Source organism: Photorhabdus sp. RM96S (genome assembly GCF_042879335.1).
Taxonomy (GTDB): Bacteria; Pseudomonadota; Gammaproteobacteria; order Enterobacterales; family Enterobacteriaceae; genus Photorhabdus; species Photorhabdus kayaii.
In genome coordinates this window covers 57,672-109,332 of sequence record NZ_JBHFKT010000018.1, presented here as the reverse complement: position 1 = coordinate 109,332, position 51,661 = coordinate 57,672, and the positions used below count along the sequence as shown (strand labels likewise).

The window sequence follows — 51,661 nt, the reverse complement described above, 5'->3', positions numbered from 1 at the left end:
GACCCACTGGTATGCTAAAAAAACCAAAAAGAAAAAGTTCGGGTTCGGTGGCACCAAAACCTCGCAGGGAAAAAGCCGCAGCAATTATGCCCCCGCCCCAGTGATAGAAACCCTCGACCTGAAAACGCTGGCCTGGCAGGAGCATACCCGCCCGGCGGCCCCCGGTATCACCATCGCCGACCGACAAACCGGTCAGATACACGCTGCCCCCACGACGATCACACCGGTGAACGGTATCAAAAATCAGCCGCTGGTCTTGCCCCCCGGTCAGCCGTTTGAACTGAGTTTGCCCCCGGAAACCGTCAAAGGACAAACAGTCGACCCAGTGATACGCGTGGTGACGCCCGATACCCGCCTGCCGAATAACAGCCTGTATACCGTGCAACCGGGCAGTGACAGCCACTATCTGGTCGAGACCGACCCGAAATTTACCCAGTATAAACAGTGGCTCGGCTCGGACTACATGCGGCAACAGTTAACGCACGACCCGGCGCTGGTTCACAAACGCCTGGGCGATGGGTTCTACGAACAGCGTCTGGTGCGTGACCAAATCACCCAACTGACCGGCCAGCGCTATCTGCCGGGCTACAACAACGACGAAGCCCAGTTTAAAGCGCTGATGGATGCCGGTGTCGCTTTTGGCAAACAGCAGCAATTAACGCCGGGCGTCGCCTTAAGCCCGGCACAGATGGCGTTGCTGACCTCAGACATTATCTGGTTGACTAACCAAACCGTCACCTTGCCGGATGGCACTAGCGAGGTGGTCACCGTGCCGCAGGTTTACGCCCGCGTCCGTCAGGGCGATCTGCGCAGTGACGGCGCTTTGCTGGCCGGGAATACCGTGGCGCTCAACAGTCAGGGCGATATCACTAACAGCGGCACAATTAGCGGGCGTGACGTCACCCAACTGACCGCCAACAATCTAACCAACAGCGGCTTTATTCGCGGCGGCAAAGTGGATTTAGCGGCCCAACAGACGCTCACCAACCGGGGCGGCCAGATTCAGGGGGATGACCGGGTGACTCTGAAAGGCCGCGATATCATCAGCGCATCGACGGTGCGCGGGGATGAGGCTAACCGTTGGTTAGACCGTCCGGCAGGCATCTATGTGCGGAACGATAAGGGCGCCTTATCGCTGAGCGCCATCAACAATGTGCAATTAACCGCCAGTGACGTCAAGAATGCCGGTAAAGACAGTCACACCGAGATAACGGCAGGCCATGACCTGACGCTGGACGCCTTAAGCACGCGCCGCACAGAGCAAGGGAATTGGGGGAAAGATAACTATCGCCATCTGACCCAGCAACAGGATATCGGCAGCCAGATAACCGGCGCCGGTGAGGTGACCCTGCAAGCCGGGCAGGATTTGAACGCCACTGCCGCCCACGTTAACGCCGGTCAACAACTGACGGCGCAGGCCGGGAATAACCTGACGCTGACCACCGGGACGGCCTCATCCGACTTAGTGGAGCACAGTAAACAAACCAGCAAAGGCTGGCTGTCGAAGTCGTCAGTGGAAACCCACGATGAAGTGCATGACCGGCAGGCGCTCAGCACCACATTCAGTGGCAATAAAGTGACTCTACAGGCCGGTAAAGACCTAAACATCATCGGCAGTAACGTCGCTGGCACGCAGGATGTCAGCCTGAACGCCGGTCATCAGCTCACCGTCACCACCGCAGCCGAAGCGCACGATGAAACCCACTTGCGGCAGGAGAAAAAATCCGGTTTGATGGGGACCGGCGGGATTGGCTTCACATTAGGCCAGGCCAGCCAGAAAACCACCACCGACAGTGACCGCCAGCTGAGTAAAGGCAGCACGGTCGGCAGCAGCCAGGGCAATGTCACCCTCAAAGCGGGAGAACAGCTCCGGGTTCACGGCAGCGAGGTGATTGCCGGTAAAGACCTGACGCTGACCGGTCAACAGGTCGATATCACCAGTGCGGAAAACCGCCATCACACCACGACAAAAACCGAACAAAAACAGAGCGGCTTAACCGTGGCGCTGAGTGGCGCCGCAGGCGGGGCCGTCAACAGCGCGGCGCAAACAGCCAGAACCGCCCGCACTGAAAGTGACCCACGAGTGAAAGCGCTGCAAAATACTAAAGTCGCGCTGAGCGGGGTACAGGCCGTGCAGGCTGGCCGACTGGCGGAGGCTCAGGGCAGTGACGACAAAGGCAATAACAATCTGGCCGGGGTGAGCCTGTCCTACGGGCGTCAATCTTCCCGTTCAGAACAGCAGCACCGCCAGACCACTCAACAGGGCAGCCATCTCGCTGCCGGGGATAACCTGACCATAACCGCCAAAGGGGATGGCAAAGGCGCATCAGGCCAGAATGGCGATATCCGTATTCAGGGCAGCCAGTTACAGGCGGGTAAAGACCTGCAACTGAATGCTAACCGGGATATTCAGCTCTCCTCCAGCCAGAGCACTGAACAGACCACCGGCAAAAACAGCAGTCACGGCAGCTCGCTGGGCGTGGGCCTGACTGTCGGGCCGGGGGGCACCGGCCTGAATGTCTCGGCCAATGTCAGTCGGGGCAACGGCCATGAAAACGGCAACGGCGTCAGTCACACTAACACCACATTACAGGCGGGACAGGCCGTCGGGCTGAACAGTGGCCGGGACACGACGCTGAAAGGGGCTCAGGTCAGCGGCGAGCAGATTACCGCCGACGTAAAACGTCATTTGACATTAAGCAGCGAGCAGGACAGCCAGCGCTATGACAGCCAGCAACACAACGCCAGCGCGGGCGTCAGCGCCACCGTGGGCCCCCTCACTAACGGCACCGCGAGCCTCAATGCCAGCCGCAATAAACTCCACAGCAACTATGACAGCGTGCAGGAGCAGACCGGGCTGTTTGCCGGCAAAAGCGGCTATCAGGTTAACGTCGGCGACCACACCCAACTGGACGGCGCGGTGATAGCAAGTACCGCCGACAAAGCCAACAACACCCTGAACACCGGGACGCTGGGCTTCAAGGACATTCAAAATAAAGCGGACTTTACTGTTGAGCAGCAGAGTGCGGGCGTTAGCCTGGGTCAACCGACCGCCGGTCAGGTCCTGAATAATCTGGCAGTCAATGCGCTGACCGGTTCCCATAACCAGGGCCATGACAGCAGCACCACGCACGCTGCGGTCAGTGAGGGCAACCTGATTATCCGGGATAAGGCGCATCAGACGCAGGATGTCGCGACCCTCAGCCGCGATACCGATAACGCCGCCAATGTCCTGAGTCCGATATTTGATAAGGAGAAAGAGCAGCAACGGCTGAAACAGGCGCAACTGATTGGCGAACTCAGCGCCCAGATGACCGAGATAGCCCGTACGGAAGGGAAAATTATCGCCACCAAAGCGGCGAAAGCGAAACTGGATCATATCAGTGAACCGGACAAAGAGGCCGCCAGAAAAAAACTGGTCGACAGTGGCAATCCACACCCGACTTCGGCAGATATCAATAAGCAAGTTTATGACACCACTTACATGCAGGCACTGAATGAATCTGGCTTCGGGACCGGCGGAACCTATCAGAAAGCCTTACAGGCGGCCACGGCAGCGATTCAGGGCTTAGTGGGGAACAACCTCGGTCAGGCGCTGGCCGGGGGCGCTTCTCCTTATCTGGCGGGCGTGATAAAAGAGCTGACGACGGACCCACAAACCCATCAGGTGGATATCGCCACCAATACGCTGGCCCATGCGATTTTAGGCGCGGTAGCGGCAGAGGTGAGTGGTAACAATGCTCTGTCAGGGGCAGCCGGTGCGGCTTCGGGTGAACTGGCCGCTCAAGTTCTGATAAAGCAACTTTACGGTGATGGGGCCAAAGTCAGTGAGTTAACGGAGGAGCAGAAGCAAACTATCAGCACCCTTTCCACCCTAGCAGCAGGACTGGCAGGCGGTATTGCCGGTGACTCCACCGGGAGCGCTGTTACCGGGGCGCAGGCAGGGAAGAATGCAGCGGATAATAATGCCCTGAGCTTACCCAAAGGCATGGCGGATTACGGTCGGTCAGCATCCAGTCTGGCTACCGCGATGTTAAATGAAGGTAAATCTCTTCAAGAGATTTCAGCGGCATTGTCAAAACATGCCAAAGGCGATCACCCGGAAGGACAAGATCCGGTAAGAGGATTGATAACAGCATGGGGCGCGGGGATGTCCACAGTAGTGGCACCGGTGCTGCTGCCATCGGGAGCAACGGTAGGCAGTATTTTTGCTGGAGGTCTAATCAGTGGAACAGCCAACATTAGTAATCAGCTTACAAATGGTTCTGTGAACATGACTGATGCACTGATAGCCACGGGAACGGGGGCGGTAACGCAAGGCAAAGGGTTTTGGTTTACAGAAGTGGCGAGTATAACAGGTGCTTATGTTGGGGCAAAACTACAGGATAAAAACCCTCTTGCACCGGTAGTAGGTGCAGCAGTTGGTAATGTTGTAGGTACTGCTGGAGGAAAAGTAATCGACGCTGGAAATAAATATTTCCTTATAGTATCAGATAAAACGGCAAGTACTATAGGGGCTATTGGTGGTGCTATAACCAGTGAAGTTACAAGCAGTAAAGTTGAGGATAAGCTGGATAAATCAGGAGGAGCGAAATGATAACTCATTTAAAGTCATTACTGATTCTTCTGTTATCCTGCACAATTATTATGATTATGGTGGTCTTATCAGGATGCATGTGTGCTGCGATTTTAGTTTATTTGAAAAATGAAACATTCATCTTTAGTTGGCATGATGATGTTGTTTTTTCAGTAGAAAAAGGGGTAGTAACAGGTATACCGACTGGAATAGGAATTTGGATCTTATCCCGTTTGAAAGGAAGTCGTGAGAATTAAGACGCCACCATCTGATTGATGACCGGACCAACTTTGGCTGAGGAAATATCCTAATCATACCGGTGGAAACCAACAGTTAAAGCCGGGTAGTATACCGAACCATACAGGCAATGAGGAAAACCAGTCTGGTGTTGCGTCAAATCATACCGGTAATACGGAAGGTAAGCCGGACACTGGCGGGAATACCACAACTACGCCGATTCCGGAAGAGCCAAATAAAGACGACTTAGCTTATCTGGCTCTGAAAGGAAAAGAAGCACAAGAGGCAGCAGGGAAATTAGGCTTTGATCGGAGAATAGCTCCTCCTAAAGCACCATTTAACTCACATGGGCAACCTGTATTTTTTGATGGTAAAACCTATATTACTCCCGATGTTGATAGCCATAATGTTACTAATGGTTGGAAAATGTTTGACCGTAGAGGCAAGCGAATGGGGACTTACGATAGTGATCTGAACAGAGTTAAGGACTGATTGATGTTTGGTATATTTCCCGGTGATGCACCCATCAGAGAAAACAATGAGCTAGTTCTACCTGTAACAATTATTATTGATACATTTACAGAAACAGTTCATATACCTTTATCTTATTGGAGCTTTGAGGATTACAAGCGGAGTTGGCGAGCTTCTCTTGAGGAGGGTATACACAGTAAAAAGCCTGTGGCGCTAGCTGTATCAATGTATGAGCCCGATTACACAAATTTCATATTTGTTTGGGTCATATATTTTGCAGGTGAGGAGGTTTTCTTGCAAAATAGCATCCTCTTTTTAGATGAATGTCCAGGTTTTACTCCAGAGAAGATAAATAACTTTATAGAGTCGCGTACTACGCACAATGAAGACGGAATGAAAATATCTGAATGGAATACTGATCTAAATAGCATTATAGATTTTTATAACAGTCTTAGAATTAATACAGAATCCCAGTCTTGAGTTAGGATTTTTACTTTATTATCCACTAAATTATAACGGATAATAATGCCCTGAGTTTACCCAAAGGCATGGCAGATTACGGTCGGTCAGCATCCAGTCTGGCTACCGCGATGTTAAATGAAGGTAAATCTCCTCAAGAGATTTCAGCGGCATTGTCAAAACATGCCAAAGGCGATCACCCGGAAGGACAAGATCCGGCAAGAGGATTGTTAGTCGCTTGGGGAGCAGGTGCTTCTGCTGTAGGAGGGACTCTAGTTGCGCCTGTTGCTGGGACCGCAGCCGTAGTGGGTGGAGCTTTACTTGGTGCAAGATCTGACACCGGAAAACAGCTTATCACTATGAAACCAAACGAGAGTTACAGTTATACTGACACGCTTATAGCTGCCGGAGTGGGAGCATTAACCCAAGGTAAAGGTTTGATATATACAGAAGGGGTAAATATTGGTGGAGCTTGGCTAGGTAGCAAGCTTAAAGGTGAAGATGCAACTGGAGCTGTTATAGGTGCGGCTGTTGGTACTGTAGCAGGTGCTAAAGGTGGAAAAATAATTACAGATAAACTGGCTCCTGTCGTTATCAGTCCTGTAGCGTCAGAAATAGGTGGGGCTATCGGAGGTACTGTTGTAGGTACAGTAATAGGCACTGGTATTGAAAACCAGATAAAAGAAAATGGAGCTAAAAATGGAAAATAAACGAATAGGATTAAAAGCTTTTATCCTACTTACAGCTTACTGGACATCGTTTATTTTTCTTTTGGCCTTTATTGCAGGGTTAGCTGTACCTGCATTTTATTATTTTGAAAATGGTTATTTTAATTATCATTGGAATGATTTTATTTACACTGGGAGAGTAGGAGTTGGTGCAGGATTGCCTGTTGGAATTGGAATTGGAATTGGAATTGGAATTGGAATTGGAATTGGAATTGGAATTGGAATTGGAATTGGAATTTGGGTATTGGCGAAGATAGAAGAAATTCGCAAAAGAAAATCCTCTTCAGATCCTTAGCTACTTAATTCCAGCCAGTATGATCGCGAGTTTGGATACTCTACTTGTTGCGGATAATAATGCCCTGAGCTTACCCAAAGGAATGATGGATTACGGTCGGTCAGCATCCAGTCTGGGTACCGCTATGTTAAATGCAGGTAAATCTCCTCAAGAGATTTCAGCGGCATTGTCAAAACATGCCAAAGGTGATCACCCGGAAGGACAAGATCCGGTAAGAGGATTATTAGTCAGTTAGGGAAATTGGCTAATATTTCCGTAGGTTCTCATCCGCACATGTTGCGCCATGCCTGTGGTTTTGCACTTGCAGATAGGGGAATAGATACTCGGTTGATACAAGATTATCTTGGGCACAGCAATATTCGCCATACTGTGCGGTATACTGCCAGTAATGCAGAGCGTTTCCACGGTGTTTGGGGTGTAAAAAGGAATCGGAGTCGGGAATTACACTTTGATTATGTCCCACAGGAAAATGCTTGTTCAATTGAATAAGTGATTCTGATGTATGCGCCTGTTAAGGCGCATACATAAAAACCATCTGTAGAGCTAACTTCTCTCCTTCTTACTGATTGACGGCCAATGATTTCATTAATGGCACGTGAGTTATTGGTTTACCAAATCTCTTAAACCGAAGATAGAAAAAAAACGATGGCAGGAAAAATGTGAGTAATCTCAAAAAATTGCGATTTTATTTCACATAAGTATTGAATGAAAATTAGTCATGTTCCACACTCGTTGAAACGTTTCAGTTTTTTATCTCTTTTTTCTTTTATTGGACTTAATGTTTTTTTCTCTACGTAAACTGAAACGATTCTATTTTTGGTAATAGGGAGAAAATTATGTTCCAGTTGGCTCTGCAAAATATCCATACTGGTGCAATTGCAACCAGTAAAGAAGATGCCATTCGCCAAGTGGCGGCCATGTTAGCCGCGAGTGGTAACGTCAGTGATGCCTATGTTGACGGCATGTTGCAACGTGAAAAGCAAATTTCCACCTACCTTGGCAACGGTATCGCCATTCCGCATGGCACGCTAGATACCCGTGATCTGGTCATGAAAACCGATGTACAGGTATTTCACTTTTCGCAGGGTATTGAATGGGATCAAGGCGCGATGTGTTATGTGGTTATTGGTATCGCCGCGCGTTCCGATGAGCATTTGGCACTACTGCGTCAGTTAACACACTTACTGAGTGATGATCGTATTGCAGAGCAGCTGAAAACTATTGAGTCAGCACAGGTACTGCATAGCTTGCTAATGGGAGAAGTTCAGCAGGCTGAGTTTAAATTCGATACCAGCTTGATCACGTTAGATGTTAATGCCCGCGATCTGATGACATTACAGGCATTGAATGCCGGGCGGTTACAGCAAGTGGGGGCCGTAGATACGACCTTTGTCAGCAAAGTGATTAACAGCAAACCCCTGGATCTTGGGCAGGGCATTTGGCTCAGTGATAGCCCCGACGGTAACTTAACCAGCGCTGTGGCAGTGAGCCGATTATTCACGCGGGATAACGAGCCGGTGGTGATGTTGCTGACGGTTGCGATTGCTGACGACCAACCGCTAAATGTGTTGCACCACTTAAGTAACTTGCTATTAGCACAAAAAGCGGAATGTTTGCTGAAAGCTGATGCGCCGACAGTGCTGACATTACTGACCAGTGGCGTACTGGCGCAGAGCGCCATATCCAGCGGGGAATTTGTCCTGTGCAACGAACATGGCTTACATACTCGCCCAGGTGCTCTGTTGGTTAATGTTATCCGGCAATTTTCCAGTGAAATTACCATCATCAATCTTGATGGTGCCGGTCAACCGATAAACGGCCATAGTCTGATGAAAATCATGGCATTGGGCGCTAAAAAAGGCCATCGGCTTCATGTTACTGCCAATGGTGATGATGCGCAGCAGGCGATAGCGGCCATTGGTGAAGCGATTACTTCCGGTTTGGGGGAGGGGCCGCGAGAGTAGAAATCCCCAATTTGCCGTGATAATGGCGCGCGTCGATCTACAACCCTTTTAGCTAACAGCAGGAGAAGCATAATGAAAATGCTGCTTATCGTTGATTCTTCACTCGGACTTGCCGGAAGTTATCTGGTGAAAACAATCCTCAGTGCCGCTGCGGCGGAAAACGGACTGATACTAACAGAAAATCCAGCAGAGGCCGATTTGGTGGTCGTGACTGGCAGTCGCATCCCCACCGATAACACATTGAACGGTAAGCTTGTTTATCTCGGCGACACGGAACAGGCATTGCATGCGCCGAAAAATTTCTTTCAGCAGGCAAAAGCTGACGCGAAGCCGTATCAGATACCGGCAACTGACATCAGTTGTGATACAAAACGGATTGTCGCGGTGACTGCTTGTCCTACAGGGGTAGCGCACACCTTTATGGCTGCGGAGGCCATCGAAACCGAAGCCAAAAAGCGCGGTTGGTGGGTAAAGGTGGAAACGCGCGGCTCAGTAGGTGCGGGCAATGTTATTACGCCGGAAGAGGTGGAAAAAGCGGATCTGGTGCTAGTCGTTGCCGATATTGACGTAGATCTGGCGAAATTTGCCGGAAAACCGATGTACCGCACCTCCACCGGGCTGGCGTTGAAGAAAACAGCGCAAGAATTTGATAGAGCGCTAGTCGAAGCCAGGCTTTTCGAACCGGAAGGGCAAAATGTTAAAACTGACCGGAGGGAAGAGAATACCGGTATCTATCGTCACTTGTTGACGGGCGTCTCTTATATGTTACCGATGGTGGTGGCGGGTGGCCTGTGCATTGCATTGTCATTTGCTTTTGGCATCACTGCATTTAAAGAATCGGGTACATTGGCGGCGGCGTTAATGCAAATCGGTGGTAGCTCAGCTTTTGCTCTGATGGTCCCTATATTGGCTGGTTACATTGCTTTCTCGATCGCGGATCGCCCAGGTCTGACACCCGGTTTAATTGGCGGCATGTTGGCAACTAGCACGAACGCGGGATTTATTGGCGGTATTATTGCGGGTTTTCTCGCCGGTTACGTAGCGAAGTTGCTTAACACCAAAGTGAAATTGCCGCAGAGTATGGCAGCATTGAAACCGATCTTGATCATTCCGCTATTTGCTAGCCTGATCACCGGCCTGATTATGATTTACGTTATTGGTAAACCCGTCGCCGGTATCATGGCGGGGCTAACGTATTGGCTTTCTCATATGGAGACAACCAACGCACTCCTGCTAGGAGCCATTTTAGGCGGAATGATGTGTGCTGATATGGGGGGAGCGATAAACAAAGCTGCCTATGCGTTTGGTGTCGGTTTGCTTAGCTCGCAAACCTACGCGCCAATGGCTGCCATTATGGCAGCGGGGATGGTTCCCCCGCTGGCTATGGGAGTGGCGACACTGATTGCCCGGCAGAAGTTCGATAACGTTCAGCGGGAAAGTGGTAAAGCCGCATTGGTGTTAGGTTTATGTTTTATTTCCGAAGGCGCGATTCCCTTTGCTGTTCGTGATCCGATACGTGTGCTTCCATGTTGTATCGTTGGTGGTGCGGTGACGGGAGCCATCTCTATGGCAATAAGTGCGCAATTAATGACACCGCACGGTGGTCTGTTTGTGCTGTTGATTCCAGGTGCTATCACACCAATACTGGGTTATTTGATGTCGATTATCGCCGGTACTTTGTTGGCAGGATTGATCTATGCACTGCTTAAGCGTCCAGAAACGACCACAACTAAAACATAAAAACAGAAATTATTAGTTATCGAACTAAAATCATTGAAATTTCAGAAAATTACCTATTTATTCGTGACTTCATTCGCATTTTTGCTATTTTCCGATTGTTATTTGCCTCCTTAAATTGGATATAAATATATTCAAAAAAATGAAGAATTATTATGAGTCATGGGCTGCTTAAAAAAGAGGGGGTTGCACAAGCATGCCTGGCACGTTATCTGCTAGGTGAGCGCTGTGGTAATCGGTTGAAAACGATTGAAGAGCTGTCATCTGACTATGGATTATCTGTTGGGTTAGTTCAGTTTGCATTAAAAAAACTGGAGAGTTCTGGCGCGGTTTATGTGGAACGACGGGGGCGCAATGGTAGCTATTTGGTCAGTATGGATCACAAAGCACTGTTAGCCCATGCTGATATTAGTAACGTGGTTTGTGCAATGCCGCTGCCTTATACCCGATTGTATGAGGGGCTGGCAAGCGGTCTGAAAGCGCAATTTGAGGGCATTCCATTTTACTTCGCCCACATGAGAGGTTCAGATGCTAGGGTGGAATGCTTGCGTAAGGGTATTTATGACTTGGCGGTGGTATCACATTTGGCGGCGCAAACTTATTTGGAACAAGGTGATGTTTGTACTGTACTTGAATTGGGACCACATACCTATGTTGGTGCACACCAACTGATTTATCGCAAAGGAGGTGAACATAACATCCGTCGTGTTGGGCTGGATCATCGTTCTGCCGACCAGAAAATCATGACTGAAGTGTACTTTGCCGGGCAGGATATCACGTTGGTGGATATTTCTTACCACGAGAGCCTGTATAAGGTAGCGAAAGGTGACATTGATGCCGTGATCTGGAACGTCAGCAGAGAAGTTGAACTCAGTTCCAGGGAGCTTATTGCAGTACCGCTCCATGGAAGTGCATGTTTTATCCGAGCCTCTGAAGCGGTGATTTTAACCAGAGCTGATGACATTCTGATGCAACAACTTTTACGTACGATGGTAAATACAACAGAGTTATTAGTTCATCAACAACGTGTACTGGCAGGTCAGCAGGACCCAAGCTATTAATTTAGCATAGATGGCGTTAACGAATGGAAAATCGACTGAATTTGCTCTATCAGGGAAAAGTCATTGATCAGGATATTCATGATGGCATGTTACAAGTTGTGGCTCAGCTTGAAAACGATTGGGAAATTCCTGTCAGGAATGCGTTAGGAGAAATAGTAATAACACATATGGCCAACGCGTTAATGCGCTCACGCCGGGGAGAACAAATCAGTTCAATGGATATTGAACTGCTGATGGAAGTGCGTCAATCGAGAATCTTTTCTCATTTGCAAGCGATTAATGCTTCGCTATTAGTACATTTTGACGTGCAATTACATCCCTGTGAGGAGGGGTATCTGCTGGCAAATTTGTTTAGCCTTTGGGCGGCAAAGGGGCAGTGATAACACGACAACAGAGATGAAGGATTTTTTTTTCCATCAAATATTCAAAAAAATGATGATTTAACATCTAACTTATTGCAGTGGCATTGATCGCCGAAGGAGTACAGGAGGTACAGCATGTTTATACATGCGCTGAACAAACAAAATCCGGCACTGATTGAGGCAGCCCAGACATTATGGGCGCGAGGGGTCTTACTGCCTGATACTTATGTTATTGACGTTGATCAGGTTTTAGAAAATGCCAGACGATTGCTTGCGGTAGCGGAGCATTATGGTATTGCTCTTTATCTGATGACCAAACAGGTGGGGCGTAACCCTTGGTTGGCTCGTAAACTGATGGAACTGGGTTATCAGGGTGTCACCGCGGTGGATTTTAAAGAGGCCAGAGTCTTGATGAATGGGAATATCCCGGTTAGTCATGCAGGCCATCTGGTACAGATCCCTCGTCATATGATCTCCTCAGTGATGCAGCAACATCCGAAAGTGATCACAGTATATTCTTTAGAAAAAGCGGAGGAAATTTCCAGTTTGGCGCAGCGTGAAGGAAATGTGCAACGCATTATGCTGAAAATCTATGATGATCATGATCATTTATATCCAGGTCAGGAAGCGGGTTTTCACTTGTCGGAATTGCACACCATCGTTCAGCGCATCATGGCAATGCCCGGTGTAAAACTGACGGGATTGACACATTTTCCTTGCTTGTTGTGGCAAGAGGATCAGCAGCAGACACTGCCGGCGCCAAACTTATTTACTTTACTGAAAGCAAAAGACATTTTACGACAAACTGGGGTTGAGGTGACGCAGATAAATGCGCCGTCGGCGTCAAGCTGTAGCACACTGCCGCTACTGGCAAAGTATGGCGTTACCCATACCGAGCCTGGACATGCGCTAACAGGAACAATCCTTGCCAATTTTCGGGGAGAGCAGCCAGAGCGCATTGCTATGCTCTATCTGACGGAAATATCCCACCGATTTAACGGTAACAGTTACTGCTATGGGGGCGGTTATTACCGTCGTGGACGGGCGCATAACGCGCTGATATTCCTGCCAAACGGCCAGATCACCGCCACGCACTTGTTACCGATGGATGACACCAGCATTGATTACCATTTTCCTCTGAGCGGTGAATTTCCGGTCGGCTGTGTTGTCGTGCTGTGCTTTCGCACCCAGATATTTGCTACTCGCAGTGATGTGGCGTTGGTTAGCGGTATCCAGTCAGGGCATCTGGTCTTGGAAGGGCTTTATGACAGCCAAGGAAACCCTATCCCGATTAATAGAGAAAATGGCCTGTGAGCAGACGCAGTTCCACTCTCTTCGTCTGAGGACTCTCTTACTCATGACCCAGAAAAACAGAATTGATGCATCTGGTTATACCTATGCACATGAGCACCTGCATCTCGATTTATCGTCATTTAAAAACAACATTGACTGCCGGTTGGATCAGTACGACCTGATTTGTGAAGAGATGAAAACACTGGTCAGCCTGGGTGTACACAATATTGTGGAGATGACCAATCGTTACATGGGACGTAACCCACAGTTTATGCTGGATCTGATGCGGGACTCCGGCATTAATGTAATAGTTTCAACTGGCTATTACCAATCTGCCTTTTTTCCTGAACATGTAACACATACCACAGCTCGACAATTGGCGGATGAAATGATCGCTGAGATTGAACAGGGTATCGACGGTACGACGCTGAAAGCCGGAGTCATTGGGGAAATTGGTTCCAGCAAGGGGGTAATTACGCCTGATGAAGAGAAAGTATTTTATGCTGCGGCGATAGCCCATTTGGAGACCGGGCGTCCTGTTTCGACCCATACGACATTAAGCACAATGGGTCTTGAGCAACTGGCATTACTGAAAAAGCACGGTGTAGATGCTGAACGCGTAGTGATTGGTCACTGTGATCTTAAAGATAATCTGGACAACATCTTGCGCATCATTGAACAGGGGGCCTACATCCAGTTCGACACGATTGGAAAAAACGATTACTACCCGGATGAAAAGCGGATCGCTATGTTACAGACCCTGGCCCGAAGTGGCTTGCTTAACCGCGTCATGTTATCGATGGATATTACCCGTCGTTCTCACTTAAAAGCCAATGGTGGCAATGGGTTTGCTTATTTAATCACCACCTTTGTGCCGATGCTAAACCGGGCTGGATTAACGCAAACTGATATTGATTTGATGTTACGTAATAACCCAATGCTATTTTTCAAATAAAGGAAAAACATATGAGATTTGTTATTGGAGGACAAATTGAGAAAGAAAAAATTGCTGAAACTTTACGCCGTCTGGCCGGGGATAAAACCTTATCCATTACCGTGATGGGCGACATAGATGCCGCTATGGCGCTTAAGAGTGGTGATGCGGATTACTATTTGGGAGCCTGTAATACCGGTGGAGGCGCTTTGGCAATGGCAATTGCGATTGTTGGTATTGACAAATGCGCCACCATCAGTATGCCAGGGAAGATCCTGCCTGATGAAGAAATTATTGCCCATGTTAACGCCGGGAAAACGGCATTTGGTTTTACTGGTCAGGATATAGACGCGGTTATTCCGGTGGTTATCAAGGCTATTCTTTCTTCATGGGGACAGGAAAATGGAATATGAATTTTTCACTCGCTTAATGGAAATTGATCCGTTTAAAGCGGGTTTGTTGGCGGTGATTGGTGGGATATCTGCCATGATGGCTAACCGTGGTATTGCAGTATTTCATGATGGGCTACGTCCTTTAATGCCGGAGCATCTGGAAGGGCGTATGAATCGTAAAACCCTGGCTGCCACCAGTTTTGCCCTAAGTTTTGGGTTGGTTATCGGCTTTGGTATTCCGTTCTCGCTGACCGCCCCGATTATTCTGGTGCATAGCTTATTATTGGGAACCGATGTTATTGGTACTTGGTGTGCAAACAGTAAAAAAGGTTTCATACTTTCCGCTGTCTTGGGAGCACTATATGCCGTTGCCTTGATGACCGGTTTACGATCTGTTGTCGATATCTTTGCCCATTTGCCGGTTAATTTCATGGGTAACCTGAGTAAAGTTGGCGATCCTATCGTAGCCTGCTTTGCCCTGTTTCCTGCGATTGTTGTGGCCTATCAATACGGATATGGCAAAGGAATATGGGTACTGATTGCGACATTGGTGGGGTATATCGCGACGAAAGCGGTAGGATCATTGAGTTTTGGTGGGGCTCTGAGCAAACCGGTGCAATTGGATCCTAACGGGATAGCCCTGCTGATCTCAATGATTGTGATGTTCTACTTTGCTATGAAACAGCGTGCTCCCAAAGCCGGCGAGGGATCTGCTCCGGCTAAAGGTGCGAATGAGACGTTGGTTGGACTATTCTCCACGCGGATACAGCGCATTCAAAATAACATCTGGTTGCTGGTATTAAGTGGGGGTTTGACTGCGGTAGCGGCTTCGATGTCACTCAGCCTGCTGGCGGAAGGTCCGGTATCACTGCAACTGATGGCGCAGGGGGAAGGGGCTAACGCCATGTTGGTGGCGCTTGCCAGAGCGATCAGCTTTGTGCCGTTAGTCGGTATGACAGCCATTGCGACAGGGGTTTATAGCCCGGTCGGCATGAAGTTCGTGTTTGTCGCTGGGTTAGTCACGAATAATCTGTGGATTGCCTTCATTGCCGGTAGTTTGATTATGTTTATAGAAATCAAACTGCTGGCGAGAATTGCTATCTGGTTGGATAAATATCCCGGAGTCAAAGCTTGTGGTGAGCATATTCGTACTGTTATTACCCGCATGTTAGAAGTTGCCTTATTGGTGGGGGGAATGATGGCTGCCAACGCCATTCTGCCGGGCATGGGATTTATGGTGGTGGCGGGTATTTATCTACTCAACCGTACGGCTAAACGTCCTTTGGTTGAAATGGCGATTGGGCCGATTGCAACGATTGTGGTTGGTGTGCTAGCTAACGTCATCTATCTGTTGGGCATCAGCTAATTTTTGTGATGATAAAAATAGAGGGGAAGCACGGGAGAGCCGATATTGAACACATATCCATTACCTAGTCTGAGTATGGAGCAGGCGCAGCACAAGCAGTTTCGTTTAGTTGATATTATCTGCCGCTATTTTCCAGGTGCGGATTTTCTCACCACAGGAGATTTAGGGCTGGTGCCGGGATTGAACCGGCCACAGATAACGCAACGCGTTGAACAGGTCATTGCCGATTTCTTTTCTGCTGAGGCTGCTGTGTTAGTACAAGGGGCGGGAACTGGGGCAATACGTTGTGGGTTGTCGGCATTACTTAATGCGGGTAATAGCCTGCTGATTCATGATGCGCCGTTATATCCCTCGACGGCGATTATTGCCGAGCAGATGGGCTTACATCTGGTGCGGGCCGATTTCAATCAATCCGAACAAATACAGGCTGCGATTTTGCAACATGCACCGGTGGCGGGGTTAGTACAACACACACGGCAGAAAATTGATGATGCTTATGAGCTGGCAGAAGTTATATCACTATTGAATGCTGCATCACTACCGGTTCTGGTTGACGATAATTATGCTGCCATGAAAGTGGAACGAATCGGTTGTGAATGGGGGGCTGTGTTATCGGCCTTCTCCAGCTTTAAACTGTTTGGCCCGCAAGGTATCGGTGTTGTGGTAGGTCAACAAGCGGCAATAGAGCGCATCCGGCGTAGTATGTATTCCGGTGGCAGTCAAGTACAGGGATTTCAGGCATTGGAAGTATTGCGTGGATTAGTATTTGCTCCGGTGATGCATGCTGTGCAGGCTCAGGTGAGTGAAACATTAGTGGTCCGGCTTAATCAGGGAATCATACCGCAGGTGAAACAGGCGTTTATCGCCAATGCACAATCGAAAGTATTGCTGGTGGAGTTTTATGATGAGATTGCCGAACAGGTACTTCATGTTGCTCATAAGCTTGGTGCACTGCCATATCCGGTGGGCGCTGAATCAAAGTTTGACATTCCGCCACTGTTTTACCGGTTATCTGGTACATTCCGTCAATCTGATCCCGCGTTAGAGAGACGGATGATAAGGATAAATCCTAATCGAAGTGGTGCGGAGACAGTGATAAGGCTCCTGAGTCAAAGCTGTGCACAGGCCGCTTCCTTGCTACACCTTCAACCACTCCCGATATACCGCTTTCCATCAGTATGAGAGGCAGACAACAAGCCCGTTCTTGGGTCTCGTTTTCATTTTGCCGGCGCGTGTGACGATGCTCGAAGTTGTGAAACACTATACGGGACTAACGTCCCGTCGAAACTCCCCTCCCGCCTTGTGTCGGCGAGAGTACCCTCTTTAAAGGAAAAGATGGGGAAATCGATATCAAGGCTCAAGGCTTATAAATCCTGAATTAATGTAAAGATCGGCGATGCCATTAATTGTATCCCTTATTATTACCTGAATGATCAATAGAATTATTAATAATTAACAGTAAAATCGATTATTTATAATATAAAATGACCTATTGATAGAAAATACCTTGGTGGAACATAGAGATCATACCCCTTTTCTTTGCAAAGTAATCGTAACTCAGTCAATGAGCTGACGGATAGTTTTTCGTAAATACTTTCAAAATGTTTTTCCACCGAATGGCATGAAACATTCATTTCAATGGATGTTTCATTATTATTCATACCGCAGCAAAATAGAAAAATAACCATCCACTCTTTCTCATTTAACAAATCATTAGGTGGTCTGAGGCTGGCTGAGGTTGGTATATGCTCTTTAATATAATGATAAACCGTAAAGTGCTCTAATTCTCTGGCGTGAGAAATAATGCCAATACAGTGATTATCCTCACTCATCAATGGATATTTTTCGCAAAAATAGGATTTAGGCGGCCGACCATTACCTTGAGGATAAGTGCCGACAGAGCATACTTTCTGCATACATTCTAAGACCCTGCGATCATGTTCTTTAAAGTGATGGGCAAAACCATTAACAGGTATTGGTAATTCGTCAACGCTATACCCTATGATATTAAAGTTTTCAGGTAACTTAATGATTTTAATAAACTTGGTATTTGCATAAATAAAGCGAGATTCCTTATCTTTTACAAACCAAGGATCGGGGCTTCTGTCCCATATATGTGTTAATTGACGAGTAATAAAAGGGACTTCTTTAAATCCTGATTTATTCATAAATATCCTTTAAGATAATTATTGCTTTTTAGAATTATTGAATGTAAATATATCATTGAAAGCAAAGCATATTTCCATAGGGTCGTCTATTTTATCAATAAATAACTAACAAAGGTAGTATGTAGGGACTGGGAAATAATACGTAATTTAAGACAATAAAAACCTTTCTGGGATATAGTGATCAAAATTATTGGCTCGACAATACTCTTCCAACTGTTGACTGGAGTGAATCCCGATTTTACGATATATCCTTGACATATGTTCTTCGACCTCATGATAGGCGATATTCAATATTTTCCCAATCTGTTTTTTGGGCTGTTTCTGTAAGAAGAGAAAGATAATATCCCACTCCCGATGAGTAAAAAGATCGGAAGGGGGTTGGAGTAGCATGGATGACGGTAATTTATCATAATATTGATGTAGGTAGGTTAATGAATACTTTTTAGCCTTCCACATATGGTACATAATTCCCATACAATTACCATTGTCATGATAAAGAGGCAACTTTTCACAAAAATAGGATGACAAAGTTTGCTCTTGTCCAAAAACATGGGTTTCAAGTGAACAGACTCTTTCGCCTTTAACCATGACATTTTTATCGTGGAGAATAAACTCCTTGGCGAATTCAGCACCATCCCAGGGCAGTTCATGATCATAAAGCCCTTCATAATCAAATGACTCTTTAAAATTATGAATAAACCTCTTTGTGGCTGAATTACCGTAAATAAAGTTTGAAGAACTATCCTTTATTCCCCACGGTTCATTACTTATTTCCATTGTATTAATAACTTGAGGTGATATTTTATAGTTATTTTTCATATTGGCAAAACTCCTGTATTCTAAAGGTTAAAGAAAAACTCTGTTTTTGGGATGGATAAATTTTTTTGGCATATAGAGATCATAATCATTGGTGCGACAATATTCTTCCAATTGACGACTAGAATGAACCCCAATTCTTCCATATATTCGTGAGATATGAGATTCAACCGTACGATAAGAAATATTTAACATTCTACCAATTCGCTTGCTGGTATACTTGTGTAACATCAGGAAAATAACATCCCATTCCCGTAGAGTAAAGAGATCGGTTGGTGGCTGGAACATAATAGATGCCGGCAGTTTTCCATGAAATAGTCGAATGAATGAGAAATCTTGTGCTTGCCAACCATGATATATCACGCCTATACAGCTTCCGTCTTCATGGTAAAGAGGATATTTTGCAAAAAAGTAGGATGACAGAATTTGCTCTTTTCCATGTATATGTGTCTCAAGTGAACATATTCTTTTTTCCTGTTCTACCACTTTTCTGTCATGGGCCATGTATTCTTTAGCAAATTCGGCACCATCCCAGGGCAATTCATGTTCATAAAGTCCTTCATAGTCAAAAGAGCTTGAAATATTTTGAAGACGTTTACATGCTTGATTGACATAAATATAGCGTGTGTTTTCATCCTTTATTCCCCATGGCTCATTACTCTGCTCCATTGTATTAATAATCTGAGGGGAGATGACATAGTTCTTCTTCATATTAGTGAGAACTCCTTTTAATCTAATGGTTAAGGAAACATTCTGCTTTCTGGGTGTACAAACCTTTCTGGTACATAGAGATCATAATCATTGGTGCGACAATATTCTTCCAATTGACGGCTAGAATGAAGACCAATTCGTTTACATATGCGTGAGATATGGTTTTCAACCGTACGGTAGGAAATATTTAACATTATACCGATTTGCTTATTGGTATATTTGTGTAATATCAGAAAAATAACATCCCATTCCCGTTGAGTAAAGCGATCAGTCGGTGGCTGGAACATAATATTGGCGGGCAATTTTCCACGAAATAATCGGGTGAATGAAAAATCCTGAGCTTGCCAACCATGATATATTGTTCCTATACAGCTTCCGTCTTCATGATAAAGAGGATGTTTTTCAAAAAAATAAGATGAAAGAATTTGTTCTTTTCCATGTACATGTGTTATAAGTGAACGCATCCTTTCTTCTATTTCCATCACCATTCTATCGTGAGTCATGTATTCTTCAGCAAATTCGGCTCCATCCCAGGGAAGGTCATAATCATAAAGCCCCTCATAGTCAAAAGAGCTTGAAATATTTTGAACATGTTTACATGCCTGATTGACATAAATAAAGCATGAGTTTTTATCTTTTATTCCCCAGGGTTCATTACTCTGCGCCATTGTATTAATAATCTGAGGGGAGATGACATAGTTCTTATTCATATTAGTGAGAACTCCTTTTAATCTAATGGTTAAGGAAACATTTTGCTTTCTGGATGCACAAACCTTTCTGGTACATAGAGATCATAATCATTGGTGCGACAATAATCTTCTAATTGACGACTAGAATGAAGACCAATTCGTTTATATATGCGTGATATATGGGTTTCAACCGTACGATAGGAAATATTTAACATTCTACCGATTTGCTTGCTGGTATATTTGTGTAATAGGAGGAAAATAATATCCCATTCCCGTTGAGTAAAGAGATCAGTCGGTGGTTGAAATAATATAGAGGCAGGAAGTTTTCCATAAAATAGTCGAGTAAGTGAGAAATCTTGGGCTTTCCATCCATGGATAAAGAGACCGATACATTCGTTTTCATCATTATAGATTGGATATTTTTCCGAAAAATAAGATGATAGAAATTTATCTTTTCCATATGTATGTGTTTCAAGTGAACATATTCTTTTCTCTTGTTTCATAACACTTTTATCGTGAATAACGAATTCTTTTGCAAATTCAGCCCCGTTCCAGGGGAGTTCACTATCATATTTCCCTTCATAATCAAATAAATCCGGGATATTTTGCATTTGTCTAAGTGCCGAATTACAAAAAATCCAGCATGAGTTTTTGTCTTTGATTGCCCAAGGTTCATTACTTTGTTGCATAGTATTAATAACTTGAGGCGAAATAATTAATTCATTTTCCATGTTATCATTCCTCTTTCTAGCCTTAAAATTAGATATTTGATCTTATAATCTATTTAACTCACGACTACCTCAAACCCTAGGATAGTTTATAATCAAATAATTGTTTAAAATTATGAATAAATTTTTTTTATCTGCATTGCTGTAGATAAAGTTTGAAGAACTATCTGTTATTTCCCACGGCTCATTGTTCATCTCCATTGTATTAATAATCTGAGGTGATATTGCATAGTTCTTCTTCATACTAGTGATAACTCCTTTTAATCTAAGGATTAAGGAAACATTCTGCTTTCTGGGCGCACAAACCTTTCTGGTACATAGAGATCATAATCATTGGTACGACAATATTCTTCTAATTGACGGCTAGAATGAAGACCAATTCGTTTACATATGCGTGAGATATGGTTTTCAACCGTACGATAGGAAATATTTAACATTGTACCGATTTGCTTACTGGTATATTTGTGTAACATCAGGAAAATAACATCCCATTCCCGTTGGGTAAAGAGATCAGTCGGTGGCTGGAACATAATATTGGCTGGCAATTTTCCATGAAATAGCCGGGTGAATGAGAAATCCTGAACTTGCCAACCATGATATATTGTTCCTATACAACTTCTGTCTTCATGATAAAGAGGATGTTTTTCAAAAAAATAGGATGACAGAATTTGTTCTTTTCCAAAATTATGTGTTACAAGCAAACATACTTTTTCTTCTTTTTCCATCACCTTTTGATCATGAACCATGTATTCTTTGGCAAATTCGGCCCCATCCCAGGGTAATTCATCATCATAAAGTCCTTCAAAGTCAAAAGAACATGAAATATTGAGAAGGCTTTTACATGCTTGATTGACATAAATGTGGCATGAGTTTTTATCCTTTATTGCCCAGGGGGCATTACTTTGCTCCATTGTATTAATAATCTGAGGGGAGATGACATAGTTCTTCTTCATATTAGTGATATTCCTTTTTAATCTAAGGGTTAAGGGAGCATTCTGCTTCCAGGTTGCACAAATCTTTTTGGCACATAGAGATCATAATCATTGGTGCGACAATATTCTTCTAATTGACGGCTAGAATGAAGACCAATTCGTTTACATATGCGTGAGATATGGTTTTCAACCGTACGATAGGAAATATTTAACATTGTACCGATTTGCTTACTGGTATATTTTTGTAACATCAGGAAAATAACATCCCATTCCCGTTGAGTAAAGCGATCGGTCGGTGGCTGAAACATAATATTGGCTGGCAATTTTCCACGAAATAGTCGGGTAAATGAGAAATCCTGAGCTTGCCAACCATGATATATTGTTCCTATACAACTTCCGTCTTCATGATAAAAAGGGTATTTTTCAAAAAAATAAGACGAAAGAATTTGTTCTTTTCCAAATGGACATGTTATAAGTGAACATACTCTTTCTTCTTTTTCTATCACTTTTTGATCATGCGCGATGTACTCTTTGGCGAATTCGGCTCCATCCCAGGGCAATTCATGATCATAAAATCCTTCATAATCAAATGACTCTTTAAAATTATGAATAAATTTTTTTGTGGCTGAATTACCATAAATAAAACATGAGTTTTTATCTCTTATTCCCCAGGGCTCATTACTTTGCTTCATTGTGTTAATAACTTGAGATGAAATAATTAATTCATTTTCCATGTTATCATTCCTCTTTCTAGCCTTAAAATTAGATTTTTAATCTTATAATCAATTTAACTCACGACTACCCAAATCCTAGGGTAATGTAAGATCATAAAACCCTTCATAATCAAATAATTTTTTAAAATTATGAATAAATTTTTTTTAGCTGCATTGCTGTAGATAAAGTTTGAAGAACTATTCGTTATTCCCAACGGCTCATTGTTCATCTCCATTGTACTAATAATCTGAGGTGATATTGCATAGTTCTTCTTCATACTAGTGATAACTCCTTTTAATCTAAGGATTAAGGAAACATTCTGCTTTCTGAATGCACAAACCTTTCTGGTACATAGAGATCATAATCATTGGTACGACAATATTCTTCTAATTGACGACTAGAATGAAGACCAATTCGTTTATATATACGTGAGATATGGGTTTCAACCGTACGGTAGGAAATATTTAACATTCTACCGATTTGCTTACTAGTATATTTGTGTAACATCAGAAAAATAACGTCCCATTCCCGTTGAGTAAAGAGATCGGTCGGTGGTTGGAACATAATATTGGCTGGCAATTTTCCATGAAATAGCCGGGTGAATGAGAAATCTTGAGCTTGCCAACCATGAAATATCGTTCCCATACAGCTTCCGTCTTCATGATAAAAAGGGTATTTTTCAAAAAAATAAGACGAAAGAATTTGTTCTTTTCCAAATTTATGTGTTAAAAGTAAACATATTCTTTCTTCTTTTTCCATTACTTTTTGATCATGAATGATATATTCTTTGGCAAATTCGGCACCACCCCAAGGAATTTCATCATCGTAACGTCCCCCATAGTCAAAGGAGCTTGAAATGTTTTGAAGATGTTTACATCCTTGATTGGCATAAATGAAACGTGAGTTTTTATCCTTTATTGCCCAGGGGGCATTACTCTGTTCCATTGTATTAATAATTTGAGATGAAATGATTAATTTATTGTCCATGTTATTACCTCTATTTTTCTAACCTCAAAATTAGATTTTTAATTTTATAATCAATTTAATTCCATACTGCCGATAGTGACAAATCTTGCGGGAATATAAACATCAAGTTTATTTTCTTTGCAGAAATCTTTCAATTCTTCGTGTAATGATAAATTGAATTTTTGGTAAATTGACTGAATATGATTAACCACATCTTCGGCACTTATCATTAACTCTTCACCGATTTTCTCTTCATCTAATGAGCGCAGAGTTAGAAAGAGAACTTCCCATTCAGTTTGTGTCAATTTGTCATTAGGGGCGATAAATTCCAACGTTGCCGGAGGGGTTTTATCATAATAGTAAGCAGTAGAAAAGTTTTGGGTTTTGCACATATGAAAAGTGAGCCCAATACAATTGCCATTTTCGTCACAAAGTGGGTATTTATTACAAAGATAGATTTGCTTAATCTTATGTTCTTCAAATGGATGCGTTTCTAGTGAACTAACGCGTTGCATAGTTTGAAGAACTTTTTGATCCTGACGGTGGAATTCTTTTTCATATTCTGAAATAGGTGAGGGTAATTCACCTGATGTAAGCCCGGTAATATCGAAATCTTCAGGCAAATTATGCAGTTGATAAAAAGCGGAATTGGCGTAAATAAATCTTGATTGGAGATCTTTGGCTCCCCAAGGTTCATCACTGTTTTCCCACATATGAATTAATTGTGGGGTGATATTATTAGGTCTGTTTTTTATATGTTGCATTAGTGACTCCTGAACGATTATTTCAGTTGTTATCTGACATGTTTGTTAACTAATTATACTCAAAATGCCTTGGTAATATAATAGAATATAATAACTTGCTCGTCAAAATACATATATTTATTAATTAAGTCTTTTATTGTTATATAATGATACTTTTAACATTAACGAATATAACTAAAAATACTATTTTGTATAAAAACATTTTAGTTTACTTACTAAACAGCAAAATTAATGAATAAGCTTTTTAAGTCATGAGTAATTAAGTGACGTAGATCAAAAATTTTCTGTCATTAACCGAAGCGTGAGGGAGCGGTTGTTATAACGATGATAGGTAATAGAATGAAAAAGAAGGTGTTATTTTTGGAACGGAATAATGGCGAAAAAATGGCATTTAATCGGAATAATATTCGATCAATTAAAGAATGCTTTTTAAACGGTGTATCTAGAGCATTGTAATTAGATAAACCATATTTTGGAATTATCAGAATAATCAACTAAATAGAGTTTTCAATCTAAAAACCGAGTTTGAATTTGCCTACTGCGGACAATGGCTATTCTTAAATAAAATTAAGGTTAGGGAAATTCTATAAAATTAAATTATCGAAGAATAATTAAATAAAAAACTTACTTAAAATGGTATAGTCCGAGATATAAAGTTGCATTTCAAGTTCCACTTAGATGTTTGTGACAATCACGTTCTTACCCCATATTCCCCAGTTTGTATCAATGATTTTCTGCTTTGACAGTGCCGACGAGGTAACGCCGGAGGCAAAAAATGGGTGAGCGACTGCTCGCGAAGGGGATAAGGTTACCTGTGGTAAGCATCCCGGCACTTACATCATTGTCGGTGGTTTAGCGGTAGCAAAGATAAGGCCGAAGCCACCGCCACCGCTCGCGGTGTGGTAGCGGACGGTGAAGCATTGGTGATGCGTTACATTGGTGGTGGCGTTACCAGTGTCGGGCGCTGGCTGGCGGCACCGAATCCGTTGACAGTCGGATTAATGGGATTATTTTTGTCTGAAAATTTCGTCACTTACCCGATACTACGAACCAGTGGAGAATTCCTATCCGAACTCTGTATCAACGATGATCAGTCTCTTCGTTGATACAGAGAGATTGCTGTACAGATCAGTAGTGATAACGAGAAACCAAAATACGTATGGATAACTCTTCATGCCTATTCCTTATTCATCAAGTACGTAAGCAGTTCTATCAAAATAGGTATACCGTTGTCATGGCATAACTCCCCCTATTAGACAGTAATTGCTTGTTGGTTACCGCTTTTGACCATTTCTCTTTGCTGTCTGGCCGGAAGGAATGGCTGGAAACTAACATATAGTGTTGATTTGTTTCTATGGCTGTTTGTTACCGTTCTTTTAACGGAGCAAATTCTATGGTTTGAAAAGGTGGGTAAAAAGGAAGGGAATTGGGTTGTCTTCCATAAAAGCCATAAAGAGAAAGAGCAATCTGAGCTTAAGCAGGATAAAGAAGACGGTCGGTTACAGTGTATCAATTCTTGCACTTTTTACAAATACGCCATATCATCCATATAACGAAAATACGCAAAATACGCAAAATACGAACTCAAGCAGATACAATATGGAGGCAGCATGATTACTAAATCGCAACCTAAATCGGAGAATGTTAGCTTTGACTTTCTTTCAATTGAGTTATCAAATGACAAGGATATTGTAAAACATATCAGTTTGTCTGAAATTCCTGCTGATGAGGCAGATCAGTATGTGGTAGTAAAGTTGCCAAGAGCAATTGATTATCATGATATTAAGTTGGCAATAGCTAGTGCGATAACCGCTGTCACTACATTTAATAAGAACAAAAATCGGTCTGTTACGACTGAACCATCTTCAAAAATTGGATTTGCTTCCCGTAATGAAGCACGCCTTGAAAAATTAAAAAATCAGATCATTACTGATTCAGAGTGGCTGACTGCAAGTGAACTCAGCAAATTAGCCGGATCTAAATCAGTGAATTCCAGCGCTGCGGCAAATCGTTGGAAAAAGTCGAAAAAAATATTCGCATTGCCAATTAATGGCAAAGACCTCTTCCCGTTGTATGCTCTAGACGAAGGCGGCCAACCGTTACCAGTGATAAAGAAAACTATTGCGCTGTTTGGGGACAAAAAAACTCCTTGGTCAATAGCTATCTGGTTCGGCACACCAAATAGCTGGCTTGGTAATAAAAAACCAAAGGACCTTTTATTAACTCAACCTGATAATGTTTATATGGCAGCCAAAGAAGAAGCTGAAGGGCCGCGTCATGGCTGATGATAAAAAAGAATTTCAAGAAGATATACCATTTCCTCCAGAGAATACAGCAGCCAAAATCCAAAAGTGGAAAGCGGGTACGCCTATTAAACGTATTCATAAAGCCAAGTTTAAAGGAGCTGAATTTAATCCTGGTGTTGGCAATGCCCGTTTTAGCCCGTTCAAAAATAATGGAATCTCTGTTCCAACACTCTATGGCGGTGAAAACGTAGGAGTCGCTATTATGGAGACGATTTTACACGATATTCCACTAAACTGCGCCGGTATACCTGTTGATCTGGGTAAACTAGATGATTTAGCGTATAGCCAAATTACTCCACAAAAAGATATCAAGTATGTGGATATCAACCCACGAATACTGAAGAAATGGGGGATTATTCAAGGCCAACTAGTAGAATCAGGAGCATCGGATTATCATATTACTCAGCTCTGGGCAGCAAAAATTTATCATGACAATCCTGATGCTCAAGCAATTCGATGGCCCTCTAAGCAGCACGGTGGTAAAGCAATAATAATTTTTGGAGATCGGGTGGAAGAAAAAGATTTGTATGTGTCTCTTGAATCTGAACCAGCCGCTACTTCTAAAGAGGTTAACGAAAAACTTAAAGAGCTTGCAGATGAAATGGAGTTGGTTTTGGTACCTAAAGATATGGTATGATCTACGGCATATTTGTCATTAAAAGCCTGAATTGTAGGTGAGCTCCATCCTCTATGACGGTAGTGACACGGCTGAGCATGATCCTGATCGCTAATGTCCCGGGAATGGATTCATAAACAGTTTGGCAAACCTGAAAAATCACTTCCTCCGAGGAAAAGATTAAAGAAAGATATTGGTTGGACAGAACTATACCCGTCATCTTTCAAGTTGCCTCTTTGTTGGCTGCACTCGCTCACCCCGGTCACATAGTTACCTATGCTCCCGGGGATTCACTCCCTTGCCGTCGCGATCCATCTTGAAATCCATAGGGTATATATACTTGTTTAGGTTTTCATATGCCGATTAGTATGCAAGTTGATTATGATCTATTAGAGCGTGTCTTTATTAGGCCCTGATGGGTTCATATATAATTTTTAAAAATTATTGAATATAACTATAATATTTTTAAATAAAATATTCCAACAGGGCGGGTTATTTTCTCCATTAATAATGAATAAGAACAGCATGTAAAAACTGGGAATAAATACGTAATCTAAGATAATAAAAACTTTTCCGGTATATAGTGATTGAAATTATTGGCTCGACAATATTCTTCCAGTTGTTGGCTGGAATTAATTCCTATCTTACGGTATATCCGAGTCATATAATATTCAATAGTGCGATAGGCTAGATTCAGTATCCGTCCAATCTGCTTTCTGGTATTTTTCTGTAAAAAGAGGAAAATGACATCCCATTCACGTTGAGTAAAAAGATCAGTTGGTGGTTGTAGCATAATTGAGGCGGGAAGTGTGTTGTGGTATTGATGTAAATAGGATAATGAATGGTTTTGCGCTTTCCAACCATGATATATGACTCCGATGCAATCTCCATCTTGATGGTAAAAAGGTGATTTTTCGAAAAAATAAGACGATAGGATTTTCTCTCTGCCAAATATATGGGTTTCTATTGAGCATATTCTCTGCTGTTTTTCTATTACCTTTTTGTCATGATTAATAAATTGTTCCGCAAATTTAGCACTATCCCAAGGAAGCTCATTTTCATAGACCCCTTCAAATTCAAATGAATTTGAAAAGTTCTGAAGAGATTTTAATGCTAAATTACCGTAAATAAAGCATGAGTTTTTATCTTTAATTCCCCAAGGCTCGTTGCTTGCTGCCAGTGTATTAATAACTTGAGATGATATAGTTATGTGATTACTCATATTATAATTCCTTTTTACCCATTTTGGGTTTAAGTCGTGATATGTTTGAATCATATTGTCAGTTTAATACTTTATTACCAGCAATAACAGACTTTTTCATAAAATAATTATTATGGTTATTTTTATTACGATAATCGTTTAGTTGTATATACCCGTCATCTTTCAAGTTGCCTCTTTGTTGGCTGCACTCGCTCACCCCGGTCACATAGTTTGCTATGCTCCCGGGGATTCACTCCTTTGCCGTCGCGATGCATCTTGAAATCCATAGGGTATATGACATTATAGATTTAATTTTGGGTAAATTTTCTTACTATAATTAACGGTGTTTTCTACAATAGATGAAGGTAATTTACCAGTTAAAAATATTTTAATATCGTAATTCTTAGGAAAATTGTGATATTGGTAGAGAATAGGGCGGGGGATTTTTGATAACTAATCATTTTTCCTGGGAATTATTATTTTTTACACAGGTAAATTAGTTCAATAATGGTATTATTTTGTTGTAATTTATAGTTAATATGACATTTTATTATTTAGGTTATTATTTAAATGATTTATTTGTTTATACCCGTCATCTTTCAAGTTGCCTCTTTGTTGGCTGCGCTCACTCACCCCGGTCTCATAGTTATCTATGCTCCCGGGGATTCGCTCCCTTGCCGTCGCGATGCATCTTGAAATCCATAGGGTATATACCCGATGTATTTTGAAATCCATAGGGTATAATCATGCTTTTTATGACTAACTGCCTATCTCAATAGGGCTATTTTATTTGCCATTTTGAACCTAGGCAGTGCTCAAAATCCTCACGTACTACGTGTACGCTCCGGTTTTTCCGCGCTGTCCGTGTTCAAACTGCCTGCAACAATTACGCTTATTGAGATAGGCTCTAAAAATAGTAAATAAAATTATTAAGAGAGTAAAAATTTTTCCGGTACATAGCGTTTAAAATTGTTGATGAGACAATATTCTTCCAGTTGTTGGTTGGAGTCAACACCTATCTTGTGATATATATTGGTCATATGGGATTCAACTGTACGGTAAGAAATATTTAATACTCTTCCAATCTGTTTCCTGGTGTATTTTTGTAAAAAGAAAAAAATAATATCCCACTCACGTTGGGTAAAAGAATCTGTTGGTGGGTGAAATATAATAGAGGTAGGCAGCTCGTTATAATATTGATGTAAGTTAATTAATGAAAAATCTTTGGCTTTCCATCCATGAAAAAATATGCCTATACATTCCTTTGCATCGTTATATAGTGGTAATTTTTCTTGGAAGTAAGACGATAAGATTTTTTCTTTTCCATATGTATATGTTTCAAGTGAACAGATTCTTTTCCCTTTTGTCATGACAATTTTATCATGATCAATAAATTCTTTCGCAAACTCCGCCCCGCTCCAGGGAAGTTCGTCATCAAAAAGTCCTTCATAATCAAATGATGTTGGAATGTTTTGAATAGATCTTAGGGCCAGGTTAGCATAAATAAATCGTGAATTTTTATCTTTGATTCCCCACGGTTCATTACTTGCTTCCATCGTGTTTATTATTTGTGATGAAATATATGTTCCATTAATTTTTTTCATGATTAAGACCTATTATACTAAGTGATCAATATTTATAGGGTGTAAAAGAGGGTAGTTATTTTTCTTGTAGTGGTCTCCAAATGAGTGAGTTTCTAGCAAAGTGACTCGGCATCGTTTCAAAGTATGTTTTATCTTACTTTTTATATTTTGCATAGTAAATCCTTGGTGATTACTTAAGACATCATCTAAATGATTTAAGTAATAGTTCTACTTAACATGACTTGATTCTATAGCATAGAACAACAATTTATTTTTCAAGGGAAAATACCTATTAATTAAATTCTTTATTATTTAATAAAGAAACTTTAAATAAACACAAATATATTTATAAATATTATTTTACAGTAAAATCATTTAATAAGGGGTATGAATGTTCAATGATAGCTGGTCTTTTCGATGGTAATTATTGATGACGGGTATAGTCTCGGAATATTGTGTCGAAAAATAGCTTTAACATTTCTGGAATTAATAATAATCCCTTAATTAAAATAAGACCAAATGAAATTTATCTGTGATCATTTTAATTTTTTGTGAAGTTATGATGGTGAAAATTTCCGAGATAAAAAATAAATCAATCTAAAAATATGAAAAATTTATTAATTATCTCGTTGCGCCTTGGTATTTATAAGAAATCTAATGACTTAAATTTCCCTATAATCTAATTTTTCGAATGAATTTATAGCGCTATTTTTCGATAGATTATAAATTTTAACTCCTTTTTTTATTGCTATTTCATGAGCCAGGTTGAAACAAGGAATGATGAAATCATGTAAGTTATTATTTAATTTGGTATCTAGCTGGTCATTTTGGGTTTCATAAAACCTTGGTTTCGAAAAATTGTTCATGTCTAGACCGGCGAAATATATTTTTTTATAGCCCAAAAACAATGCTATTTGCAAAGCGGAATAGGCAACTGTTGTTCCGTTGTAGAATCCGAGATTTAAGTTTAATGAGAATGCTACATCATTCTGTATTATTATTTCATCACTCTTTATTTCAAAAAGTTCTTTTTCCTCTTGATAAACTGGTTGATCAATATTCTCAATAATAATGACTTTACATGTTAATTCAAGATAACCGTAATGAATTAAGATATCGTTGAGGCAATCCATTGTTGTGAAGAATATCAATTCATCGTTTTTTAATATATTTAAAACGATATTCTTCCTATTTAGAATGAATGTTCGGTCAATTATAACATGGTATTTGAATTTCACTTCTGGTGATAATTCATATGAACCGTTAACACCCATAATATCAAATTTGGTATCATCAAAAAAATCTGTTTTGATGGTAGATACCGAAGGTCCAGATGCAATAATGATTAAGGGTTTTTCTGATTTTTTGGGGAATTCATTGATGTTTATATTTTTATTATTGAATGAAACAGAGTCGATTTTGCCATTAATGTTTCTTGAGATCTTTATGTGAGGCCAAAAGTTCATATTGTGCTTCATTTTTTTACTGGATACATTTCTGTATATTGATTTTGTTATATTCTGCTTACAGAGCATACCTAGTTTTAAAAGATATTTATATTTAAAAAACATATTGTGGTCCTATTTTTCATTTTAAACTGGAATATTCAATTAATTATTTTTTACTTTTTATCTTTATTTCATTTTGAGATTTAGGTGTATACGCAATACAATTAGCGGGGATATCTTTATTAACAAATGACATTGCGCCTATGTATACATTATCTCCAATTGTTATATTGTCACTTATAATACAAGAGCTTGCACCTATTTTTACATTATCACCTATACTTATTTTCCCTTGAATATCTTCATTAAGAACGCCAATGGTTGTATTTTGTAAAATATGAAAATTATCACCAATAATGCAAGTGCGGGAAATAACAATGCCAACATAATGAGATATACGTAAATTTTTTCCTATATAGGAGCCTAATCCTAAATCGCATCCATATTTATTTCTTAAATTTCTATTGATACGAATTGAGATTTTCTTGGCTTTATTTGTCCTGTATAAATAATTAGCAATTCTCCACCAGAAATAGAACCTGCGGTCTGGGCATTTAAGGGCTCGATGGATTGTTTTGAACCAAGAAAACGATGTCCGCGAACAGATAACTTCGCTGAGTAAACATGCTTTTAAATGGCTTAGCTCTTCTTTATGTGATAACACCTTGTTCATTTTTTTATCAATACCTTGCACTGACTAGCCGTATCGTTTTTCAGACATGGATTATATTAAAAATGTTGAATTTAGCCAAATATACCCGTCATCTTTCAAGCTGCCTCTTTGTTGGCTGCACTCACTCACCCCGGTCACATAGTTATCTATGTTCCCGGGGATTCGTTCCCTTGCCGTCGCGATGCAACTTGAAATCCATAGGGTATAGATCAATTTGGCAAACCTAGCTATGTGAAATTTTGTTGACGAAATACAGGTGAATCCCAAGAAAAAGCCACCGTCAAGTGCAAATGACGTAAATCCAGTAAACACAGACACAATTTCAATTGTTGCCAACTCTGATTAATAGATAAATTTCTGGATGTGGTTTCTAATATTGAACTATTTATTGCTAGCAATTATATAAAAATAATTAACCTTATAAGTAATAAGAACACTGCATTATTCTTTTTCTGAACTAGACTTGATTGGCGTGAATTTCAAGAGGGATTGTTTTTACAATAATTCAATATATTGATTATAAAATAACATTATTTAATTTCAGGAGAAAGTACATGAGTTATAAGAATGATTTTAAGGCTTTTTCTATTGGTGATAATGCGAATGTGGTAAATCAAGAAAAATATGAAGAAAACCAAAGTTTGAAGAGTGGATTTACACCAGATAATGTTCCTACTCACTTATTAAATAAGGTATTACGTCAAGCATCAACCATATCATCTGTCGTGGCTGATTTTATCGCGACACGATCTGGCAATGATGTTCTGGATGATGGAAACATAGCCAAACTCACCACTCAATTAAATAAAGCGCTAGAGCAAAAAATTACAACAGACATTCCCAGTGCTTCATTAACACAAAAGGGCGTTGTTCAGCTTACAAATGTGATTGGCGATAGCAACACATTGGCGGTTACACAAAAGCTTGTTCAGGAAGTCATAAATTCATTACGTGAATATACCCGCGAGGAGATAGATAACCGGATTAAAACAGCCAATGAAATTCCTGTTGGTTCTCCTATTCCGTGGCCGTTACCTCATCCACCATTCGGTTATTTCACTTGTAATGGTTCAGCATTTAATAGATTGCAGTATCCGAAGTTGGCGGAAGCTTATCCTGACGGCAGATTGCCTGATTTAAGAGGCGAATTTATCCGCGGATGGGATGATGGTAGAGGTATTGATAGTGGTCGTGGAGTTTTAACTCATCAGGGGGATGCCATCAGAAATATTGAAGGCTCATTTCCCGGGGCGATAACAGCTCATTTTGAGCTGGCAGCAAAAGGGGCTTTTTATGGTAATGCAACTTTTGGCGTGGCTACAGATGGTAATCCCAAATCGGTAGGTCATTTTACCCCGGATACTGTATACACTGCATACGGTTTTGGGTTCGATACGTCAAGGGTTGTTCCTGTCGCTTCGGAGAACCGCCCCCGTAACGTAGCATTTAATTACATAGTGAGAGCAGCATGATAGCTGAACAAAAATACGCTTGATAGCCAGAATATAGAAGTACTCTAGGATATGGGAATTTTGCTTGTTGATGGATAAGCATGTTGGCTGTAAAGGGTAAAATGTAACTGAAAAAATGATATTTCCCCGAACCTAAATTTTACCCTTTTTTAACGACCAACTATAATTCATTGATTTTTAATGAAATTTAACCTGTCTCATAAAAAAGGGTTTTTTTGCTTTTGATAAATATATTCTTTGATAGTCAGTGAGTTGGAGTTAATATGTAACAGTGCACTGCCGTACAGGCAGCTTAGAAATCACCGGCTTTTTCATTATTCCAGCTCCTAGAGTGCACTGCCGTACAGGCAGCTTAGAAAAGAAGGCGGGAAAAAGCCAGAGGGGGCAAGTGGTGCACTGCCGTACAGGCAGCTTAGAAAAATAGAGAGAGCTTTGCTAATTGCGCTTTGGTGTGCACTGCCGTACAGGCAGCTTAGAAATATGAGGACTTACAAAAAACCGCAGAGGAAGCGTGCACTGCCGTACAGGCAGCTTAGAAATGAAGATAGTGGTGCCAGGCGGGAGTGGACGACCCGCATTTGGGAAGGTCATCCCCCCTCATTTCATGAATAAAGGTCTTTATCTGAAGCTATACAGAGAGCATCAAGTAAACACGCAGCGACTACGCGGACATAAGTCATTTTGATTATCGGCATTCAGCGGTGTTTTATAACACCTGTCGTTGACTTAAATGGCCCCGCGTCTCCGGGACATGAATGTGAAGACGGAATACCCGAAAATAAATCATCGTATCCATCATCAATCATCGTATTTTCCCCGGACTTCGGCTCCCTATTTCAGGAACACCCCCTTCAATAACTTTCATGCCATTAAAAATAGTCCAAAAAAATATCCCGGACTATCGCATAGAATAGGACTTCCTCATTTCCAGCCGCATTATCCTATAAAAGCTATAATGAATAAGCGAGTTATTTCATAATATCATCAATATGACGCCACTTAATTAAATTTATTCTCATTCGCATAATCTGACTGATAACCATTCTCTTTTTCACCCGTCCAATCAAGCACGGTTTATTTATTATTTAATGAATTGAAAAATAGTCTAAATTTAAAAAAATATCACCGTTCTATAGTGTGCTGAATACCCCTAATGATAACAAAACAGATAAGTCGCTATCACTTTATGAAAATAAACGCCATCTTTTTTGCAAGAAAATGTCATGTCGTTTAGGTTAGGTTTATATATTGTCTTCTTTTTAGGTTATAGGGAGGTTTTTATGACCGATTTATCTTGTGCAAAAAGTGCGATAGGATAAAAAATGTCTTGATTTTAGATAACACTGTTTAGAGAATCGCCTTGGTTAGGAAATGATCTACCCGATAAATGGCTTTATTTATTGCGGCGGATCTTGTCGGTTTTCTCTTATTTACTGTCCGGTTAACTGCCTGCTCTGAAATAGCTGAATCCGTTTTTCGTTCCTGAAATTTATCGGGCATGCCCCTCATGCCCGGCGTTCTTTTTTATTACTGAGGAGCCGATGATGGCCCAGAGTTTTCAAAATGAAATCCCCAAAGCGCGGGTAAATATTAAATTGGATTTGCATACCGGCGGCGCGCAAAAAAAAGTGGAGTTGCCGCTGAAATTATTGGTGATGGGCGATTACAGTCATGGGCGGGAACAGCGTCCGCTCTCGGAAAGAGAAAAAGTGTCTATTAATAAAAACAATTTTGACAGCGTGATGGCGGAATTCAGCCCCGCCGTTAATCTGACGGTGAAAAATACCCTGACTGAAAATGGCGACGAAGAAAATATCGCCCTCACTTTCCGGCAAATAAAGGATTTCGATCCTGAGCACGTGGCCCGCCAAATTCCCCCACTGCGGGCGCTGCTTTCGATGCGTAATTTACTGCGCGATTTGAAATCCAATTTATTGGACAACAGCACGTTTCGCCGTGAATTTGAGCGCATTCTCAAAGACGCGGCCCTCAGTGATGAACTGCGTACTGAACTGGCGGCATTAGCGCCAAAAACTATCGGATGATAACGGTATTTTAGTCAGGAGAAATGAATGACGGGACAAGAACAGGCTGCGGCGGCGGCCACCACACCCTGCGCTGAAGGCAGTGTTTATCAGTCATTGTTTGAAAAAATCCACTTACAGCCGGTCGAGCAGCTGAGCGACATTGAATTTTTTCAACATAGTGACGCGCTGGCGGATGTCACGGCGGATGAGCGGGTGACCGCCGCCGTCCGGGTTTTTCTCAATCTGCTGAACGCGTCAGCGCAAAAAGTCGAGCGGCTGGACAAAACCTTGCTGGACCACCATATCGGTGAGCTGGACAGCCAAATCAGCCGTCAGTTGGATGAGGTGATGCATCATCCCGAATTCCAGCGCATCGAATCGGCCTGGCGCGGCCTGAAATTTTTGGTTGACCGGACGGATTTTCGTCAAAACGTCAGAATCGAAGTCCTGGATGTGACCAAGGAAGATTTACGGCAGGATTTTGATGACGCGCCGGAAATTATCCAAAGTGGTTTCTATCACCACACTTACCTTCAGGAATACGACACGCCGGGCGGCGAACCTGTCGGCGCGGTGATTGCCGATTACGAATTTGATGCCGGCCCGCAGGATATTGCCTTATTACGCAATATCGCCAGCGTATCGGCCGCGGCGCATATGCCTTTCATCGGCGCGGTCGGACCGGCTTTTTTTGGTAAAAAAACCATGGAAGACGTGGCGGCGATTAAAGACCTCGGCAGCTACTTCGACCGCGCTGAATACATTAAGTGGCAGGCGTTCCGCGACAGTGACGATGCCCGCTATATCGGCCTGACGATGCCGCGGGTGTTGGGGCGTCTGCCCTATATCTTTCTGCTGTCGCGCATTGCCCACTATCTGAAGCTCATTCAGCGGGAGAACATCGGCACCACCAAGGACCGGCGTCTGCTCGAAATTGAGTTGAACAACTGGATCAACACCCTGGTGACCGAAATGACCGATCCTGCTGATGATGTGCAGGCTTCTTACCCGTTGCGCGAAGCGCGTGTCACGGTTGAAGATATTGACGACAACCCCGGTTTCTTCCGGGTCCGGTTGTACGCGGTGCCCCATTTTCAGGTGGAAGGACTGGACGTCAATCTGTCGCTGGTTGCTCAGATGCCGAAAGCCAAGGGGTAGCCACATGAAAATTGATCGTCCGCTCTGGGTGACGGGCGCCTTCTTGTCGCCCCAACAGTTTCAGCAACAGGCCCGCTGGGAGGCGTATACCCATGAATGTGTTGCCCGTCTGGGGCTGAGACATCCCTGGGGAGTGCTGACCGCGGTGTTTGATAAAGACACCCTGGCGCTGGGGCAGTTGAAAGCCGATCACCTGTGCGTGCGCTTTGCTGACGGATCGCTGATTGACACCGATCGGGCAGATGATCTGCCGCCGGTGCTGGAACTGGCGACGGCGCTGCCGGCAGAGACGCAACAGGTCACCGTCTTGCTGGCCTTGCCGCATTTGTATGCCCATGGCGGTAATTGCCTGAAACCCGATGAACAGGCGGACCGTCCGGCGCGTTACCGGCAGGCGTGGGTGCCGGTACAGGATGAGTTCAGCGACCGCCGGGAATCGATGGCGGTGGCCCGTTATGCCGTGTCGCTGCGTTTTGACGGGATGGAAAACGGCCCGTATCTCACCTGTCCCGTTGCCCGTCTGGCGCGTGACGCCCGGGGAAACTGGGCCTTTGACGAGCAGTTCGTGCCGCCGTTACTGCGGCTGAGCGCGCATGCGGGGCTGATGGACCGGCTCGATCGGTTGCTGACGCAGTTGCGGGCCAAACAGGCCCGGTTGATGGGGATGCGCCGTGAAAGTAACGAGCGGATGGCGGATTTTGCCGTCGCGGACGTGTCGCTGTTCTGGTTACTGAATGCGCTGAACAGCTATGAGCCGGTACTGCGGGATTTTCAGGCGCACGGGGCGGCGCACCCGGAGGTGTTTTACCGTGAAGCGGTCAGGCTGGCGGGCAGTCTGCTGACCTTTTCGCTCGCCCATGATGCCGGGGGGCTCCCCGGCTATCAGCACGATAACCTGACGGCGGTGTTACCGCCGCTGTTCGACCTGCTCAGTGAGTTACTGGAAATCAGCCTGCCGTCGCGGATGGTGGCGATTGAACTGACCAAATCGGCACAGCAATGGACAGGGACACTCCATGATGCCCGTTTGCGTGAAGCGGCGGATTTTTATCTTTCCGTCCGGTCTTCCGTCCCGGCGCATCAGTGGCAGACCCGGTTCCCGCTGTTGTGTAAAGCCGGGGCGCCGGATGAGGTGAACCAGATGATTAACCGGGCGCTGACCGGGATCCCGCTGGTGGCAATGCCTCATGTGCCGGCGGCGGTCCCCCTGCGGCTGGAGAACCAGTATTTTGCCCTCGACCTGACCCATCCGTCCGCGAAAGCCATGCTGGCGGCGGGAACCTGTGCTTTCTATGTGCCCGATATCCTGGGCGATATTCAGCTTGAACTGTTTGCGGTGCTGAGGACATGAATCGATCACACTTACGCACTAAAACCTCGCCACTCACTAAAACCTCGCCACCGGATATTGATGCCCTGTTGCAGAACAGCTATCTGCTGGTGATAGCCCTGTGCCGGGGCGTGCGGGTGGATCAGGGGAGCGCGGTCTGGCAACACTGTATCGACGAGATAGAACAGACGCAGGAGGCGCTGTCTGCTGCCGGTGTCAGTGACGCCGCAAGGGAACACATCCGTTATGCTTGGTGCGCGCTGTTGGATGAAACCGTCTTAAAACGGGCGCCGGACGAGGGCTATGCGGCCTGGCGCGCCACCTCGTTGCAGGCCCATTTCTTTGGTACCGCCGAAGCGGGCAACCGGTTATATGAGCGGATACGGGCGGTGCTGGATGAGCCGGCCCCCGATCGGACGGTCCTGACCTGTTTTCACCGGGTGTTGCTGCTGGGATTCCAGGGGGATTACCGGGAGGACACGTCATTGATACGTGAGCAACTGATAACCCGCTTAAGCCAACACCTCTTGCCTTTCGACCGTGTTCAGCCTTCGCCGGTGCGGGTCGGGGCCGCGCCGTCCTGGGCCGGGTGGCGTTCCATTGGCGGTCCGCTAATCATGACGATAATCGCGCTGACCGGTGTCTGGTGGGGGTTGAGGCAGTATCTGATCACGCTGCTGCCGGGGTGGGCGCAATGAGCGCGATGTGGCGACGGGCGCTATGGGGATGGGCCGCCGGGTTAGCGCTGCTGCTCTGTCTGGTCTGGCTCCCCTTATCGCCGGCGGGCCGATGGGTGGGGGGCGCTATTATCCTGCTCTTCACGCCGGTCGGACTGTTTTATACCGGGCGATCCCGGCGACGGGAACAGCTCGACTGCCTGTCGGCAGGGCTGCCGCCGGACGGTGATCGTCGCCCGGTGGTGCTGGTTTGCGGTCACGTCCAGGACAGCCTGTTTGGTGATGAACGGGGGCGTCAGACGCCGCAGGGCTACTGGTTATGTTTACCGTCAGGGACCGCGTTGTCCGATGGGGTGGCAAGCCTGCTGGCTGCCCGGCCCGCCTGGGGCGGCCAGTTGAGCGTGATGGCCGTTATCAACCCGCAACAGTACCGGGATGAGACGGCCCTGGCGGGGTGGGTGCGGGAACTGCGCTGGCAGCTTTCTCAGGCGCGTCGTCGCCAGGGTATCCCGTTACCGCTAGTGCTGACCGGCTACTTAGCCGGGGAGTCCCAACGCCCTGATTCACCGTGGTTTGCGTGGCAGGCCGGTCAGAACACCGTCACGGTCTGGCGCAAGGGCGTCTCGGGTCAGCCGCTGGCGGATTGGCTGGGCGAGGGCAGCGTGGCGGAACAGAGCGCCCGTTTTCAGTGTGGGGTTGAGCTGACCGGCTGGGCTGACTGGATGCGGGCGTACGTATTACCCGCTTGCCTGGCCCCCGAAGACGGCCTGCCGCCGTGTCCGCCGCAGGCGATGGCGCTGACCTTTGTCCCGGCATTACCGCAGCGGTTACCCGGTCATCTCTGGCAACAGTGGTTGCAAGCCAAAACGGCGCTCAACAACGCCGGTGACCCGGTAAGCTCACCGGAGACCGGGATGCCGGTATTGCCCTTCCCGGACCCGGTATGGCCGCTGTTCCCCGTGAGATCATGGCAGACCGTCGGGCCGCGGGCGCTGAGGGGGGCATTGGGGCTGTTTATGCTGGCGGGGATGACCGCGCTGGGCTGCTCGGCCTGGCATAACCGGCAAGGGTTGCGTCAGGTGGACGATGACTGGCAGCACTATCAGGCTGTCGCCATGACGGATGCGCGCGGCAAAGCGCAGGCGATGGCGGTATTGCGGGCCGATGCCGGTCGTCTTGAAGAGTATTACCGTCACGGGGTGCCGTGGCATCTGGGACTGGGGCTGTATCAGGGGGCGCGATTACGTCTGCCGTTACAGGCGGCGATAGCCGGTTACTCCCCTGAACATCAGGCAAAAAAACCGGTGACGACCGCGTTACCGCAGACGATCAGCCTGAATAGCCCGGCCCTGTTTGATGTGGGACGGGCGACACTGAAACCCGGCTCGGCCCCGGGATTAATCAATGCGTTGATCGCTCTCCGCGCTAAACCGGGCCGGATGATTTTAATCACCGGCCATACCGATGCGACCGGTAATGCCGCGAAAAACCAGGCCCTGTCACTGGCGCGGGCCGAAGCCGTCCGTGACTGGCTGTTACAGACCGGCGAGCTGTCGCCTGCCTGCTTCGCCGTACACGGCGACGGGGCGACGCGACCGATCGCGACGAATACCACCGCGGCAGGGCGTGCCGCTAATCGCAGAGTTGAAATCCGTCTGATACCGAACTCGGTCGCCTGTCCGCGACCGCAAACGGTGCCGGGCGTTTCAGCAACAACGTCGCCGATACCGGCGACCTCATTGAGACAACAACAGGAGTAAACTTATGGCGATCCCCGCTTATTTGTGGCTGAAAGATGACGGCGGTGCCGACATCAAAGGGTCGGTGGATGTTCAGGACCGGGAAGGCAGTATTGAAATTGTGGCGTTGGAACATGATCTGTATATCCCGACCGACAACAATACCGGCAAGCTGACCGGGACCCGCGTACACGCGCCGCTGGTGTTCACCAAAGAGGTCGATGCCTCGACCCCGTATCTGTATAAGGCGGTCACCAGCGGTCAGACCCTGAAATCGGCGGAAATCAAGTGGTACAAAATTGATGATGCCGGTCAGGAGAAAGAATATTTCAACACCAAACTGGATAACGTGAAGGTGGTGAAAGTGGCGCCGCTGATGCATGACATCAAAGATCCGGCCAAAGAGAAGCACAACCATCTGGAACGCGTTGAGTTCCGCTACGAAAAAATCACCTGGACTTACAAAGACGGCAACGTCATTCACTCCGATTCCTGGAGTGAACGTTCGACGGCGTAACGTCCGCTGTTTTTTTATTTTTTATCATTGATAGGCGGGTGGGGCCGTTGGCCCCGCCTGGGACAAAAACACCTGAAATCATGAAGCATCATGACCTTATGGGCCTCGGTATACGGCTATGGGCGGTAGCGTACCCGAAGCAACAGAGGAACAGGATGGAGAAAACTGTCATGGAAAATCCGTCAGCCATTTTACTTCGCCGGTTAAATCCCTATTGCGTACAGGCGCTGGATGCAGCGGCTGTACTTTGCCGGACACGGGCACAAAGTGAAATTACCGTAGAACACTGGTTGCTCAAGCTGCTTGAAATGGGGGAAGGCGATATTACCGTCATTGCCCGGCATTATCAGTGGGATATGAATACGTTGTGGCAGACACTCCTGGCTGCGCTGGATCGCCTGCCATACAACATCAATCATCAACGCCCACGGTTGTCAGACCGTTTGTGGCATTTATTACAGGTCGCCTGGGAAGTGGCTTCTCAGGACGCGGGCAATGAATTTATTCGCTCGGCGCATCTTTTGCAGGCATTGCGCGGTCAGCCGGACTGGTTGCAGGCGCATGATGCCTGGCCGTTACTGAGCTTGAGCGTGACACAACTGCAACGCTTGCGCCCGCTGTTGGATCGCCACTCAGACGAGTGCCCGGAGAAGCAGGTCACGACGCGTTTGACTGAGGCAGGATCGGCTGTCGACCTGGCGGAGACCGCCGCAGATAACCCCATGCCCAAGCCTCACGTGTTATCCCCGGCTTTGCAAAGCGTATTGGATAAATTCACGCTGGATATCACCGCCCGCGCCGCTGAAGGCGGCATTGATCCGGTCTTTGGCCGTGATAATGACATTCGCCAGATGATCGACATCTTATCGCGCCGGCGTAAAAACAACCCGATCCTGGTGGGCGAGCCGGGCGTGGGGAAAACCGCGTTGGTGGAAGGACTGGCGCTGCGGATTGCCGAAGGCGATGTCCCGGCTAGCTTGAAAACGGTCAGTATCCGGGCGCTGGATCTGGGCCTGTTGCAGGCGGGCGCCGGGGTGAAAGGCGAATTTGAGCAACGGCTGAAAAACGTGATTGAAGCTGTCCGGCAATCGTCCACCCCCATCTTACTGTTTATTGATGAAGCCCACACCTTGATTGGCGCCGGTAATCAGGCGGGCGGCGCAGACGCCGCTAACTTACTGAAACCCGCGTTGGCGCGGGGGGAATTGCGGACTATCGCGGCGACCACCTGGTCGGAGTACAAACGCTATTTTGAACAGGATGCGGCGCTGGAGCGCCGTTTCCAGCGGATTAACGTTGACGAGCCGGATGATGAAACCGCTTGCCTGATGTTGCGCGGGCTGAAAGCGCGTTATGCCCGCCACCACGGTGTCCATATTCTTGATAGTGCGGTACAGGCGGCGGTGACACTCTCCCGTCGTTACCTGGCTGGGCGTCAGCTCCCGGATAAAGCGGTGGATCTGCTCGATACCGCCGGCGCGCGGGCGCGGATGAGTTTGGACACCGTACCGGCGGCGTTGACGCAACTCCAGACCCAATTGACCGCGCTTGAGATGGAGCAACAGGCGATACGGGAAGATATGACGTTGGGGCAGGCTCATCACGCTGACCGTCTGGCGCAGATTGCTGTGCTGCGCAATGAACTGGGTCGGCAACAGCAACAGCGGAATGAACAGTATCAACAGGAAAAACAGCTCACGCAACAGTTACTGGCGATCCGACAGGACAGCCGCCGGCAGGATGAACTGGCCGCGTTACAACAGCGACTGGCAACCCTGCAACAGGGGCAGCCCTTGCTATCGCCGGATGTGGATGCGCGTACCGTGGCAACAGTGATTGCCGACTGGACGGGCATCCCGTTAAGCAGCGTATTGAAAGACGAGCAAACCGGCCTGCTGCATTTGGAACAGCATGTGGGCGAGCGGGTGATCGGTCAGGAGACGGCGCTGTGGGACATTGCCCAACGTTTACGGGCGGCCAAAACCGGTCTGACGCCGGAACACGGTCCACTGGGGGTTTTCTTGTTGGTTGGGCCAAGTGGGGTAGGGAAAACTGAAACCGCGCGGGCCTTGGCGGATAGCCTGTTTGGCGGGGAACGTTCACTGATCACCCTCAACCTGTCGGAATATCAGGAGCCGCATACGGTTTCCCAGTTGAAAGGGGCCCCGCCGGGTTATGTCGGATACGGTCAGGGCGGGATACTGACAGAAGCGGTCCGTCAACGTCCTTACAGCGTGGTGCTGTTGGATGAAGTGGAAAAAGCCCATCGCGACGTGCTGAATTTGTTCTATCAGGTATTTGATCGCGGTTTTATGCGTGATGGCGAAGGGCGCGAGATCGACTTTCGTCAGACCGTGATATTGATGACGTCGAATCTGGGCAGTGATCACTTGATGGCGCTACTGGCGCAACAACCTGACGCCCCGAATGCCGCGCTGCATGAGCGGTTGTATCCTGTGCTGCGGGATCACTTCCAGCCTGCCCTGTTGGCCCGCTTTCAAACGGTGATTTACCGCCCGTTACCGGCTGAGGCCCTCAGGCGTATTGTGGACGTCAAACTGGGGCAGGTGACCCGGCGACTCCATACCCATTATGGCCTGAGCTGTCAGGTGGAAAGCGCCCTCCGTGACACGCTGGTCAGCGCCTGCCTGCTGCCGGACAGCGGCGCCCGTAATATCGACAGCCTGCTCAACCAACAAATTTTGCCGGGGTTATCGCAGGCGCTGCTGGAACATCTGGCCCATCACGATAAACCGGGCGGGGTGATATTGGGCGCCGATGAAACCGGCGAGATCACCCTGACATTCACTGAAACAGAGCCAACGGAGCGCGCGTCATGAACAACGCTACCCCGGCGATCATCTTTGATCACAGCCGCTACGTACTGAACGTGTGGAAAAATACCGCGCCGCTGGATGTGGTGGCTTTTAGCGGGCAGGAAGCCTTAAGCCGGCCTTTTCGTTACGCCATTGAATTCACCAGCCCGGTGAAGGATATCGAGCCGGCGCGGATGCTGATGCGGGACGCCGCGTTTACCCTGACGTCGCCCGCGATTAATCCGGGGAGGCGGGGCATGCCAATCGTGCCCCCGGCGCCCTTGCGTACGCTATACGGCGTGATCAGCGAATTTAAGCTGCTGTCCACCTCGCGGGATGAAAGCCATTACGCCGTGACCCTGGAGCCGCGGTTGGCCCTGTTGTCGAGAAGCCACCAGACCGCGATTTATCAGCAGATGTCGGTGCCGGAAATCGTGGAAAAAATCCTGCGTGAACGTCACGGTTTTCGCGGCCAGGATTTCTTATTCACCCTGGCGTACACCTACCCGAAGCGGGAGCAGGTGATGCAATACGACGAAGATGACTTGCGTTTTGTGCAACGTCTGCTGGCGGAAGTGGGGATCTGGTACAAACTGACCGCGGACGACCGGCTGAAAATTGAGGTGGTGGAGTTTTACGACGATCAGCGTTACTACCAGTTGAATGTCTGTATGCCGGCCCACCCTCCGTCAGGGATGCACGGCGGGGAGGTGGACGCGGTGTGGGGGATGGAAACCGCGCATCAGGTGGTGGAAGGGAAAGTGGTGACCCGCGATTATAATTACCGTGACGCGCTGCCGCAGTACGGTATGGATACCGAGGTGGATGTGACGCGGGGCGATGAGACCCTGTACGGCGAAGCGTACCATTATCGGGATAACTACCGGGTGCTGGGCAACCGTTACGAGCTGGATCCGGAAGTGGAAAGCGGGGTGTTCTACTCCCGGCTGCGCCATGAGCGCTACCTGAATCGGCAGACTCAACTGCGGGGGTTAACCACTTCCGCGACGCTGTTGCCGGGCCAGGAGTTGAAAGTCAGGGGGGAGGCCCCGGCAGCGTTCCGTCAAGGGGCGGTGATCACCGCTATTCGCAGCAGCGCGCGCCGGGATCGCAGTTTTGAAATGGCGTTCACGGCGATCCCCTACGCGGAAAACATCTGTTTCCGGCCTGAATTGATCCCGAAACCCCGGATAGCGGGCACCTTGCCGGCCCGGGTGAGCAGCACGGTCGTGAACGATCCGTACGGGGATATTGATAAAGACGGGTTGTACCGGGTGGCGTTTGACTTTGACCGGGCAGACTGGCCGCTGGGGGGAGAAAGCCTGTGGGTGCGTCTGGCTCGCCCCTATGCGGGTGACACCTACGGTTTTCACTGGCCGTTACTGGCAGGTACCGAAGTGGCGATCGCGTTTGAAGGGGGCGACCCGGATCGGCCCTATATCGCTCATGCGCTGCATGACTCGAAACACCCCGATCACGTCACCCTGGGCAACTACAAACGCAACGTCCTGCGTACCCCGTCGAATAACAAATTACGGATGGACGACGAGCGCGGTCGGGAACACATCAAACTGAGTACTGAATACGGCGGTAAGAGCCAGCTCAACCTGGGGCATCTGGTGGACAGCCAGCAACCGCACCCGGAGAAACGGGGTGAGGGCTTTGAGCTGCGTACCGATGACTGGGGCGCGATCCGGGCCGGGAAAGGGTTGTTTATCAGTACAGACGGGCAACCCAAAGCCCAGGGGCCGGTGTTGGCAATGCAGGCGGCAATCAGTCAGTTACAACAGGCGCAGGCGTTAACCGAAGCATTACGGGGTGCGGCAGAAACCGCCAAAGCTGAATTAGCGGATTTGCAGCAACAGAAGGCGTTATTGAGTGACACGTTGACGGAACTGAGAAAATCAGCGCTGTTACTTTCCGCACCCGAGGGTATTGCTCAGACGACGGCGAAAAATCTCCAGCTTTCCGCAGGGGAAAATATTATCGCCACCAGTGGGAAAAATACCGATTTCAGTGTGCTGAAAAAATTCACGGTGGCTGCCGGTGGGATTATCAGCCTGTTTGCCGAAAAGCTGGGGATCAAACTGTTTGCCCGCCGAGGGCGGATAGATATTCAGGCGCAGGGTGATGCGATGGGACTGGAGGCGTTGAAAGACATCACGGTGAGCAGTCATGAAGGCAAAGTGATCATCAGTGCCAAAGAGGAGATTTTGCTGGCCTGTGGCGGGGGATATATCCGTATTAGCAACGGGCAAGTGGAAAGTGGAGCACCCAATAACATTATCCAGCGGGCGGCGGTGTGGCAAAAATTTGGTGGGCAGAGTTTTAATCAGATGGCTTCCCAACGTGAGACAACGGATTTTTCTATAACACCGCAGGTGCTCTGGCCTTTTGATGATTCACCGGTGAACTATCAAAGCAGCCTTTTACACAATCAGGACAATAGTCAGCAACCTTCGACAACCGACTCGGATGGTAAGGTGACCAAACAGCAGCAATTAGGGGTGGAAGCAATGAAGTTCTATTTAAAAGAAGGTAAGGAGTAATGATGTCCGATTCATCAGAAAAAATTGTTGTTCAGCCTGTTTATGACGAGCATGGCAGTCTGTATTACCCGTTAGTTAATGCGCCCAGTGAAAAGAACCTGACAGCGATTTGTTATAAGGTGCCAAACCGGGTTATTCCGGTGATTTTTTTGCCCGGGGTGATGGGGAGTAACTTACAAGCAGAAAATGGTGATTCAGTCTGGAATGTCGATGGCCTTGGAAGCCTGTGGGAGTGGATGATACACGGCGCAGAGACGCGAAAAAAGTTGCTTGACCCAGAGAATACAGAAGTTGATTCACGGGGAAGGGTGGATGATAACGATAAAGAGGGCCCTAAATTTCCCTCACGGAAAGAGCGGGGCTGGGGGCAGGTAGCTTATATGAGTTACGGTGAATTTCTGTCCTGGCTTCAGGCGGCGTTGGATGATCAGGATGAGTTATTGCACAACCGGTTGAATAAGACGGGGAAGCAGACACTGCGACAGCAACTGGAGTTGATGGATCTACAGGCTGAGATGGGGGAAGAAAAGCTCTCGTTAAATGAGATTAAGTTGAGTTATCAATATCAGTTTCCAGTCCATGCGATGGGGTATAACTGGCTTCAGTCTAATGTAGAGTCGGCAAAAAATCTGGCTGACTATATTGGTAAAATTGTGAAAGATTATAAACAGCGTGGTCAGCCCTGTGAGAAAGTGATTTTGGTGACCCATTCAATGGGGGGATTGGTCGCTCGTCACTGTTCAGAAGTACTGGGGAAACGCAACGACATTCTGGGTATTGTCCACGGAGTAATGCCAACCTATGGCTCGCCAATGGCTTATAAACGGATGAAAGCAGGTGAAAATGGCATTGTTGGGCTGGTGATTGGTAAAGATGGTGCCCAGCTCACTCCAGTGATGGCGCAATCACCGGGACCACTCCAGTTATTGCCCGGTCTGAGATATGGCACCGGATGGTTGCAAATTAAAGATGGTAGGACACTCTATACCTTACCGAAACGTGATCCTTATAAAGAAATCTATTTGCAGCGTGATAAATGGTGGGGGTTATGCGAAGAGCGTCTGATTAACCCGACTAATGAGAAACAAAACCCGGCGATAATGCAGGCAGACTGGGATAAATATCATGATACGTTATCGACAAAAGTCCGGCCTTTTATCGAAGGGTTAAATGGCCGTTACCACAACAATACCTATGCTTTTTATGGTAACAGTATGAAATACCGCTCTTATGGCGTAGTGCGTTGGGTAGTGCGTACTCAGGTTAACCGGGGAGATGACCCCGGGCTGGCATTTAATAGCCCGGTATACGACCCGTATAATAATCATCTTGCAGGGACGCGTATGGTGGGGTATTCCACTGAACCAAACAAACCCAATGATCATAGTCATCTAAAAGCTTTTGCTATTGCAGACCCGCAACAGCCCGGCGATGGCACTGTGCCGGTTGAAAGCGGTAAGTTTGCCGCCAGTGGCTTGTGTTCGTTACTGGGCGTAGAAGTTGATCATGAAGGCGCTTATAAAACGGATAACACCAAAGATACCCGTTGGTTTACCCTGCGAGCGATTATCAAAATAGCGCAATCTGTTAAACAAACATCTCTGGCCTATCCTGATGAATAGAAAAAAAGTACTGGTTATTGCAATTGCCAGCCTGCTTGCGCTGGTGTTTTACGGGGGGTGGCACTGGTTGCAGCCCTATCCCCCACATACTGTGTTAAATCAGAAGGAACAATTAGCTGTGGATAAATTATTAGCAAACTTACAAACCCGTTGTATTGGTCGGTATCTGGTTGATTTGCCAGCCAACTACAACAATACCGTGGAGGCGGCTAGGGTGAACGATAATCGGGTAGAAACCCGTCTGCTCTATCCGCCTGCCTTTGAACAGCGTATTCAATTACGGGAAGACGCGTTACGGCAGATGAAGACGTCATATCCCGTTGATATGCCCTATCTAAAGAATATTTACCGCTTACCTCAGGGGATGCAGGGGATTATTTTCGAGCGTATGGAGGACCAAAGTGTACCGGATGTAGTTCGGGTATTGGAAGCCCATTTGTATAGCAATGGCGTGGCAATAAAAGTGGAAATGAAAGCAAAGGATGGTTCAGCGGCACGTTATGACAAGGATAGGCAGACTGAACCGACTGTTTATACCAATACTGTGCCAACGAAACTGGCAGAGTTGAAAGACTTATTATCCCGGATACAGGGACGTAAAGAGACGGAAATACCCACTACCGCCGGAAACTGTATTCCTCATGCATTTATTGCCGATAATAAAAAGGATAAAGAAGATATAGGCTTATTGTATAAAGCGAACCCGGATAATTACCTGAATGTTAGAATGAGTACTAATAATTTTATCCGTGAAAAAGACAGTATGCTGGAACGCCTTGGCGTAATTGAAGCAATGCTGTCCCGTGGGAAGGTTTTGCGCAAAGGGATACGGAAAATAAATGGGCAGGATACCGAAGAGCTATTACTGTCGGGCCGTCAACCGAACAATGATAATCCTCGTTATCTGTTTACATTACGGGTCAATGAAAAAACTGGGGGCAGAAGGACACCGGTATTTAATTTGGCGATAGTCAATGATGAAGAGACACCGACAGCCTATAGCCAGAATGAAATAGTGGCGTTCTGGGATGCGATTAGCCAGACCCTCAGAGTCAGACCCGGCGCTTTCAATCTCCGATAATATGTGTTTTAAATTAAATCCTTTATAGGGATATAAAGGTTAAAAATCAGGGTGGGAAAGGATAAGAAAATACCGATACGTACTTTAGGTTAAATCATCAAGATTATCTGGGCGGTAAAAATTGAATAAAAGAAATATCTTACTTATTTTGTTGGCTGGTGTGGCTATTTATGCCTTATGGCGATGGTATTTACCTGATCCTTATCATCCTGTTTTAACTGAAAAGGAAAAGAAAGTGACAACGGAAATGTTAGCAAATATGCAAACCCGTTGTATCGGTCGATATTTAGTTGATTTACCGGAAAACTATCATGATACGGTGAATGCTTCCCGGGTGAACGATTATTGGGTAGAAACTCAACGGATCTATTTACCTGCCTTTGAACAGCGTATTCAATTACGGGAAGAAGCATTACGGCAGATGAAGACGTCATATCCCGTTGATATGCCCTATTTAAAAAATATTTACTCTGTCCCCGAAGGGATGAAAGGGATTATTTTTGAACGTATGGAGAATCAAAGTGTACCGGATGTCGTCCGGGTATTAGAAGCCCATCTATATAGCAATGGAGTGGCGATTAAAGTAGAAATGGAAGCGAAAAATGGCTCCGCTGCACGCTATGACAAGGATCGACAAATTGCTCCTAGAGTTTATACCAATACAGTACCTGAGAAACTGGCTGAACTGAGGGATTTATTATCCCGTGTACGGGGGCGTGAAGAGACGGAAATTCCGACTACTTCGGGAAGCTGTATTTCCAATGCGTTTATTACAGATAATCAAAGGGATAAAGAAGATATCGGCACATTATATAAAACTGGCCCGGATAATTATTTGAATGTGAGAATACAAACGAATAACTATATCCGTGAAAAAGACAGTATGCTGGAGCGTATCGGCCAAATTAAAGCATTTCTGTACCGGGGTGATATTTTTCGTAAAGGCGCGCGAAAAATTAATGGGCTGGATACCGAGGAATTATTGGCGGTGGGATTACAGCCGGATAGTGATGATCCGCGTTATCAGTTTACGTTACTGGCAAATGAGAAAACCGGCGGAAAGAAAACACCGGTCTTTGATTTGACGGTGGTCAATGATGAAGAGACTCCGACAGCTTATAGCCAGAATGAAATAGTGGCGTTCTGGGATGCGATTAGCCAGACCCTCAGAGTCAGGCCGGATGCTTTTTAATTTTCGGCGGATTCGACTAATAATAACATTGCTTTCGGGTTTATCCTGCGAGCGATTATCAAATAGCACAGGTGGTGAAAATTGGATAAAAAAGAGTTTGCCGATTTTATTGGCGACGGGGGTATTCTTTCTGTGAGAGGTCGGTTTTTTTAATAATGCATTCATGGTGGGTTAAATTTGATTTTTGGGATGTGGTATTAGTCTGTGTTTTTCTTGTTTTCTATTATGCCTGGCCGGTCATCATGATTATTGATGGTTATGTCATTTATCGGACGATTCAATGCATTAAGCGAAAGAAATACAAAGTCCTACTGTTCTTAATCCCTGTAGTGGTGTTATTGAGTGGGCCGCTTATTTATCTTTTAATTCAGTTTTTAAAGGTATGGGGCCCTTAAGATTAAAGTCAATAATGAGATATATCGGGATGAAATATTATCTCCTGATATCTGATGGTTTATTTAGGGTTATTTCGATAATCAATAGAGGATATCACAATGTCTGGTATTGTTTGTTTAGGTGATGCCACCGATCGAGGTGGAAAAGTGATTACCGCTTCTTCAACAATGTATTTCGACGGTAAACAGGCCGCTTTGGTGGGTGATCTCATTAATTGTCCGTTAGACGGGCACGGTATTAATCCCATTATTGAGGGGGATAATACCGTTCAGGAAAATGGCCGCGCTGTAGTGGTGCATTATTGTCGCTGCCAGTGTGGATGTCGAGTATTGAGTTCAATGCCTCATCACCAGGTTGAGTCGTCGTCATGAGTTGGCCTATTCCAGAGATCCCCCGGCTTCGTGTCGTGGCGCCGGTGCGTTATGGGGTGTGGGGGATGATTTTATTGCTGATGCTGGCGGTAGGAACAGGTATGGCACTTGCGCTGAGAGAACCCCCCGATTTATTGCAGGTCGTACTGTATGGCAGCTTACCGGCCTTTTTCGGCTGGATGCTGTTATTCGGTGCGGTACTAAACCGCTATGAGCGATTTTGTACTGCGGCGCAAGCCTGGGAAGCCGCCAGTGCCGAAACCCGTTTCCAGTGGCAGCAATGGAGCAGAAAGCAATTGGCGGTGGTCGGCAACTTTATTCTGACACCAGAACCGCAGGGCATAGCCCCCTTGTTGGGTAAACCGAAAGATATTCCGGCTTTTCCCGATGCCGGACGGGCGCTGTCTGTGCCATCAACGGATATCCGGCAGTTATTGGCGAAAGTTGATGATAAGTTTGAGCAA

Annotated in this window: 51 protein-coding genes, 2 pseudogenes and 1 CRISPR repeat array (1 of these 54 running past the window's edge); of the genes and pseudogenes, 36 read left to right on the top strand and 17 right to left on the bottom strand. The window is 45.7% G+C overall.

The annotated features are described in order from the left end of the window. The 17 genes and pseudogenes from ACGF49_RS12740 to ACGF49_RS12660 form a co-directional block, all read left to right on the top strand. Positions 1-4,597 (top strand): hemagglutinin repeat-containing protein (locus ACGF49_RS12740; protein ID WP_387491249.1); only part of this gene is annotated, 4,597 nt, incomplete at its 5' end. After that, positions 4,594-4,833 carry an immunity protein gene (locus tag ACGF49_RS12735; protein ID WP_113043466.1) on the top strand — a complete coding sequence of 80 codons (240 nt, stop codon included), beginning with the start codon at positions 4,594-4,596 and terminating at the stop codon, positions 4,831-4,833. The genes ACGF49_RS12740 and ACGF49_RS12735, both read left to right, overlap by 4 nt. Positions 4,834-4,870: 37 nt before the next feature. Then, positions 4,871-5,305 (top strand): toxin C-terminal domain-containing protein, encoded by a 435-nt coding sequence (locus ACGF49_RS12730; RefSeq protein ID WP_113043471.1) that lies wholly within the window; start codon positions 4,871-4,873, stop codon positions 5,303-5,305. 3 nt (positions 5,306-5,308) lie between these two features. Further along, positions 5,309-5,764, top strand: coding sequence for a hypothetical protein (locus ACGF49_RS12725; protein WP_113043465.1), 456 nt, complete (start codon positions 5,309-5,311; stop codon positions 5,762-5,764). A gap of 68 nt (positions 5,765-5,832) precedes the next feature. Next, on the top strand, positions 5,833-6,453 hold the full coding sequence (locus ACGF49_RS12720) for a hypothetical protein (protein WP_228902252.1): 621 nt from the start codon (positions 5,833-5,835) through the stop codon (positions 6,451-6,453). Further along, entirely contained in the window at positions 6,443-6,766 is a 324-nt protein-coding gene (locus tag ACGF49_RS12715) for a hypothetical protein (RefSeq protein ID WP_387491245.1), read from the top strand. The genes ACGF49_RS12720 and ACGF49_RS12715 overlap by 11 nt, the downstream gene beginning before the upstream one ends. A gap of 31 nt (positions 6,767-6,797) precedes the next feature. Beyond that, positions 6,798-7,001 carry a hypothetical protein gene (locus tag ACGF49_RS12710; protein WP_228902248.1) on the top strand — a complete coding sequence of 68 codons (204 nt, stop codon included), beginning with the start codon at positions 6,798-6,800 and terminating at the stop codon, positions 6,999-7,001. Positions 7,002-7,027: 26 nt separating this feature from the next. Beyond that, positions 7,028-7,255: pseudogene (locus tag ACGF49_RS12705) on the top strand (tyrosine-type recombinase/integrase); the annotation flags it as partial. 347 nt (positions 7,256-7,602) lie between these two features. Then, entirely contained in the window at positions 7,603-8,730 is a 1,128-nt protein-coding gene (gene fruB, locus ACGF49_RS12700; RefSeq protein WP_113043463.1) for a fused PTS fructose transporter subunit IIA/HPr protein, read from the top strand. Positions 8,731-8,802: 72 nt separating this feature from the next. Then, the gene (gene fruA / locus ACGF49_RS12695; RefSeq protein ID WP_349010525.1) at positions 8,803-10,470 is read left to right on the top strand and encodes a PTS fructose transporter subunit IIBC; all 1,668 of its coding nucleotides are present in this window, start codon (positions 8,803-8,805) and stop codon (positions 10,468-10,470) included. 152 nt (positions 10,471-10,622) lie between these two features. Continuing rightward, complete coding sequence (gene yhfZ, locus ACGF49_RS12690; protein WP_112876922.1) at positions 10,623-11,528, top strand: GntR family transcriptional regulator YhfZ; 906 nt, start codon at positions 10,623-10,625, stop codon at positions 11,526-11,528. A gap of 23 nt (positions 11,529-11,551) precedes the next feature. Then, on the top strand, positions 11,552-11,908 hold the full coding sequence (locus ACGF49_RS12685; RefSeq protein WP_113043461.1) for a PRD domain-containing protein: 357 nt from the start codon (positions 11,552-11,554) through the stop codon (positions 11,906-11,908). 117 nt (positions 11,909-12,025) lie between these two features. Then, entirely contained in the window at positions 12,026-13,204 is a 1,179-nt protein-coding gene (locus tag ACGF49_RS12680) for a YhfX family PLP-dependent enzyme (RefSeq protein WP_113043460.1), read from the top strand. Between the two features lie 43 nt (positions 13,205-13,247). After that, positions 13,248-14,138, top strand: a complete 891-nt coding sequence (locus ACGF49_RS12675) for a phosphotriesterase-related protein (protein ID WP_387491254.1) — start codon at positions 13,248-13,250, stop codon at positions 14,136-14,138. An 11-nt stretch (positions 14,139-14,149) separates the two neighbouring features. After that, positions 14,150-14,530 carry a DUF2620 domain-containing protein gene (locus ACGF49_RS12670; protein ID WP_113043458.1) on the top strand — a complete coding sequence of 127 codons (381 nt, stop codon included), beginning with the start codon at positions 14,150-14,152 and terminating at the stop codon, positions 14,528-14,530. Beyond that, a complete protein-coding gene (locus ACGF49_RS12665) occupies positions 14,520-15,875 on the top strand; it encodes a YhfT family protein (RefSeq protein ID WP_228902246.1) in 1,356 nt (451 codons plus the stop codon). Before ACGF49_RS12670 ends, ACGF49_RS12665 begins: the two co-directional genes overlap by 11 nt. A gap of 45 nt (positions 15,876-15,920) precedes the next feature. Then, positions 15,921-17,057, top strand: a complete 1,137-nt coding sequence (locus ACGF49_RS12660; protein WP_113043456.1) for an aminotransferase class V-fold PLP-dependent enzyme — start codon at positions 15,921-15,923, stop codon at positions 17,055-17,057. Between the two features lie 290 nt (positions 17,058-17,347). Here the strand turns inward: ACGF49_RS12660 and ACGF49_RS12655 are convergent, their stop codons facing one another. From ACGF49_RS12655 to ACGF49_RS12615, 9 genes are all read right to left on the bottom strand, one after another. Then, entirely contained in the window at positions 17,348-18,043 is a 696-nt protein-coding gene (locus ACGF49_RS12655) for a PAS domain-containing protein (RefSeq protein WP_113043455.1), read from the bottom strand. Positions 18,044-18,190: 147 nt separating this feature from the next. Then, on the bottom strand, positions 18,191-18,862 hold the full coding sequence (locus ACGF49_RS12650; protein WP_113043454.1) for a LuxR C-terminal-related transcriptional regulator: 672 nt from the start codon (positions 18,860-18,862) through the stop codon (positions 18,191-18,193). A gap of 27 nt (positions 18,863-18,889) precedes the next feature. Continuing rightward, positions 18,890-19,570, bottom strand: a complete 681-nt coding sequence (locus ACGF49_RS12645) for a helix-turn-helix transcriptional regulator (RefSeq protein ID WP_113043453.1) — start codon at positions 19,568-19,570, stop codon at positions 18,890-18,892. A gap of 29 nt (positions 19,571-19,599) precedes the next feature. Beyond that, positions 19,600-20,280, bottom strand: a complete 681-nt coding sequence (locus ACGF49_RS12640; RefSeq protein ID WP_113043452.1) for a PAS and helix-turn-helix domain-containing protein — start codon at positions 20,278-20,280, stop codon at positions 19,600-19,602. Positions 20,281-20,309: 29 nt separating this feature from the next. Next, complete coding sequence (locus tag ACGF49_RS12635; RefSeq protein WP_113043451.1) at positions 20,310-20,990, bottom strand: PAS and helix-turn-helix domain-containing protein; 681 nt, start codon at positions 20,988-20,990, stop codon at positions 20,310-20,312. Between the two features lie 269 nt (positions 20,991-21,259). After that, positions 21,260-21,940, bottom strand: coding sequence for a LuxR C-terminal-related transcriptional regulator (locus ACGF49_RS12630; protein WP_349010523.1), 681 nt, complete (start codon positions 21,938-21,940; stop codon positions 21,260-21,262). A gap of 29 nt (positions 21,941-21,969) precedes the next feature. Next, positions 21,970-22,653: a PAS and helix-turn-helix domain-containing protein gene (locus tag ACGF49_RS12625; protein ID WP_271859637.1), complete on the bottom strand. Its 684-nt coding sequence runs from the start codon at positions 22,651-22,653 to the stop codon at positions 21,970-21,972. 286 nt (positions 22,654-22,939) lie between these two features. Continuing rightward, positions 22,940-23,620, bottom strand: a complete 681-nt coding sequence (locus ACGF49_RS12620) for a helix-turn-helix transcriptional regulator (RefSeq protein ID WP_349010408.1) — start codon at positions 23,618-23,620, stop codon at positions 22,940-22,942. 50 nt (positions 23,621-23,670) lie between these two features. Then, complete coding sequence (locus ACGF49_RS12615) at positions 23,671-24,363, bottom strand: PAS domain-containing protein (RefSeq protein WP_387491234.1); 693 nt, start codon at positions 24,361-24,363, stop codon at positions 23,671-23,673. Positions 24,364-25,208: 845 nt separating this feature from the next. Between ACGF49_RS12615 and ACGF49_RS12610 the strand changes: the two are divergent. The 4 genes and pseudogenes from ACGF49_RS12610 to ACGF49_RS12595 form a co-directional block, all read left to right on the top strand. Continuing rightward, a pseudogene (locus tag ACGF49_RS12610) lies at positions 25,209-25,382 on the top strand (killer protein of pyocin s3); the annotation flags it as partial. A gap of 591 nt (positions 25,383-25,973) precedes the next feature. Further along, entirely contained in the window at positions 25,974-26,648 is a 675-nt protein-coding gene (locus ACGF49_RS12605; RefSeq protein ID WP_113043444.1) for an antitoxin Xre/MbcA/ParS toxin-binding domain-containing protein, read from the top strand. After that, positions 26,641-27,306: an RES family NAD+ phosphorylase gene (locus ACGF49_RS12600; RefSeq protein ID WP_113043443.1), complete on the top strand. Its 666-nt coding sequence runs from the start codon at positions 26,641-26,643 to the stop codon at positions 27,304-27,306. The genes ACGF49_RS12605 and ACGF49_RS12600 overlap by 8 nt, the downstream gene beginning before the upstream one ends. 93 nt (positions 27,307-27,399) lie before the next feature. Then, positions 27,400-27,555 carry a DUF6392 family protein gene (locus ACGF49_RS12595; RefSeq protein ID WP_387491229.1) on the top strand — a complete coding sequence of 52 codons (156 nt, stop codon included), beginning with the start codon at positions 27,400-27,402 and terminating at the stop codon, positions 27,553-27,555. 283 nt (positions 27,556-27,838) lie between these two features. On the opposite strand, the gene ACGF49_RS12590 is transcribed toward ACGF49_RS12595, so the two are convergent. The 7 genes from ACGF49_RS12590 to ACGF49_RS12560 form a co-directional block, all read right to left on the bottom strand. After that, complete coding sequence (locus ACGF49_RS12590; RefSeq protein WP_191214934.1) at positions 27,839-28,507, bottom strand: LuxR C-terminal-related transcriptional regulator; 669 nt, start codon at positions 28,505-28,507, stop codon at positions 27,839-27,841. A 58-nt stretch (positions 28,508-28,565) separates the two neighbouring features. Next, a complete protein-coding gene (locus tag ACGF49_RS12585; protein ID WP_158536590.1) occupies positions 28,566-28,712 on the bottom strand; it encodes a hypothetical protein in 147 nt (48 codons plus the stop codon). A gap of 308 nt (positions 28,713-29,020) precedes the next feature. Next, positions 29,021-29,221, bottom strand: coding sequence for a hypothetical protein (locus tag ACGF49_RS12580; protein ID WP_158536589.1), 201 nt, complete (start codon positions 29,219-29,221; stop codon positions 29,021-29,023). A 194-nt stretch (positions 29,222-29,415) separates the two neighbouring features. Then, positions 29,416-30,090, bottom strand: a complete 675-nt coding sequence (locus tag ACGF49_RS12575; RefSeq protein ID WP_113043441.1) for a PAS and helix-turn-helix domain-containing protein — start codon at positions 30,088-30,090, stop codon at positions 29,416-29,418. A 641-nt stretch (positions 30,091-30,731) separates the two neighbouring features. After that, a complete protein-coding gene (locus tag ACGF49_RS12570) occupies positions 30,732-31,640 on the bottom strand; it encodes a lipopolysaccharide core biosynthesis protein RfaZ (RefSeq protein WP_262978649.1) in 909 nt (302 codons plus the stop codon). Between the two features lie 43 nt (positions 31,641-31,683). Next, entirely contained in the window at positions 31,684-32,271 is a 588-nt protein-coding gene (locus ACGF49_RS12565) for a serine acetyltransferase (protein WP_387491224.1), read from the bottom strand. Between the two features lie 30 nt (positions 32,272-32,301). Then, the gene (locus tag ACGF49_RS12560) at positions 32,302-32,568 is read right to left on the bottom strand and encodes a hypothetical protein (protein WP_387491221.1); all 267 of its coding nucleotides are present in this window, start codon (positions 32,566-32,568) and stop codon (positions 32,302-32,304) included. A gap of 236 nt (positions 32,569-32,804) precedes the next feature. Here ACGF49_RS12560 and ACGF49_RS12555 point away from each other — a divergent pair, with 236 nt between their 5' ends. Further along, positions 32,805-33,722, top strand: a complete 918-nt coding sequence (locus ACGF49_RS12555) for a phage tail protein (RefSeq protein ID WP_387491218.1) — start codon at positions 32,805-32,807, stop codon at positions 33,720-33,722. 271 nt (positions 33,723-33,993) lie between these two features. Next, positions 33,994-34,261: a CRISPR direct-repeat array (repeat unit 28 nt; unit sequence GTGCACTGCCGTACAGGCAGCTTAGAAA). 808 nt (positions 34,262-35,069) lie between these two features. On the opposite strand, the gene ACGF49_RS12550 is transcribed toward ACGF49_RS12555, so the two are convergent. After that, positions 35,070-35,222: a hypothetical protein gene (locus ACGF49_RS12550; RefSeq protein WP_158536587.1), complete on the bottom strand. Its 153-nt coding sequence runs from the start codon at positions 35,220-35,222 to the stop codon at positions 35,070-35,072. A gap of 41 nt (positions 35,223-35,263) precedes the next feature. Between ACGF49_RS12550 and tssB the strand changes: the two genes are divergently transcribed. From tssB to ACGF49_RS12480, 14 genes are all read left to right on the top strand, one after another. Beyond that, positions 35,264-35,767 (top strand): type VI secretion system contractile sheath small subunit, encoded by a 504-nt coding sequence (gene tssB, locus ACGF49_RS12545; RefSeq protein ID WP_113043437.1) that lies wholly within the window; start codon positions 35,264-35,266, stop codon positions 35,765-35,767. Positions 35,768-35,794: 27 nt separating this feature from the next. After that, positions 35,795-36,907: a type VI secretion system contractile sheath large subunit gene (gene tssC, locus ACGF49_RS12540; protein ID WP_387491214.1), complete on the top strand. Its 1,113-nt coding sequence runs from the start codon at positions 35,795-35,797 to the stop codon at positions 36,905-36,907. Between the two features lie 4 nt (positions 36,908-36,911). Then, positions 36,912-38,258, top strand: coding sequence for a type VI secretion system baseplate subunit TssK (gene tssK / locus ACGF49_RS12535; protein ID WP_387491212.1), 1,347 nt, complete (start codon positions 36,912-36,914; stop codon positions 38,256-38,258). After that, positions 38,255-38,935 (top strand): type VI secretion system protein TssL, short form, encoded by a 681-nt coding sequence (gene tssL, locus ACGF49_RS12530; protein WP_262978717.1) that lies wholly within the window; start codon positions 38,255-38,257, stop codon positions 38,933-38,935. The genes tssK and tssL overlap by 4 nt, the downstream gene beginning before the upstream one ends. A 7-nt stretch (positions 38,936-38,942) precedes the next feature. Continuing rightward, positions 38,943-39,143, top strand: a complete 201-nt coding sequence (locus ACGF49_RS12525) for a hypothetical protein (RefSeq protein ID WP_262978715.1) — start codon at positions 38,943-38,945, stop codon at positions 39,141-39,143. 10 nt (positions 39,144-39,153) lie between these two features. Beyond that, positions 39,154-40,674 carry an OmpA family protein gene (locus ACGF49_RS12520; RefSeq protein ID WP_387491208.1) on the top strand — a complete coding sequence of 507 codons (1,521 nt, stop codon included), beginning with the start codon at positions 39,154-39,156 and terminating at the stop codon, positions 40,672-40,674. A gap of 4 nt (positions 40,675-40,678) precedes the next feature. After that, entirely contained in the window at positions 40,679-41,170 is a 492-nt protein-coding gene (locus ACGF49_RS12515) for an Hcp family type VI secretion system effector (protein WP_112879657.1), read from the top strand. A 170-nt stretch (positions 41,171-41,340) separates the two neighbouring features. Next, the gene (tssH, locus tag ACGF49_RS12510) at positions 41,341-44,010 is read left to right on the top strand and encodes a type VI secretion system ATPase TssH (protein WP_387491205.1); all 2,670 of its coding nucleotides are present in this window, start codon (positions 41,341-41,343) and stop codon (positions 44,008-44,010) included. Further along, positions 44,007-46,535, top strand: coding sequence for a type VI secretion system Vgr family protein (locus tag ACGF49_RS12505; RefSeq protein WP_387491202.1), 2,529 nt, complete (start codon positions 44,007-44,009; stop codon positions 46,533-46,535). The genes tssH and ACGF49_RS12505 overlap by 4 nt, the downstream gene beginning before the upstream one ends. Before the next feature lie 2 nt (positions 46,536-46,537). Then, a complete protein-coding gene (locus tag ACGF49_RS12500) occupies positions 46,538-48,157 on the top strand; it encodes a triacylglycerol lipase (protein ID WP_113043432.1) in 1,620 nt (539 codons plus the stop codon). Further along, on the top strand, positions 48,150-49,238 hold the full coding sequence (locus tag ACGF49_RS12495; protein WP_113043431.1) for a T6SS immunity protein Tli4 family protein: 1,089 nt from the start codon (positions 48,150-48,152) through the stop codon (positions 49,236-49,238). Before ACGF49_RS12500 ends, ACGF49_RS12495 begins: the two co-directional genes overlap by 8 nt. Before the next feature lie 121 nt (positions 49,239-49,359). Further along, positions 49,360-50,430 carry a T6SS immunity protein Tli4 family protein gene (locus tag ACGF49_RS12490; RefSeq protein ID WP_113043430.1) on the top strand — a complete coding sequence of 357 codons (1,071 nt, stop codon included), beginning with the start codon at positions 49,360-49,362 and terminating at the stop codon, positions 50,428-50,430. Positions 50,431-50,924: 494 nt separating this feature from the next. After that, complete coding sequence (locus ACGF49_RS12485; RefSeq protein WP_113043428.1) at positions 50,925-51,197, top strand: PAAR domain-containing protein; 273 nt, start codon at positions 50,925-50,927, stop codon at positions 51,195-51,197. Further along, on the top strand, positions 51,194-51,661 hold the beginning of the coding sequence (locus ACGF49_RS12480; protein WP_113043427.1) for a hypothetical protein. 660 nt of this gene lie beyond the right edge of the window; only the first 468 of its 1,128 coding nucleotides appear in the window; its start codon is at positions 51,194-51,196; its stop codon lies beyond the right edge, outside the window. The genes ACGF49_RS12485 and ACGF49_RS12480 overlap by 4 nt, the downstream gene beginning before the upstream one ends.

What these genes read in the sequence shown, in the direction of transcription:
- ACGF49_RS12605 (WP_113043444.1), top strand. Translation starts at nt 25,974, where the DNA reads ATGATTACTAAATCGCAACCTAAATCGGAGAATGTTAGCTTTGACTTT.
- fruA (WP_349010525.1), top strand. Translation starts at nt 8,803, where the DNA reads ATGAAAATGCTGCTTATCGTTGATTCTTCACTCGGACTTGCCGGAAGT.
- yhfZ (WP_112876922.1), top strand. Translation starts at nt 10,623, where the DNA reads ATGAGTCATGGGCTGCTTAAAAAAGAGGGGGTTGCACAAGCATGCCTG.
- ACGF49_RS12505 (WP_387491202.1), top strand. Translation starts at nt 44,007, where the DNA reads ATGAACAACGCTACCCCGGCGATCATCTTTGATCACAGCCGCTACGTA.
- tssB (WP_113043437.1), top strand. Translation starts at nt 35,264, where the DNA reads ATGATGGCCCAGAGTTTTCAAAATGAAATCCCCAAAGCGCGGGTAAAT.
- ACGF49_RS12635 (WP_113043451.1), bottom strand. Translation starts at nt 20,990, where the DNA reads ATGGAAAATGAATTAATTATTTCGCCTCAAGTTATTAATACTATGCAA.
- ACGF49_RS12650 (WP_113043454.1), bottom strand. Translation starts at nt 18,862, where the DNA reads ATGAAAAATAACTATAAAATATCACCTCAAGTTATTAATACAATGGAA.
- ACGF49_RS12630 (WP_349010523.1), bottom strand. Translation starts at nt 21,940, where the DNA reads ATGAAGAAGAACTATGTCATCTCCCCTCAGATTATTAATACAATGGAG.
- ACGF49_RS12625 (WP_271859637.1), bottom strand. Translation starts at nt 22,653, where the DNA reads ATGGAAAATGAATTAATTATTTCATCTCAAGTTATTAACACAATGAAG.
- ACGF49_RS12485 (WP_113043428.1), top strand. Translation starts at nt 50,925, where the DNA reads ATGTCTGGTATTGTTTGTTTAGGTGATGCCACCGATCGAGGTGGAAAA.
- ACGF49_RS12500 (WP_113043432.1), top strand. Translation starts at nt 46,538, where the DNA reads ATGTCCGATTCATCAGAAAAAATTGTTGTTCAGCCTGTTTATGACGAG.
- ACGF49_RS12720 (WP_228902252.1), top strand. Translation starts at nt 5,833, where the DNA reads ATGGCAGATTACGGTCGGTCAGCATCCAGTCTGGCTACCGCGATGTTA.
- tssK (WP_387491212.1), top strand. Translation starts at nt 36,912, where the DNA reads ATGAAAATTGATCGTCCGCTCTGGGTGACGGGCGCCTTCTTGTCGCCC.
- ACGF49_RS12665 (WP_228902246.1), top strand. Translation starts at nt 14,520, where the DNA reads ATGGAATATGAATTTTTCACTCGCTTAATGGAAATTGATCCGTTTAAA.
- ACGF49_RS12620 (WP_349010408.1), bottom strand. Translation starts at nt 23,620, where the DNA reads ATGGACAATAAATTAATCATTTCATCTCAAATTATTAATACAATGGAA.
- tssH (WP_387491205.1), top strand. Translation starts at nt 41,341, where the DNA reads ATGGAAAATCCGTCAGCCATTTTACTTCGCCGGTTAAATCCCTATTGC.
- ACGF49_RS12555 (WP_387491218.1), top strand. Translation starts at nt 32,805, where the DNA reads ATGAGTTATAAGAATGATTTTAAGGCTTTTTCTATTGGTGATAATGCG.
- ACGF49_RS12735 (WP_113043466.1), top strand. Translation starts at nt 4,594, where the DNA reads ATGATAACTCATTTAAAGTCATTACTGATTCTTCTGTTATCCTGCACA.
- ACGF49_RS12550 (WP_158536587.1), bottom strand. Translation starts at nt 35,222, where the DNA reads ATGCCCGATAAATTTCAGGAACGAAAAACGGATTCAGCTATTTCAGAG.
- ACGF49_RS12675 (WP_387491254.1), top strand. Translation starts at nt 13,248, where the DNA reads ATGACCCAGAAAAACAGAATTGATGCATCTGGTTATACCTATGCACAT.
- ACGF49_RS12655 (WP_113043455.1), bottom strand. Translation starts at nt 18,043, where the DNA reads ATGAATAAATCAGGATTTAAAGAAGTCCCTTTTATTACTCGTCAATTA.
- ACGF49_RS12725 (WP_113043465.1), top strand. Translation starts at nt 5,309, where the DNA reads ATGTTTGGTATATTTCCCGGTGATGCACCCATCAGAGAAAACAATGAG.
- ACGF49_RS12715 (WP_387491245.1), top strand. Translation starts at nt 6,443, where the DNA reads ATGGAAAATAAACGAATAGGATTAAAAGCTTTTATCCTACTTACAGCT.
- ACGF49_RS12570 (WP_262978649.1), bottom strand. Translation starts at nt 31,640, where the DNA reads ATGTTTTTTAAATATAAATATCTTTTAAAACTAGGTATGCTCTGTAAG.
- ACGF49_RS12515 (WP_112879657.1), top strand. Translation starts at nt 40,679, where the DNA reads ATGGCGATCCCCGCTTATTTGTGGCTGAAAGATGACGGCGGTGCCGAC.
- ACGF49_RS12670 (WP_113043458.1), top strand. Translation starts at nt 14,150, where the DNA reads ATGAGATTTGTTATTGGAGGACAAATTGAGAAAGAAAAAATTGCTGAA.
- ACGF49_RS12645 (WP_113043453.1), bottom strand. Translation starts at nt 19,570, where the DNA reads ATGAAGAAGAACTATGTCATCTCCCCTCAGATTATTAATACAATGGAG.
- ACGF49_RS12495 (WP_113043431.1), top strand. Translation starts at nt 48,150, where the DNA reads ATGAATAGAAAAAAAGTACTGGTTATTGCAATTGCCAGCCTGCTTGCG.
- tssL (WP_262978717.1), top strand. Translation starts at nt 38,255, where the DNA reads ATGAATCGATCACACTTACGCACTAAAACCTCGCCACTCACTAAAACC.
- ACGF49_RS12615 (WP_387491234.1), bottom strand. Translation starts at nt 24,363, where the DNA reads ATGCAACATATAAAAAACAGACCTAATAATATCACCCCACAATTAATT.
- ACGF49_RS12680 (WP_113043460.1), top strand. Translation starts at nt 12,026, where the DNA reads ATGTTTATACATGCGCTGAACAAACAAAATCCGGCACTGATTGAGGCA.
- ACGF49_RS12575 (WP_113043441.1), bottom strand. Translation starts at nt 30,090, where the DNA reads ATGAAAAAAATTAATGGAACATATATTTCATCACAAATAATAAACACG.
- fruB (WP_113043463.1), top strand. Translation starts at nt 7,603, where the DNA reads ATGTTCCAGTTGGCTCTGCAAAATATCCATACTGGTGCAATTGCAACC.
- ACGF49_RS12590 (WP_191214934.1), bottom strand. Translation starts at nt 28,507, where the DNA reads ATGAGTAATCACATAACTATATCATCTCAAGTTATTAATACACTGGCA.
- tssC (WP_387491214.1), top strand. Translation starts at nt 35,795, where the DNA reads ATGACGGGACAAGAACAGGCTGCGGCGGCGGCCACCACACCCTGCGCT.
- ACGF49_RS12685 (WP_113043461.1), top strand. Translation starts at nt 11,552, where the DNA reads ATGGAAAATCGACTGAATTTGCTCTATCAGGGAAAAGTCATTGATCAG.
- ACGF49_RS12640 (WP_113043452.1), bottom strand. Translation starts at nt 20,280, where the DNA reads ATGAATAAGAACTATGTCATCTCCCCTCAGATTATTAATACAATGGCG.
- ACGF49_RS12600 (WP_113043443.1), top strand. Translation starts at nt 26,641, where the DNA reads ATGGCTGATGATAAAAAAGAATTTCAAGAAGATATACCATTTCCTCCA.
- ACGF49_RS12580 (WP_158536589.1), bottom strand. Translation starts at nt 29,221, where the DNA reads ATGGATTTCAAAATACATCGGGTATATACCCTATGGATTTCAAGATGC.
- ACGF49_RS12595 (WP_387491229.1), top strand. Translation starts at nt 27,400, where the DNA reads ATGTCCCGGGAATGGATTCATAAACAGTTTGGCAAACCTGAAAAATCA.